The sequence below is a fragment of the Streptomyces sp. NBC_00872 genome, assembly GCF_045161915.1.
Taxonomy (GTDB): domain Bacteria; phylum Actinomycetota; class Actinomycetes; order Streptomycetales; family Streptomycetaceae; genus Streptomyces.
Genome location: NZ_CP108806.1, coordinates 7,188,851 through 7,246,521, shown reverse-complemented (window position 1 = coordinate 7,246,521; position 57,671 = coordinate 7,188,851). Strand labels below are relative to the sequence as shown.

The 57,671-nt window shown below is 69.9% G+C and carries 47 protein-coding genes and 1 tRNA gene (2 of these 48 running past the window's edge); 16 read left to right on the top strand and 32 right to left on the bottom strand.

Features of this window, described 5'->3' with window-relative positions:
• Positions 1–400 carry the start of a Pup--protein ligase gene (gene pafA, locus OG214_RS30980; protein ID WP_363084303.1) on the bottom strand. 962 nt of this gene lie to the left of the window's left edge, so only the first 400 of its 1,362 coding nucleotides appear in the window; it begins with the start codon at positions 398–400; its stop codon lies beyond the left edge, outside the window.
• 9 nt (positions 401–409) lie between these two features.
• A complete protein-coding gene (locus tag OG214_RS30975; protein ID WP_363084302.1) occupies positions 410–1,669 on the bottom strand; it encodes an MFS transporter in 1,260 nt (419 codons plus the stop codon).
• Positions 1,670–1,813: 144 nt separating this feature from the next.
• On the opposite strand from OG214_RS30975, the gene OG214_RS30970 reads away from it, so the two are divergent.
• A complete protein-coding gene (locus OG214_RS30970) occupies positions 1,814–2,833 on the top strand; it encodes a LacI family DNA-binding transcriptional regulator (RefSeq protein WP_405986579.1) in 1,020 nt (339 codons plus the stop codon).
• 77 nt (positions 2,834–2,910) lie between these two features.
• Here OG214_RS30970 and prcA read toward each other — a convergent pair whose 3' ends face one another.
• From prcA to arc, 5 genes are all read right to left on the bottom strand, one after another.
• Positions 2,911–3,744, bottom strand: a complete 834-nt coding sequence (prcA, locus tag OG214_RS30965) for a proteasome subunit alpha (protein ID WP_382849201.1) — start codon at positions 3,742–3,744, stop codon at positions 2,911–2,913.
• A gap of 52 nt (positions 3,745–3,796) precedes the next feature.
• Positions 3,797–4,642, bottom strand: a complete 846-nt coding sequence (prcB, locus tag OG214_RS30960) for a proteasome subunit beta (protein ID WP_363084299.1) — start codon at positions 4,640–4,642, stop codon at positions 3,797–3,799.
• Between the two features lie 143 nt (positions 4,643–4,785).
• Positions 4,786–5,004, bottom strand: coding sequence for a ubiquitin-like protein Pup (locus OG214_RS30955; protein ID WP_030754525.1), 219 nt, complete (start codon positions 5,002–5,004; stop codon positions 4,786–4,788).
• A 135-nt stretch (positions 5,005–5,139) separates the two neighbouring features.
• The gene (gene dop / locus OG214_RS30950) at positions 5,140–6,651 is read right to left on the bottom strand and encodes a depupylase/deamidase Dop (RefSeq protein WP_363084298.1); all 1,512 of its coding nucleotides are present in this window, start codon (positions 6,649–6,651) and stop codon (positions 5,140–5,142) included.
• A 242-nt stretch (positions 6,652–6,893) separates the two neighbouring features.
• Positions 6,894–8,660: a proteasome ATPase gene (arc, locus tag OG214_RS30945; RefSeq protein ID WP_363085833.1), complete on the bottom strand. Its 1,767-nt coding sequence runs from the start codon at positions 8,658–8,660 to the stop codon at positions 6,894–6,896.
• Between the two features lie 259 nt (positions 8,661–8,919).
• On the opposite strand from arc, the gene OG214_RS30940 reads away from it, so the two are divergent.
• Complete coding sequence (locus tag OG214_RS30940; protein ID WP_363085832.1) at positions 8,920–9,234, top strand: ferredoxin; 315 nt, start codon at positions 8,920–8,922, stop codon at positions 9,232–9,234.
• A gap of 41 nt (positions 9,235–9,275) precedes the next feature.
• Here the strand turns inward: OG214_RS30940 and OG214_RS30935 are convergent, their stop codons facing one another.
• The 3 genes from OG214_RS30935 to OG214_RS30925 form a co-directional block, all read right to left on the bottom strand.
• A complete protein-coding gene (locus OG214_RS30935; protein WP_363085831.1) occupies positions 9,276–9,860 on the bottom strand; it encodes a hypothetical protein in 585 nt (194 codons plus the stop codon).
• 209 nt (positions 9,861–10,069) lie between these two features.
• Positions 10,070–10,972 (bottom strand): tRNA (adenine-N1)-methyltransferase, encoded by a 903-nt coding sequence (locus OG214_RS30930; RefSeq protein ID WP_066957079.1) that lies wholly within the window; start codon positions 10,970–10,972, stop codon positions 10,070–10,072.
• Positions 10,973–11,205: 233 nt separating this feature from the next.
• Positions 11,206–12,447 carry a site-2 protease family protein gene (locus OG214_RS30925; protein WP_363086055.1) on the bottom strand — a complete coding sequence of 414 codons (1,242 nt, stop codon included), beginning with the start codon at positions 12,445–12,447 and terminating at the stop codon, positions 11,206–11,208.
• Positions 12,448–12,511: 64 nt separating this feature from the next.
• On the opposite strand from OG214_RS30925, the gene OG214_RS30920 reads away from it, so the two are divergent.
• Positions 12,512–13,399, top strand: a complete 888-nt coding sequence (locus OG214_RS30920; protein WP_405986578.1) for a RecB family exonuclease — start codon at positions 12,512–12,514, stop codon at positions 13,397–13,399.
• Between the two features lie 74 nt (positions 13,400–13,473).
• Positions 13,474–14,145, top strand: a complete 672-nt coding sequence (locus tag OG214_RS30915) for a response regulator transcription factor (protein WP_046498782.1) — start codon at positions 13,474–13,476, stop codon at positions 14,143–14,145.
• Between the two features lie 101 nt (positions 14,146–14,246).
• Here the strand turns inward: OG214_RS30915 and OG214_RS30910 are convergent, their stop codons facing one another.
• The 3 genes from OG214_RS30910 to metH form a co-directional block, all read right to left on the bottom strand.
• Positions 14,247–15,851 carry an ABC transporter substrate-binding protein gene (locus OG214_RS30910; RefSeq protein ID WP_405986577.1) on the bottom strand — a complete coding sequence of 535 codons (1,605 nt, stop codon included), beginning with the start codon at positions 15,849–15,851 and terminating at the stop codon, positions 14,247–14,249.
• A gap of 503 nt (positions 15,852–16,354) precedes the next feature.
• Positions 16,355–17,056, bottom strand: a complete 702-nt coding sequence (locus OG214_RS30905; RefSeq protein WP_363083980.1) for an HAD family phosphatase — start codon at positions 17,054–17,056, stop codon at positions 16,355–16,357.
• Between the two features lie 267 nt (positions 17,057–17,323).
• A complete protein-coding gene (gene metH / locus OG214_RS30900; RefSeq protein WP_363083981.1) occupies positions 17,324–20,833 on the bottom strand; it encodes a methionine synthase in 3,510 nt (1,169 codons plus the stop codon).
• A gap of 300 nt (positions 20,834–21,133) precedes the next feature.
• On the opposite strand from metH, the gene OG214_RS30895 reads away from it, so the two are divergent.
• The 4 genes from OG214_RS30895 to OG214_RS30880 all read left to right on the top strand — a co-directional run bounded on the left by OG214_RS30895 (position 21,134) and on the right by OG214_RS30880 (position 26,177).
• A complete protein-coding gene (locus OG214_RS30895) occupies positions 21,134–21,898 on the top strand; it encodes an IclR family transcriptional regulator (RefSeq protein ID WP_405986576.1) in 765 nt (254 codons plus the stop codon).
• Between the two features lie 261 nt (positions 21,899–22,159).
• Positions 22,160–23,707, top strand: a complete 1,548-nt coding sequence (gene glpK / locus OG214_RS30890; protein ID WP_405986575.1) for a glycerol kinase GlpK — start codon at positions 22,160–22,162, stop codon at positions 23,705–23,707.
• A 43-nt stretch (positions 23,708–23,750) separates the two neighbouring features.
• Entirely contained in the window at positions 23,751–25,361 is a 1,611-nt protein-coding gene (locus tag OG214_RS30885; RefSeq protein WP_405986574.1) for an FAD-dependent oxidoreductase, read from the top strand.
• Positions 25,362–25,505: 144 nt separating this feature from the next.
• Positions 25,506–26,177 (top strand): FadR/GntR family transcriptional regulator, encoded by a 672-nt coding sequence (locus OG214_RS30880; protein WP_363083985.1) that lies wholly within the window; start codon positions 25,506–25,508, stop codon positions 26,175–26,177.
• A gap of 99 nt (positions 26,178–26,276) precedes the next feature.
• Here the strand turns inward: OG214_RS30880 and OG214_RS30875 are convergent, their stop codons facing one another.
• The 5 genes from OG214_RS30875 to OG214_RS30855 are packed head-to-tail and all read right to left on the bottom strand — an operon-like array spanning position 26,277 to position 32,060.
• Positions 26,277–27,305: an ABC transporter permease gene (locus OG214_RS30875; RefSeq protein WP_405986573.1), complete on the bottom strand. Its 1,029-nt coding sequence runs from the start codon at positions 27,303–27,305 to the stop codon at positions 26,277–26,279.
• Positions 27,302–28,840, bottom strand: coding sequence for a sugar ABC transporter ATP-binding protein (locus OG214_RS30870; protein WP_383033965.1), 1,539 nt, complete (start codon positions 28,838–28,840; stop codon positions 27,302–27,304). Before OG214_RS30870 ends, OG214_RS30875 begins: the two co-directional genes overlap by 4 nt.
• A gap of 11 nt (positions 28,841–28,851) precedes the next feature.
• On the bottom strand, positions 28,852–29,940 hold the full coding sequence (locus OG214_RS30865; RefSeq protein ID WP_363085191.1) for a sugar ABC transporter substrate-binding protein: 1,089 nt from the start codon (positions 29,938–29,940) through the stop codon (positions 28,852–28,854).
• A 27-nt stretch (positions 29,941–29,967) separates the two neighbouring features.
• Positions 29,968–30,744 carry an SDR family oxidoreductase gene (locus OG214_RS30860; RefSeq protein WP_363085190.1) on the bottom strand — a complete coding sequence of 259 codons (777 nt, stop codon included), beginning with the start codon at positions 30,742–30,744 and terminating at the stop codon, positions 29,968–29,970.
• Positions 30,741–32,060, bottom strand: a complete 1,320-nt coding sequence (locus tag OG214_RS30855) for an enolase C-terminal domain-like protein (RefSeq protein WP_405986572.1) — start codon at positions 32,058–32,060, stop codon at positions 30,741–30,743. Before OG214_RS30855 ends, OG214_RS30860 begins: the two co-directional genes overlap by 4 nt.
• Before the next feature lie 251 nt (positions 32,061–32,311).
• Here OG214_RS30855 and OG214_RS30850 point away from each other — a divergent pair, with 251 nt between their 5' ends.
• Complete coding sequence (locus OG214_RS30850; RefSeq protein WP_405986571.1) at positions 32,312–33,346, top strand: PAC2 family protein; 1,035 nt, start codon at positions 32,312–32,314, stop codon at positions 33,344–33,346.
• 231 nt (positions 33,347–33,577) lie between these two features.
• Here the strand turns inward: OG214_RS30850 and mshC are convergent, their stop codons facing one another.
• From mshC to OG214_RS30830, 4 genes are all read right to left on the bottom strand, one after another.
• Positions 33,578–34,807: a cysteine--1-D-myo-inosityl 2-amino-2-deoxy-alpha-D-glucopyranoside ligase gene (gene mshC, locus OG214_RS30845; RefSeq protein ID WP_405986570.1), complete on the bottom strand. Its 1,230-nt coding sequence runs from the start codon at positions 34,805–34,807 to the stop codon at positions 33,578–33,580.
• A gap of 207 nt (positions 34,808–35,014) precedes the next feature.
• Complete coding sequence (locus tag OG214_RS30840; protein ID WP_363085695.1) at positions 35,015–35,842, bottom strand: SCO1664 family protein; 828 nt, start codon at positions 35,840–35,842, stop codon at positions 35,015–35,017.
• Positions 35,806–36,396, bottom strand: coding sequence for a DUF3090 domain-containing protein (locus tag OG214_RS30835; RefSeq protein WP_363085697.1), 591 nt, complete (start codon positions 36,394–36,396; stop codon positions 35,806–35,808). The genes OG214_RS30840 and OG214_RS30835 overlap by 37 nt, the downstream gene beginning before the upstream one ends.
• Before the next feature lie 162 nt (positions 36,397–36,558).
• On the bottom strand, positions 36,559–37,281 hold the full coding sequence (locus OG214_RS30830) for a histidine phosphatase family protein (RefSeq protein ID WP_363085698.1): 723 nt from the start codon (positions 37,279–37,281) through the stop codon (positions 36,559–36,561).
• Positions 37,282–37,518: 237 nt separating this feature from the next.
• Here OG214_RS30830 and OG214_RS30825 point away from each other — a divergent pair, with 237 nt between their 5' ends.
• The gene (locus tag OG214_RS30825) at positions 37,519–38,553 is read left to right on the top strand and encodes a magnesium and cobalt transport protein CorA (RefSeq protein ID WP_405986569.1); all 1,035 of its coding nucleotides are present in this window, start codon (positions 37,519–37,521) and stop codon (positions 38,551–38,553) included.
• Between the two features lie 71 nt (positions 38,554–38,624).
• On the opposite strand, the gene OG214_RS30820 is transcribed toward OG214_RS30825, so the two are convergent.
• Complete coding sequence (locus OG214_RS30820; RefSeq protein ID WP_405987668.1) at positions 38,625–39,410, bottom strand: ferritin-like domain-containing protein; 786 nt, start codon at positions 39,408–39,410, stop codon at positions 38,625–38,627.
• Positions 39,411–39,869: 459 nt separating this feature from the next.
• Positions 39,870–40,922 carry an LLM class F420-dependent oxidoreductase gene (locus OG214_RS30815; RefSeq protein WP_405986568.1) on the bottom strand — a complete coding sequence of 351 codons (1,053 nt, stop codon included), beginning with the start codon at positions 40,920–40,922 and terminating at the stop codon, positions 39,870–39,872.
• Between the two features lie 140 nt (positions 40,923–41,062).
• Here OG214_RS30815 and OG214_RS30810 point away from each other — a divergent pair, with 140 nt between their 5' ends.
• Positions 41,063–42,046, top strand: a complete 984-nt coding sequence (locus OG214_RS30810; protein ID WP_066955781.1) for an aldo/keto reductase — start codon at positions 41,063–41,065, stop codon at positions 42,044–42,046.
• Positions 42,031–44,349, top strand: a complete 2,319-nt coding sequence (locus tag OG214_RS30805; RefSeq protein ID WP_405987667.1) for a helix-hairpin-helix domain-containing protein — start codon at positions 42,031–42,033, stop codon at positions 44,347–44,349. Before OG214_RS30810 ends, OG214_RS30805 begins: the two co-directional genes overlap by 16 nt.
• A 279-nt stretch (positions 44,350–44,628) precedes the next feature.
• On the opposite strand, the gene OG214_RS30800 is transcribed toward OG214_RS30805, so the two are convergent.
• Entirely contained in the window at positions 44,629–45,279 is a 651-nt protein-coding gene (locus OG214_RS30800) for a hypothetical protein (protein WP_363080422.1), read from the bottom strand.
• Positions 45,280–45,326: 47 nt separating this feature from the next.
• On the opposite strand from OG214_RS30800, the gene OG214_RS30795 reads away from it, so the two are divergent.
• Entirely contained in the window at positions 45,327–45,515 is a 189-nt protein-coding gene (locus OG214_RS30795) for a DUF5703 family protein (protein WP_363080423.1), read from the top strand.
• 82 nt (positions 45,516–45,597) lie between these two features.
• Here OG214_RS30795 and OG214_RS30790 read toward each other — a convergent pair whose 3' ends face one another.
• The 3 genes from OG214_RS30790 to OG214_RS30780 form a co-directional block, all read right to left on the bottom strand.
• Positions 45,598–46,413, bottom strand: coding sequence for a chaplin family protein (locus OG214_RS30790; protein ID WP_405986567.1), 816 nt, complete (start codon positions 46,411–46,413; stop codon positions 45,598–45,600).
• 138 nt (positions 46,414–46,551) lie between these two features.
• Positions 46,552–46,785 (bottom strand): chaplin ChpH, encoded by a 234-nt coding sequence (chpH, locus tag OG214_RS30785; protein ID WP_363080425.1) that lies wholly within the window; start codon positions 46,783–46,785, stop codon positions 46,552–46,554.
• Positions 46,786–46,964: 179 nt separating this feature from the next.
• A complete protein-coding gene (locus OG214_RS30780) occupies positions 46,965–48,290 on the bottom strand; it encodes a M20/M25/M40 family metallo-hydrolase (RefSeq protein WP_405986566.1) in 1,326 nt (441 codons plus the stop codon).
• A 196-nt stretch (positions 48,291–48,486) separates the two neighbouring features.
• On the opposite strand from OG214_RS30780, the gene OG214_RS30775 reads away from it, so the two are divergent.
• A tRNA-Leu gene (locus OG214_RS30775) sits at positions 48,487–48,571 on the top strand.
• 230 nt (positions 48,572–48,801) lie between these two features.
• Here the strand turns inward: OG214_RS30775 and OG214_RS30770 are convergent.
• From OG214_RS30770 to OG214_RS30760, 3 genes are all read right to left on the bottom strand, one after another.
• Entirely contained in the window at positions 48,802–50,472 is a 1,671-nt protein-coding gene (locus OG214_RS30770) for an IS1182 family transposase (RefSeq protein ID WP_405987666.1), read from the bottom strand.
• Positions 50,473–50,596: 124 nt separating this feature from the next.
• A complete protein-coding gene (locus OG214_RS30765) occupies positions 50,597–52,105 on the bottom strand; it encodes an FAD-binding oxidoreductase (protein ID WP_405986565.1) in 1,509 nt (502 codons plus the stop codon).
• Positions 52,106–52,481: 376 nt separating this feature from the next.
• Positions 52,482–53,441 carry an AraC family transcriptional regulator gene (locus OG214_RS30760; protein WP_405986564.1) on the bottom strand — a complete coding sequence of 320 codons (960 nt, stop codon included), beginning with the start codon at positions 53,439–53,441 and terminating at the stop codon, positions 52,482–52,484.
• A 189-nt stretch (positions 53,442–53,630) separates the two neighbouring features.
• On the opposite strand from OG214_RS30760, the gene OG214_RS30755 reads away from it, so the two are divergent.
• Positions 53,631–53,972 carry a nuclear transport factor 2 family protein gene (locus OG214_RS30755; RefSeq protein ID WP_363080431.1) on the top strand — a complete coding sequence of 114 codons (342 nt, stop codon included), beginning with the start codon at positions 53,631–53,633 and terminating at the stop codon, positions 53,970–53,972.
• Between the two features lie 62 nt (positions 53,973–54,034).
• Here the strand turns inward: OG214_RS30755 and OG214_RS30750 are convergent, their stop codons facing one another.
• Positions 54,035–57,430, bottom strand: a complete 3,396-nt coding sequence (locus OG214_RS30750; RefSeq protein ID WP_405986563.1) for a helix-turn-helix domain-containing protein — start codon at positions 57,428–57,430, stop codon at positions 54,035–54,037.
• Positions 57,431–57,613: 183 nt separating this feature from the next.
• Here OG214_RS30750 and OG214_RS30745 point away from each other — a divergent pair, with 183 nt between their 5' ends.
• Positions 57,614–57,671, top strand: partial view of a BTAD domain-containing putative transcriptional regulator gene (locus OG214_RS30745; protein ID WP_405987665.1) — the 5' end (the start) only. Its footprint extends 1,025 nt past the window's final position; 58 of the gene's 1,083 nt are visible here — the first part of the coding sequence; it begins with the start codon at positions 57,614–57,616; its stop codon lies beyond the right edge, outside the window.

Genomic DNA, 57,671 nt, shown 5'->3' with positions numbered 1-57,671 from the left:
ACTCTCCATGGCGGGCGACGAGATAGTTCTCGTGGCAGCCGTAGGAGTTTCCCGCCGAGTCGGTGTTGTTCTTGAAGAGATAGACGTCGCCCGCGATTCCCTCCTCGTGCAGGCGGCGTTCGGCGTCGACGAGCAGGCCTTCGAGAATGCGCTCGCCCGCTTTGTCGTGGGTGACCAGCTCGGTCACATTGTCACATTCCGGAGTTGCGTATTCCGGATGCGAACCCACGTCGAGGTAGAGACGGGCGCCGTTCCGCAGGAAGACATTGCTGCTGCGGCCCCATGAGACAACACGGCGGAAGAGGTAGCGCGCCACTTCGTCAGGTGACAGTCGGCGCTGTCCCCTGAACGTGCACGTGACGCCGTACTCGTTCTCCAGCCCGAAAATGCGGCGGTCCATGTCTGAACATTACGCCTGATGACCAGAGCTGAAACCGGGTTCGGCCGCTCCGCCTTGATCTGTTTCCGTCCGGATGGTGGCATCGGCGCTCCGCTCGGGAGCGGCGAGCACCCGCTGTGTGGCCAGCAGTACCAGCAGAGCGGCGACACCTCCGGCCCCCGCGACCGCGAAGCTCGCGGAGGTGCCGCCCAGTTCCACGGCGGGCCCCGCCGCCGCCGTGCCGAGCGCGGAACCGACCCCGATGGTGGTGACCAGCCAGGAGAACGCCTCGGTGACGGTGCCGCGCGGCGCGTGCCGGTCGACGACGATGAAGGCGCAGGCGATCGCGGGCGCGAGGAAGATCCCGGCGACGGCGGCCAGAGCCGTCATCGCGGGCACACCGGGCGTGAGTGTCAGCGGCAGATAGCAGAGAGCCAGCAGGAGGACGATGGCACGCAGCCGCCGCTCCGGGGTGCCGGTCCACTGCCGGGCCCCGTACACCGAGCCGCCCACCAGCGCGCCGAGGCCGAGCGCGGCCATCAGCCAGCCGTAGACGGACTCCCGGCCCTGGTCGTCGGCGTAGGCGACGCCCGCGACGGTGATCGAGCCGAGAGCTGTCCCGACGAAGAGGAACGCGCCCAGCAGGGCCAGCAGACCCGGCGAGCGCAGGGCGCCGAGCCAGTGCGCCTCACGGGGCGCCGAGCGCCAGGCGCGGGAGGGCGCGGAGAGGACGACGGAGAGCGCGCCGAGCACCCCGATCGCGTTGACGACCAGCAGCGCGATGGCCGGTGACCAGAGCGCGACCAGCAGGGTGACCAGCAGCGGGCCGACGGTGAACATGATCTCCTGCGCCACCGCGTCCATGGCGTAGGCCCGGTGCACCCGCTCCTCACCACCGAGGACATCGGGCCACAGGGCCCGCAGCCCGCCCTCCAGCGGCGGGGTGAACAGTCCCGCGACCACGACGGCGCCGTACGCGAGCAGCGGGGAGCCGGTCCCGGCCATGACGAGCAGCACCGCGCCGAGCGCGGAGACCACGGCGGCGGGGAGCTGCACCCGGGGCTGGCCGTACAGATCCACCGCCCGGCCGAGCAGCGGCTGTCCGACGGCGTTGGAGACCCCGTACACCGCCGCGAGCGCGCCGGCGAGGCTGTAGCTGCCGCCGCCGCCCCGGACGAGCAGTACGACGGCGATGGGACCCGTGGCGTTCGGCAGCCGGCCCACGAGTGTGCCGGCGAGCAGCCGGGCGGCGTGCGGCGCCTTGAGGATGTCCACGTAGCCGGTGGCCATGGGCCGCCCCTTCTCTCGCCCGGTCGCACCGGGGTTTTACGTATAACGTCGGCGTCATACGTACCATGTGGCCAGTCCGCGGGTCCACTGCCGGCGCCTTGGCGGACGGGACCCGCCTGACGAGCGCGACGGAGAACGGTAGCCATGACAGAGCAGCCCGCCAGGCCCACCAGCAGGGATGTGGCGCGGACCGCGGGTGTGTCCCAGGCCACGGTGTCCCTGGTCCTCGGGGACAAGTGGCGGGGCAGGGTCTCCGAGCGGACCGCCGGGCTCGTACGGGACGCGGCGCACGCGCTCGGCTACCGGCCCAATCTCGCCGCCCGCAATCTCCGCCTCGGTACGACCAGGACCGCGCTCCTGGTCGTACCCGCGCTCACCAACGAGTTCTTCGCCCGGGTCTACACCGGCGCGGCCCGGGTGGCCGCCGAGCACGGCTTCGGGGTCGTCCTCTACCCCTCACCCGCCGGGGTGGGGCCCGCCCGGGACCCCTTCGCCTCGGCGCGGGCCGCGCTGGACGGGGTGATCGCCTCCTCGATGGCGACGGAGGCGCTGGACGCGATCCGGGGCGCGGATCTGCCGCTGGTGATGCTCGACAGCGATCCGGCGGCCCCCGGTGCCGCCGCCCGGGTGAATCTCGACATCGCCGACGGCTTCCGGCAGGTGGCCGCGCATCTGCTCGGCCTCGGCCACCGGCGGCTGCTCCATCTCGCCGCCTCGGTGCCCTCCTGGACCTTCGACATACGGGCCGAGGCGCTGGCCGAAGCGGTACGGGGGGTGCCGGACGCGGTCGTACGGGCGGTGTCGGCGCCCCTGGAGGTCGGCGCCGCGCGGGCCGCCGTCGAGCACGCCCTCGCCGCCCCCGGTCCCCGGCCCACGGCGCTGATCTGCGACGACGACATCCTGGCCGTGGGGGCCTGCAAGGCGCTGCGGCGCCTCGGTCTGCGGGTGCCGGAGGACATCTCGGTCACCGGCTTCGACGATCTGGCGCTCGCGACGGCGATCGAACCGGAGCTGACCACGGTGAGACTGCCGGCCGAGCGGGTCGGTGAGCGGGGTATGACGGCGCTGCTGACGGTCCTGGACGGCCGGCGCCCGGAACCCGGTGATCTGCCGGTCTCGCTGGTGGTCCGGGCCTCCACCGCGCCCCCGCCCCCCGACGCCTGACCTGCCCGTGCCCCGGGCCGCGTGGGCGGGCCGGGGCACGGGCAAAGCCGATTCCGGGTCGAATTGCTCCGGACGGGCTACTTCTCGGTGCTGTCGTCCGGCTTCCCGGCGTCCTTCTTGCCGCTGTCCGTGGACGTGTCCGCCGCCGGGGACGCGGCGCCGTCCGGCTCCTCCGTGTCCGAAGGGGCGTCCGTCGGGGTGGAGGCCGCGCCGTCCGCGTCCAGCAGCCGGGAGAGCTGCCGGCCGACGATCCTCTTGAACTTGCGCTGCTGCGGTCGCGTACGGTCCAGGACCGCCACTTCCAGCCGCTCCGCGGGGATCTCCCGCTCGCCGCCGTTGGTGTCCCTGGACAGTGCCTGGACGGCCAGCTTCAGCGCCTCCGCGAGCGACATGCCCTCGCGGTGCCGCTGGTCGAGATACGTACTGATCTGCTCCGAGCTGCCGCCCACCGCGACCGAGCCGTGCTCGTCCACGATCGACCCGTCGTGCGGCAGCCGGTAGATCTGGTCGCCGTCCGGTGTCGCGCCCACCTCGGCGACGACCAGCTCCACCTCGTAGGGCTTCTCACCGGCGCTGGAGAAGATCGTGCCCAGTGTCTGCGCGTAGACATTGGCGAGACCACGGGCCGTGACATCGTCGCGGTCATAGGTGTATCCGCGCAGATCGGCGTAGCGCACACCGCCGATGCGCAGATTCTCGTACTCGTTGTACTTGCCGGCCGCCGCGAACCCGATCCGGTCGTAGATCTCGCTGAACTTGTGCAGCGCGCGGGACGGGTTCTCGCCGACGAAGACGATGCCGTCGGCGTACTGAAGCACAACCAGGCTGCGACCACGGGCGATGCCCTTGCGCGCGTACTCCGCCCGGTCGGCCATGGCCTGCTGGGGTGAGACATAGAACGGCGTCGACACCGGCTATCCGTCCCTTTCTGTCAGTGGCGTGTTTGTTCAGAAGAGGGCGGCGTCAGAGCAGCGCGGCGCGCGGGCCGTCGGGCTGCTCCAGCCGGCGCTCAAGGATCGAACGGGCGATCTCCGAGGATTCCTCGTCCGTCAGCCTCCGGAAGCCCTCGTCCGTGATGATCGTGACGATCGGATAGATCCGGCGCGCCACATCGGGGCCGCCCGTCGCCGAGTCGTCGTCCGCGGCGTCGTACAGCGCCTGGATGACCAGGGTGGTGGCCTGCTGTTCGGTCAGGTCCTCGCGGTAGAGCTTCTTCATCGCACCACGGGCGAAGATCGAGCCGGAGCCGGTGGACGCGAAGCCCGACTCCTCGGACCGGCCGCCCGTCACGTCGTACGAGAAGATCCGGCCCTTGCCGCGGTCCACGTCCCAGCCGGCGAAGAGCGGGACGACGGCCAGGCCCTGCATGGCCATGGCGAGATTGCTGCGGATCATCGTGGAGAGCCGGTTGGCCTTGCCCTCCAGGGAGAGCTGGGCGCCTTCGACCTTCTCGAAGTGCTCCAGTTCGAGCTGGAAGAGCTTGACCATCTCCACGGCGAGACCGGCGGTGCCGGCGATACCCACGGCCGAGTACTCGTCGGCCGGGAAGACCTTCTCGATGTCGCGCTGCGCGATCATGTTCCCCATGGTCGCCCGCCGGTCACCGGCGAGCACCACCCCGCCGGGGAAGGTCGTCGCGACGATCGTCGTACCGTGCGGGGCCTCGATGGCACCCTGCAGGGGCGGCAGCGAACGCTTGCCAGGCAGCATGTCCGGCGAGTGGTGGGACAGGAAGTCCATGAACGAGGACGAGCCGGGCGTCAGGAAGGCTGCCGGCAGACGCCCGGTGCTACGAGGGTTGGCTTCCACACGTTTCCTTCCGGATGGGCGGCGGCCCGCCGCTCGGGCCGGGCCGATCTTTGAATCTGTGCACGGACCTTACCCGCGCCGTCGCCTGTCATCCGTCCCGGTGCTACCGGCTTTCGCCGACGGCCCGGGACGGACAACGGCCTTTACTGGCCGCCCTTTTGCACGAAGGACCGCACGAAGTCCTCTGCGTTCTCCTCGAGCACGTCGTCGATTTCGTCCAGGACGGAGTCCACATCGTCGGACAGCTTCTCCTGGCGCTCCTTGAGGTCCTCGGAAGCCTGGGCCTCCTGGGCCTGCTCCTCGGTCTCCTCCGTGGAACGCGTCGCCTTCTGCTGGCCGCCGCCGGTGTCCTTGGTCGCCATATCCCTCACCCCGCTCGGTTTCGCCCCGCTCGATGTGACCTTCAAGATCAGACCCTACAAGGAGGGTCCGACATCGGCCCCGCAGTTGCTACAACGTCCGGGTACCACCCCGATCATTCCCGGACCGCCGCTGTTTCAGCCGCCGGACAGCACCCGGACCAGCTCCTCGGCCGTGCGGCACCGGTCGAGCAGCTCCTTGACGTGGTTGCGTGTACCGCGCAGCGGCTCCAGGGTGGGAACCCGTTGCAGTGAGTCACGGCCGGGCAGATCGAAGATGACCGAGTCCCAGGAGGCCGCCGCCACGTCGTCCGCGTACTGCTCCAGACAGCGCCCGCGGAAGTACGCCCTGGTGTCCTCAGGAGGCTTCGTCCTGGCCCGTTCGACATCCTGCTCGTCCAAGAGGCGGCTGATCCTGCCCCGGGCCGCCAGACGGTTGTACAGGCCCTTCTCGGGGCGTACGTCCGCGTACTGGAGGTCCACGAGGTGCAGCCGGGCCGCGTCCCAGTCCAGGCCGTCGCGCCGGCGGTAGCCCTCCAGGATCTCCCGCTTGGTGATCCAGTCCAGCTCGCCGGAGAGACTCATCGGATCGTTCTCCAGCCGGTTGAGCGTGTCCTCCCAGCGCCCCAGCACATCCCTGGTCTGCGCGTCCGCGTCGGCGCCGTACCGCTCCTCGACATACTTCCTGGCCAGCTCGTAGTACTCCATCTGGAGCTGGACGGCGGTGAGCGTCCGGCCGCTGCGGAGCGTGACCAGCCGGCCGAGCGTCGGGTCGTGCGAGACCTGGTGCAGCGTACGGACCGGCTGGTCGACGGCGAGATCGACGTTGATGAAACCGTCCTCGATCATGGACAGGACGAGCGAGGTCGTGCCGAGCTTGAGATAGGTGGAGATCTCCGACAGATTCGCGTCGCCGATGATCACATGCAGCCTGCGGTACTTCTCCGCGTCGGAGTGCGGCTCGTCGCGGGTGTTGATGATGGGGCGCTTGAGGGTCGTCTCCAGCCCGACCTCGACCTCGAAGTAGTCCGCCCGCTGGCTGATCTGGAAGCCGTGCTCATGGCCGTCCTGGCCGATACCGACCCGGCCCGCGCCGGTGACGACCTGCCGTGAGACGAAGAACGGTGTGAGGTGGCGCACGATGTCCGAGAACGGGGTCTCCCGCTTCATCAGGTAGTTCTCGTGCGTGCCGTAGGACGCGCCCTTGTTGTCGGTGTTGTTCTTGTACAGATGGATCGGCTGGGCGCCGGGAAGCTGGGCCGCGCGCTCGGCGGCCTCGGCCATGATCCGCTCGCCGGCCTTGTCCCAGAGGACGGCGTCCCGCGGGTTGGTGATCTCGGGAGAGCTGTACTCCGGGTGGGCGTGGTCGACATACAGCCGGGCGCCGTTGGTGAGGATCACATTGGCCAGCCCGATGTCCTCGTCGGTGAGCTGGCTGGAATCGGCCGTCTCGCGGGCGAGGTCGAAGCCACGGGCGTCCCGCAGCGGATTCTCCTCCTCGAAGTCCCAGCGGGCCCGCCGAGCGCGGTGCATCGCCGCCGCGTAGGCGTTCACGATCTGGGACGAGGTGAGCATGGCATTGGCGTTCGGGTGCCCCGGGACGGAGATCCCGTACTCCGTCTCGATGCCCATTACTCGCCGTACGGTCATGCGGCCCTCCTTGCCCGGCGGCGCTCCCCTCCGGAAGCGGCGCTCAAGTACCGCTCTTCCTCCGGTGCGTGTGCGGTGCCCGGCTCCGGGCGCCGCCACGCGGCGGTACGAAAGAGCCTAGAACGCCTCCGCGCCGGTGGGGAGATCATTTCCGTCATTGGCCTGGTGTGGTGGAAGGTGCGTGGAAAGCAACCGGCTGCGGATGCCCTTCCGGACATCCGCAGCCGGTCTGCGTCTGCGCTTTACAGGTACTGACCGGTGTTGGCCACCGTGTCGATGGAGCGCCCGGTGTCCGCGCCCTGCTTTCCGGTGACCAGGGTGCGGATGAAGACGATCCGCTCGCCCTTCTTGCCGGAGATACGGGCCCAGTCGTCGGGGTTCGTGGTGTTCGGCAGGTCCTCGTTCTCCTTGAACTCGTCCACGCAAGCCTGGAGGAGATGGGAGACCCGGAGGCCCTTCTGGTTGTGGTCGAGGAAGGCCTTGATGGCCATCTTCTTGGCCCGGTCGACAATGTTCTGGATCATCGCGCCGGAGTTGAAGTCCTTGAAATAGAGGACTTCCTTGTCGCCGTTGGCGTATGTCACCTCGAGGAAGCGGTTCTCCTCGGACTCCGCGTACATCTGCTCGACCACGGACTGGATCATTCCGTGCGCCGCGGCCTCCTTGGAGCCGTTGTGCTCGGAGATGTCGTCCGAGTGCAGGGGCAGCGTGGCCGTCAGATACTTCGCGAAGATGTCCTTCGCGGCCTCCGCGTCCGGACGCTCGATCTTGATCTTCACATCGAGCCGGCCGGGCCGCAGGATCGCGGGGTCGATCATGTCCTCCCGGTTGGAGGCACCGATGACGATGACGTTCTCCAGGCCCTCCACACCGTCGATCTCGGCGAGGAGCTGCGGGACGATGGTGTTCTCCACGTCCGAGCTGACACCGGAGCCGCGGGTGCGGAAGAGGGATTCCATCTCGTCGAAGAAGACGATGACGGGAGTGCCCTCGCTCGCCTTCTCCCGGGCACGCTGGAAGACCAGGCGGATGTGCCGCTCGGTCTCACCGACGTACTTGTTCAGCAACTCCGGACCCTTGATGTTGAGGAAGTAGCTCTTCCCCGCGGGCCTTCCGGTCACCTCGGCGACCTTCTTGGCAAGGGAGTTGGCCACGGCCTTGGCGATCAGTGTCTTGCCGCAGCCGGGCGGGCCGTAGAGCAGGATGCCCTTCGGCGGACGCAGTTCGTGCTCCTTGAAGAGATCCGGGTGGAGATACGGGAGCTCCACCGCGTCGCGGATCATCTCGATCTGGCCGCCGAGACCGCCGATCTTGTCGTAGTCGACGTCCGGGACCTCTTCGAGGACCAGTTCCTCGACCTCGCTCTTGGGGACCACTTCGTAGACATAGCCGGAGCGGGGTTCGAGCAGCAGGGCGTCGCCGGGGCGGATGGTGATGTCCAGCAACGGCTCCGCGAGCCGCACCACCCGTTCCTCGTCGGTGTGCCCGACCACCAGGGCGCGCTCGCCGTCCTCAAGGATCTCCTTGAGGGTGACGATGTCCCCGGCACGCTCGTACGCCATGGCCTCGACCACGTTGAGCGCCTCGTTGAGCATGACTTCCTGGCCGCGCCTGAGCTCGTCGAGTTCGACGCTGGGGCTCACATTCACCCGGAGCTTGCGGCCCCCGGTGAAGATATCGGCCGTGCCGTCCTCATTCGCCTGCAGAAACACACCGAAGCCGGCCGGCGGCTGTGCGAGCCGGTCGACCTCCTCCTTGAGGGCCACGATCTGGTCGCGGGCCTCACGCAGCGTATTGGCGAGCCGCTCATTCTGCGCGGACACACCCGCCAGGTTCGTCTGCAACTCGACGATCCGCTCTTCGAGAATCCTCGTGTGACGCGGAGAGTCGGCGAGCTTTCGTCGCAGGACGGCGATTTCCTGCTCGAGATAGGCAACCTGGCCGGCTGGGTCTTCAGACCCCCGCCCCGGCCGGATGCCGCGGTTGATGTCGTCGTCGTGGGCTGCCACGGTCCTCACCTCCTCCAAGGGGAGCTGGACGCTTCCTGACCCTACCTGGGTGGGTGATGATTGAAACCCCTAGATCACAAAGACTGTGGGGTGTGTCCGATCTTCACCCTTGCGCTCTTCCCTCACGCCAGGGGAATACCCACCCAGGAACATCGGAAAGCTGTCGGTTGTATCGTCGAAGTGTTCAACACCCGTCAGGGCTTGCGCGACTTACTTAACAACGCCCCGTCCGGCGGGGCAAACGGCAGGAGAGACAACCGTGCAGCAGCAGGCTCCCACCGAAGGCGTCACCGAGACCGGTGAGCCTCTCGAGGTCTGGATCGACCAGGACCTCTGCACCGGGGACGGGATCTGTGCCCAGTATGCTCCTGAGGTCTTCGAGCTGGACATCGACGGGCTCGCGTATGTGAAGAGCCCCGAGGACGAGCTGCTCCAGGCCCCGGGCGCCACAACACGGGTTCCGCTGCCGCTGCTGCGTGATGTCGTCGACTCGGCCAAGGAGTGTCCGGGCGACTGTATTCATGTACGTCGCGTTTCGGACAGGGTAGAGGTTTACGGGCCCGACGCGGAATAAGCGGACCTCACCGGAGGCCCTGGGCGACCTGGCGTGAGCGGTCACACACTCTGCGCTTCGGGCCTCTCCGCGCGTACGAACGCGCCGTTCTCCCACCGCCAGGAGACCCGCTCCTCCTCGTCGGGGCAGCAGCTCGGCACATCGGGTCCGGAGTAGCCGAGCAGGGTGGCGAGAATCACACCGTCACGGATCTCGAAGTCGGGTCCGACGTTCCGCTTGTCCTTCGGGTCGACCAGTGTCGCCACGATCCTCGGCTCCGCCTCCGCGGCTCTGGTCAGCACGTAAACACCTTGCGGCGGCGTACCCGAGCCCGCCTCGCAGTGCACCACGGCCACGGTCTCGGGATTCCGGTCACCGTCGAGATCGCCGGAGGCCTGCCGTACGACCACCGTGCCCGCTCCCCCGCACTCCAGCGGGTAGTCCACCCCGGCCGGATCGGGGGCGGGCAGCGGTACCTCGCCGGATGACGTCCTCACGGGCTTGGAGCCGGCCTGGGACGCGGTCGCGGCACCGGGCTGCAGCAGACCCGCCAGAGCCACCACACCGGCCATCGCGGCGGCCGTCGCGAGCCAGTGCATCGGGTGGGGCCGGGTGTGCGCGAGGTCCGGTACGTCGGAGATCTGCACGCGGAGTGTCTCCTGTGAAAGGGGGGTGCCGGCGAGTAACCAACGGTGGGAGGGAGACAGCATCGTGCCACACGTCACAGAGAGGCGGAACAGGGGGGTCCGTAAGGCGAACGCAAAGACGGAGCCGCCGACTTCCCCTTCCCGAAGGGGGAACTCGGCGGCGTCACGGTCATGTTGATGGAAGCCTTCCGGTCAACGCGGGCCAGGGATCAGCCGCGTGAACCGCTGGTGCTCCCCGGGCCGTCGTAGTCGTCCCCGTACGCGCCCTTGGCGGGCCTGCGACGGCGCAGCGGCGGCTCGACACCGTCCGCGAGCCGACGGGCGGTCACGAGAAAGCCGGTGTGGCCGATCATGCGGTGGTCCGGGCGGACGGCCAGGCCCTCGACATGCCAGTTGCGGATCATCGACTCCCAGGCGGCCGGCTCGTTGAACGTGCCGAACTCCCGGATCGTCTCGACCGTGCGGGCGAGCTGAGTGGTCGTCGCGACATAGGCGCAGAGGATGCCGCCGGGCACGAGCGCCTTGGAGACGGCCTCGACACACTCCCAGGGGGCGAGCATGTCCAGAATGACCCGGTCGACATCCGTGTCCGACAGATTGTCCTGGAGGTCACCGACCGTCAGCTCCCAGGCGGGATGGGGACCGCCGAAGTAGCGCTCCACATTCTGCTGGGCGATCTCGGCGAAGTCCTGGCGGCGCTCGTAGGAGTGCAGCATGCCCTGGTCACCAATGACACGCAGCAGAAAGCTGCTGAGCGAGCCGGAGCCCACACCCGCCTCGACGACGCGCGCGCCGGGGAAGATGTCGGCGAAGGCCAGGATCTGGCCGGCGTCCTTCGGATAGACCACGGCGGCGCCGCGGGGCATGGACAGGACATAGTCGGGGAGCAGGGGGCGCAGCGCGAGGTAGGCGACGTTTCCCGTGGTACGGACAACACTGCCCTCGGGAGCACCGATCAGCTCGTCGTGCGGGAAGGACCCTTTATGGGTGTGGAAGTTCTTCCCGGCTTCGAGCGTGAACGTGTAGTGGCGTCCCTTGGGGTCGGTGAGCTGAACCTGGTCCCCGACCTTGAAGGGGCCGCGTCTACGGGCGGCACCGGTCGGTTCGGACATGCTCCCACCTTAGTGCCTCTTTTTTTGAGGCTCGGTTCGCCTCCGGGCGCTCTGTGCCACTGTCGACGGTCGACCGTGCTCGCCCCCTCGTACCTCGGGGCCTGCGCGCGCTCTCCCTTTCGACAGCGGCGCGCCCTTCGGCTCACTCGCCGGCGGCCGTGCGGGGCCGGGACGTGTCCGCGCCCCAGGGGCGGCCGAGGGCGCCCGGAACGCGGGCAGGGTCCGCCGGGGAGCTACTGGGGGCGGGCCATCGCGGAGACGAAGGCTCGTTCCACGTCCGCCGTCGACAGGACTCCGTAGATCGCGCCGGACTCCTCCAGCACCAGATACTCCGTCGCGGGATTCGCCCTGAGCCGGTCCAGGAGCGCCTCGCCCGCCAGTTCCGCGGGGACCTTCATGCCCTCCGTGAGGTCCTGCGCGAGTCCGCTCACCGCGACCCAGGGGCGGCGGTGCTGCGGTACGCCGACGATCGCGGACTCCCGTACCAGGCCCGTCGGATCGCCCTTGCCGTCGACGACGACCAGCGCGCGGGCCCCCGCCTCGTTGGCGCGGCGCAGGGCCTCGGACAGGGGGGTGCTGGACTCGACGGGGACCGCGCGGCGGGTCAGCGCGCGGGCCTGGAGCTCGGGCAGGTGCTCGCGGAGCCGGGCCATCCGGAGGCTGTTGCCCGCGCCGGTCCAGATGATCGCGGCCAGGATCGCGGCGAGCAGCGCGTCGGTGACCGTCTCCATGCCGCTGACCTGGGTCGCCGACGTACCGAGCGCTCCCGTCTGGGTGAGCAGCGGGAGACCGATGAGGACCGCGACGGCGAGGCCGCGGCCGACCCAGGCGGCGGCCACGGTGCCGCTCATCGGCTTGCCGGTGATCTTCCAGACGACCGCGCGCAGCATCCGGCCGCCGTCGAGTGGAAGGCCGGGCAGCAGATTGAAGGCGGCGACGATCAAATTGGAGACCATCAGACCGGCGAGCAGGACACCGGGGACCGTACCGGCCTCCACGGCCAGCAGACCGAGGTAGAAGACCCCGGCGAGCACCAGTGAGAGCAGCGGGCCCACGAAGGCCAGCACGAACTCACGGCCCGGCGTATCGGACTCCTTCTCGATCTCCGAGACGCCGCCGAAGAACTGGAGCTGGATACGGCGCACCGGCAGCTTGAAGCGCAGCGCGGCGACGGTATGGGCCAGTTCATGGACGAGTACGGAAGCGTAGAAGGCGACCGCGAAGAAGAGGGAGACCAGATATCTGAGCCCGCCCAGCTCGGGCAGGACCCGGTCGAGCTGGCCGCCGAAGATCCAGGTGATGAGCGCGGCCACCAGGAACCAGCTCGGGGCGACATAGACAGGCACACCGAAGGGACGGCCCATGAGGATGCCGCCACCGGGGTCTTCGCGCTTCGACGGCTTCCCGTCGGGACCCGTGTTCCCGTCGCCGGGCCGCGGCCGCCTGCTCTCGCCGCTCTCGTCGTCCTCTTTCACGGGTTCCCTTCGTTTGCGGCAGCGTCGCTCGCTCGATCATGCGGTGCGAGTGGCTCTGTAGTCGATGGTATTCGGATCGCTGTCGGTGTCGGGTCATAGGGTCTGCGTCATGAGTACGAGCCTGCCGCCCTCCTCACTGTCTCCGTCGCGTGCGAGCGACTTCATGCAGTGCCCCCTGCTGTACCGGTTCCGGGTGATCGACAAGCTGCCGGAGAAGCCGAGCGAGGCGGCCACCCGCGGCACGCTGGTGCACGCCGTGCTGGAGCGGCTCTTCGACGCGCCCGCGGTGGAGCGCACGGCGCCGCACGCCAAGGCTCTGATCCCCGGCCAGTGGGACCGGCTGCTGGAGTCCCGGCCCGAGCTGAGTGAGCTGTTCGCGCAGGACACGGAGGGCGAGCGGCTGACGCGCTGGCTCGGCCAGGCGGAGGAGTTGGTGGAGCGGTGGTTCTCGCTGGAGGACCCGACGCGTCTGGAGCCCGCGGAGCGTGAGCTGTTCGTCGAGACGGAGCTGGAGTCGGGGCTGCGGCTGCGCGGGGTGATCGACCGGGTCGATGTGGCGCCGACGGGTGAGGTGCGGATCGTCGACTACAAGACGGGCAAGGCGCCCCGCCCCGAGTACGCGGAGGGGGCGCTGTTCCAGATGACGTTCTACGCCCTGGTGATCTGGCGGCTGAAGCGGGTGATGCCGCGCCGGCTCCAGCTCGTCTATCTGGGCAGCGGTGAAGTGGTGACGTACGACCCGGTGGAGGCGGATCTGAAGCGGGTGGAGCGCAAGCTGCTGGCGCTGTGGGACGCGATCAGGGAGGCCACCGAGTCCGGCGACTGGCGGCCCCGGCCGACCAAGCTCTGCGGCTGGTGTGATCACCAGGCCTTCTGTCCGGAATTCGGCGGTACGCCTCCCGTGTATCCGCTGAGTGTGCGGCTCGCGGAGGGGGCGGAAGGAAGCGTGTAACGCGGTTCACGCCCGGCGGAGTCGCGCGGGGGCGGTCAGGGCAGAATGGGGCCGCCCTAGTGAAGGAGTTCCCCGTGACTGTCCGCGTCCTGCTGGTCGACGACCAGCCGCTGCTGCGCACCGGCTTCCGGATGATCCTGGAGGCCGAACAGGACATCGCGGTCGTCGGCGAGGCCGGGGACGGCCTCCAGGCCATCGACCAGGTCCGCGCGCTCCAGCCCGATGTGGTGCTGATGGACATCCGGATGCCCCGGATGGACGGGGTCGAGGCGACCCGTCAGATCACCGGACCGGGGCGGGACGGCCCGGCGAAGGTGCTCGTCCTGACCACCTTCGACCTCGACGAGTACGTGGTGGAGGCGCTGCGCGCCGGGGCCAGCGGCTTCCTCCTCAAGGACGCCCCCGCCAATGAACTGGTGCAGGCGATCCGGGTGGTCGCGGCCGGTGAGGCGATGCTGGCGCCGAGCATCACACGCCGGCTGCTCGACAAGTACGCGGACCATCTGCCCTCCGGCGAGGAGCCGGTGCCCGACACCCTGCACACCCTCACCGAGCGTGAGGTCGAGGTGCTCAAGCTGGTGGCGCGCGGACTGTCGAACGCGGAGATCGCCGCGGATCTCTTCGTCAGCGAGACCACCGTCAAGACGCATGTGGGCCATGTACTGACCAAGCTCGGGCTGCGTGACCGGGTGCAGGCGGCGGTGTACGCGTACGAGAGCGGGCTGGTGCGCCCCGGCGCCCAGTAGCGGTACATGGGCCCGGTGGCGGCGGCGTGGCCCCCGGCGGACGCATACGGCTGAGGCCGGCCGGGGCGCGCCCCGGCCGGCCTCAGAGCTCTACCGCTCGGTCAGGAGCCCGTGCCCTTGCGCAGCTCCCACAGCAGCAGCTCCGCGGACGAGTTGACCGCCCACTCGACCCGCGTGATGTCGGTGCGGGCCGCGACATACTGCTTGCCCTGCCAGAGCGGCAGCACCGGCACGTCGTCGGCGACGATGTCCTGGATCTTGGAGAAGGTCTTCGAGGCGGCGCTGCGGTCGGCCTCGCGGCGCGACTGCGGGATGAGCTGGTTGCGCAGCATGCCGTTGTCGTACGGGCTGTTGAGGAAGTTGTCCTTGTCGAAGAACGGCCCGATGTAGGTGTCCGGGTCCGGGAAGTCCGGGAACCAGCCCATGCCGTAGATCGCGTACGCCCTCTTGGTCTGGTTGGGCCGGAAGGTCTTCCACTCCTCGCCCTTGATCGAGACGTCGAAGAGCTTGCTGCTGTTGAGCTGCTCCCGGAGGGTCTCGAACTCCTTGACGGTGGCCTCGCCGTAGTGGTCGGTCGTGTAGTTCAGCGTCAGCTTCACCGGAGTGGGGATGCCGGCGTCCTCAAGCAACTGGGCGGCCTTGACCGGATTCGCGTCCCCGTACTTGTTGAAGAACGAGTTGGTGTGCGTCGCGACGCTCGACGGGATCGGGGAGTAGAGCGGCTCGGCCATGGCCCCGTACACCTTGGTGATGAGCTCACCGCGGTCGATGGTGTACGCCATGGCCTGGCGCACCGCCTTCTCCTTGGCGACCGGAGCGTCGGTGTTGAAGGCGAGGTAGCGGATCTCCAGCCCCGGCATCTCGGTGAGCTGGACGTCCTCCGTGGGGTTCTCGACCATCGACTGGACCTGGTCGGGCGTCATCGCACGGGTCATCACATCGATGTCGCCGGCGTTGAGCGCCTTGCCCATCGCGTCGGCGTCCTTGAAGGGCTGCAGCTCGACCTTGTTGTTCTGGAGGGTGAGATCGCCCTTGTAGTCCGGGTTCTTGGTGAAGATCGCCTTGACGACGGTGTCGCCCTTGACCTCGGCCTTGAAGGTGTACGGACCCGAGCCGTTCACCTCGAAGCCGTCACGGAGCTTGTTCGGCTCGTACAGCTTCTGGCTGACGATGCCCGCCGGCGGAGTGGTCAGCTTGTACGGGAAGGTCGCGTCCGGCGTCTTGAGATGGAAGACGATCTCACTGTCGCCGTTGGTCTCCATCGTGTCGATGTTGGCCAGCAGACCGGAGATACCGCTCGGGTCCTTGATGTCCAGGACGCGCTTGATGGAGTACTTCACGTCCTCGACGGTGATGGGGTCACCGCCGGCGAACTTCAGGCCCTCGCGCAGGGTGCAGCGGTAGCTCTCGTTCTCCCGGTCGGTGAACCCGCACTTGGAGGCGGCCTCGGGCACCGGCGCTCCGCCACCGCGCGGCACGTGCATCAGCGTCTGGACGGTCTGGCGGAGGACGTTCCAGGAGCCGGTGTCGTACGCGAAGGCGGGGTCCAGCGGGGCGGGACCCTCCTCCGTGGCGATGTACTGGTCCGTGGTACCCACGACAATGGCTTCACCGCCGTCGGACCCACCGTCCGAGCCGCCACAACCGGCGAGCACGGGCGCAAGCAGGCCGATCACGGCAGCCAGCGCCAAAGTCTTGCGGTTCATCCTGGACGTACTCCCTCATCCGGCACTGAGATACAGCGGTGCTAACGGAGACTCCGCCGCGCCCACCCGTTCGGGGCAGTGCGATCGGGCCGGGATACAGGGCGATCGGTCCTGTGTACATGGCGACTTGGTGGGCCGTCGGGACACGTCGTTGATGCGGCGAAGTGCTCGCGACGAGATTAGTCGGAGGCACCGGGAATGCCTGAACGGGCCCGATCTGAAACGTAATCACACAGTGATCGGCAATAGCGGCGTGTGGATATACCGGCTCCGGAATGTTTCGTACAGGCCTCCACCAATCAGGACACAAGGGCACACCTGGACCGCCCTGCGGTGGCCATGGATCAGTCCGGCCCGCGCCTGTCGATGAGAGCGCAGGTGATAAACCTCACTCCGCATACCGTTTAACGAACCATGGATTGCCGTGTCCGAGGTAACGGAAAATACCCGGCCCAATGCCGAGAGTTTCCGTGCTTATTCCGGTGCGACGCTCTGTGCGCGGATCAGTGTCCTTGCGTCATCATCCCGCGCAGAAATACCAGATCGACCTCTTCGAGCGAGCGCACGACGATCCGTCCGTCGGCCGGTGCGATCGGGGCGACGGAGGGTACGGCGACCACCCGGCAGCCCGCGGCCTCGGCGGCGGCGACACCGGTGGCGGTGTCCTCGATGACCGCGCACCGCGAGGGATCGGCGCCCAGGCCACGGGCGGCGAGCAGATACGGGTCGGGGTGGGGTTTCGTACGCGGCACCTCGTCACCGGCGACGGTGAGCGCGAAGTACTCGGGCCCGAGCGAGGCCAGCACCCGGTCGATGATGCGGCGGTGCGAGGCCGAGACCAGGGCGGTGGGCACCTCGTGCGCGGCCAGTTCCGTGAGCAGCCGGGTGGCGCCCGGCATGAGCGGTACACCGCGCCCGATGCGGTCCTCGAAGGTGTCGTTGAGCAGCACGGTCAGCTCGGCGAGGGTGATGGCGGCGCCGGTGGCCTCGATGAGGAAGGTGGCGCTGCGGGTCATGGGCCCGCCCACCACCACATCGCGCCAGGTCTCGTCGAGGACGTGCCCGAGGGCCTTGAAGACCTCCACCTCGGCGTCCCACCAGAATCCCTCGGTGTCGACCAGGGTTCCGTCCATGTCGAGAAGAACGGCCTGAAGGGCCGATCCTTCGGCCGTACGGGTCAAGGACGCGGGGACCGTACTGGTCATCCGGCACACCTCCATGAGGGACGAGAAGGCCGGTCACCTTTCCCACGGGGTTACCCCACCGGGACAGGCGACCGGCCTGCGCTGGACCGACCAGTGTACGACTCGTCCGCGTTCCGCGCCGACCGGATTCCGGCGGACCGCTCCTGGAGCACGTCAGGGACGTCAGGGAGCGTCCGCCCGCGCGGGACCGGGCCGACGTGTGCCGGGCGCGTGTGCCGGGCGCGTGCGTCGGCGCGCACTGTCGGTGCGCGCCGGTCGGCGCCGCTGTCAGCGGGCGTTGAAGTACTTGGCCTCGGGATGGTGGATCACGATGGCGTCGGTGGACTGCTCGGGGTGGAGCTGGAACTCCTCCGAGAGCTGGACACCGATCCGCTCCGGCTCCAGCAGCTCCGCGATCTTCGCGCGGTCCTCCAGATCGGGGCAGGCGCCGTAACCCAGCGAGAAGCGCGCACCCCGGTACTTCAGGGCGAACATGTCCTCGACATCGGCCGGATCCTCACCGGCGAAGCCCAGTTCGGAGCGGACCCGGGCGTGCCAGTACTCGGCGAGCGCCTCGGCGAGCTGGACGGAGAGCCCGTGCAGTTCGAGGTAGTCGCGGTAGGAGTTGGACTCGAACAGCTCGGCGGTCCGCCCACCGATCTTCGAGCCGACGGTGACGACCTGGAAGCCGACCACATCCCGCTCGCCGGACTCCTCGGGGCGGAAGAAGTCCGCGAGGCACAGACGCCGGCCGCGGCGCTGGCGCGGGAAGGTGAAGCGGGTGCGCTCGGAGCCGTCGTCGTTGAGCACGATGAGGTCGTCGCCCTTGGAGACACACGGGAAGTAGCCGTAGACGACGGCGGCCTCCAGCAGGTTCTGGGTGTGCAGCTGGTCCAGCCAGCCGCGCAGATGGGGCCGGCCCTCGCTCTCGACCAGTTCCTCGTAGCTGGGGCCGCCCTTGCGGGCCTCCTTCAGTCCCCACTGGCCCTTGAAGAGGGCGCCCTCGTCCAGCCAGGAGGCGTACTCCTTGAGCTGGATGCCCTTGACGACCCGTGTGCCCCAGAACGGCGGTGCGGGGACGGGGTTGTCGACGGCGACGTCGGAGCGGACCGAGCCCTGTTCGGGGCGCTCCTCCAGCACGGCGGTCGCGGTGGCCCTGACCCGGCGCTGCTTCAGCTCGGGGAGGGTGGCGCCGGGAACTCCGCGCTTGACCGCGATCAGCGCGTCCATCAGCCGCAGCCCCTCGAACGCGTCCCGCGCGTAGCGGACTTCGCCCTGGTAGATCTCGTGCAGATCCTGCTCGACATAGGCGCGGGTCAGCGCGGCGCCGCCGAGGATGACGGGGTAGTCGGCCGCCATCTTGCGCTGGTTGAGCTCCTCCAGGTTCTCCTTCATGATCACGGTCGACTTCACCAGCAGACCGGACATGCCGATCACATCCGCCCTGTGTTCCTCGGCGGCTTCCAGGATCGCGGAGACGGGCTGCTTGATACCCAGATTCACCACGTTGTAGCCGTTGTTGGAGAGGATGATGTCGACCAGGTTCTTGCCGATGTCATGGACGTCGCCCCGGACGGTGGCCAGCACGATCGTGCCCTTGCCGTCGTCGTCGGTCTTCTCCATGTGCGGCTCCAGATAGGCCACCGCGGTCTTCATCACCTCGGCGGACTGGAGCACGAACGGAAGCTGCATCTGGCCGGAGCCGAACAGCTCACCGACGACCTTCATGCCTTCCAGCAGGGTGTCGTTGACGATGTCCAGGGCGGGCCGGGTCTCCAGCGCCTCGGCGAGATCCCTGTCCAGGCCGTTCTTCTCGCCGTCGATGATCCGGCGCCGCAGGCGCTCCTCCAGCGGCAGCGCGAGCAGTTCCTCGGCCCGGCCGTCCTTCATCGACTTCGTGTTGACGCCCTCGAACAGCTCCATCAGCTTCTGGAGCGGGTCGTAGCCCTCGCTGCGCCGGTCGTAGATCAGATCGTGCGCGACCTTGACCTGCTCCTCGTCCAGCCGCGCGATCGGGAGGATCTTCGAGGCGTGCACGATCGCCGAGTCCAGGCCCGCCTTGACGCACTCGTCCAGGAAGACCGAGTTGAGGACGACACGGGCGGCCGGGTTGAGGCCGAAGGAGATGTTCGACAGACCGAGGGTGGTCTGGACATCGGGGTGGCGGCGCTTGAGTTCGCGGATCGCCTCGATCGTGGCGATGCCGTCGCCCCGGGACTCCTCCTGCCCGGTGCAGATGGTGAAGGTCAGGCAGTCGATGAGGATGTCCGACTCATGGACACCCCAGTTCGTGGTCAGGTCGTTGATCAGCCGCTCGGCGATGGCGACCTTGTGCTCGACGGAACGGGCCTGGCCTTCCTCGTCGATGGTCAGCGCGATCAGCGCCGCGCCGTGCTCCACGGCCAGCGCGGTCACCTTCGCGAAGCGCGACTCAGGGCCGTCCCCGTCCTCGTAGTTGACCGAGTTGATCACCGCGCGGCCGCCGAGCTTCTCCAGCCCGGCCTCGATCACGTTCAGCTCGGTCGAGTCCAGCACGATCGGCAGGGTGGAGGCGGTGGCGAACCGGCCCGCCAGCTCGGCCATGTCGGCGACACCGTCCCGGCCGACATAGTCCACACACAGGTCCAGCAGATGGGCGCCCTCGCGGATCTGGTCGCGGGCCATCTCCACACAGTCGTCCCAGCGGCCGTCCAGCATGGCCTCACGGAACTTCTTCGAGCCGTTGGCGTTCGTCCGCTCACCGATGGCGAGATACGACGCGTCCTGCCGGAACGGCACGGTCTGGTAGAGGGAGGCGGCGCCCGGCTCGGGGCGCGGCTCACGCTCCGTCAGGGCGTTGCCGCGTACCCGCTCGACCACCTGGCGCAGATGCTCCGGCGTCGTACCGCAGCAGCCGCCCACCAGCGACAGCCCGTACTCACGCACGAACGTCTCCTGGGCGTCCGCCAGCTCACCGGCCGACAGCGGGTAGTGCGCGCCGTCCTTGCCGAGGACGGGGAGGCCGGCGTTGGGCATGCAGGACAGCGGGATACGGGAGTGCCGGGCCAGATAGCGCAGATGCTCGCTCATCTCGGCCGGGCCCGTGGCGCAGTTCAGGCCGATCATGTCGATGCCCAGCGGCTCCAGCGCGGTCAGCGCCGCGCCGATCTCCGAGCCGAGCAGCATGGTGCCGGTCGTCTCGACCGTGACCGAGCAGATGACGGGGAGGTTCGTGCCGGTGGCCGCCAGCGCGCGGCGGGCGCCGAGGACGGCGGCCTTCGTCTGGAGCAGGTCCTGCGTGGTCTCCACGAGCAGCGCGTCGGCGCCGCCCGCGATCAGGCCTTCCGCGTTCTGCTGGTAGGCGTCCCGCAGCGTGAGGTACGGGACATGTCCCAGCGTCGGCAGCTTCGTACCCGGCCCCATGGAGCCCAGCACCCAGCGCTGCTGTCCCGTGGACACGGTGAACTCGTCCGCGACCTCACGGGCGATCCGCGCGCCCGACTCGGCCAGCTCGAAGACCCGCTCGGGGATGTCGTATTCAAAGAGCGCCGCGTAGTTCGTACCGAAGGTGTTCGTCTCCACGCAGTCCACACCGACCGCGAAGTACTCCTCGTGCACGGACCGGACGATGTCCGCGCGGGTCACATTCAGGATCTCGTTGCAGCCTTCCAGATTCTGGAAGTCCTCCATCGTCGGATCCTGCGCCTGGAGCATCGTGCCCATCGCGCCGTCGGCGACCACCACACGGGTGGCCAGTGCCTCACGGAGGGCTTCGATACGGGTCCGGCTGTCGGTGGAGGGGGTCGGCGACGAGGCCATGAAAGTACTCCCTGGGATGCGACGGCTGTCGGCTTTGCGCCCTCTGATGGACGGCGCACCCGGCCAGCGTAGCCGGGCGGGCCGCTTCGCGGGTGTGGATCTCGTCGGGCGGGCGTCATCCTGTGCACGGAAAGATCCGGACGCGGGGCGTACGGGCCCCTCTCCTCCCGGCGCGCGGGGGCCTTCCCCGGCGCCGGGGCCCGGCTCCCCGGCGGGAAGAGGTCCGGGTCCGGAGGCGGTACGGGTCGGCAGTACCCGATAGTGTTCAGCATGGTCGACAGGTGTGGAGGTCCGGGTCCGATGGCGAAGAACATCCAGTCGCTGGAGCGGGCGGCGGCGATGCTGCGGCTGCTCGCGGGCGGTGAGCGCCGGCTCGGTCTGTCCGAGATCGCCTCGGCGGTCGGTCTCGCCAAGGGCACCGCCCATGGCATCCTGCGCACCCTCCAGGCGGAGGGCTTCGTGGAACAGGACGCCGAGTCCGGCCGCTACCAGCTCGGGGCCGAGCTGCTGCGGCTCGGGAACAGCTATCTGGACATACACGAGCTGCGGGCCCGCGCTCTGGTCTGGACGGACGATCTGGCCCGGTCCAGCGGGGAGAGCGTCCATCTCGGCGTCGTGCACCAGCGGGGCGTGCTGATCGTCCACCATGTCTTCCGCCCGGACGACAGCCGGCAGGTGCTGGAGGTGGGCGCCATGCAGCCGCTGCACTCCACGGCGCTGGGCAAGGTGCTCTCGGCGTACGACCCGGTGGCGCGGGTCGAGGCGGTCGGGAACGAGCGCCCGGCCCTGACCGCGCGGACGATCACCGCCGAGGCGGAGTTCGCGGCCGTGCTGGAGCTGACCAGGGCGCGCGGCTGGGCGGCGGACGTCGAGGAGACCTGGGAGGGCGTGGCGGCGGTGGCGGCCCCCGTCCACGACCGGCGGCGGATGCCGGTCGGGGCGATCGCCGTCACCGGTGCGGTGGAACGTATCTGCCCCACGGGTGATGTGCGGTCGGAGCTGGTCGCGGCGGTCCGCGACTGCGCACGCGCGGTCTCCAGGGAGATCGGCGCCGGGCGGTTCTGAACCGTATGGCGGATCATCGGTGAGGAACGAGGTCAGGGACGAGGTTCCGGCCGCCGGGCCCGGGTGACGCGATGCTCGGGAGATGCGATGCCCTGGAGATGCGATCCGTCTATCGTTCGGCATTGCCGAATCGCTGACGGAAGGAAGGGTTAGGGTGTGACAGCGCCATACGGGACGGCGCACCGGACGGCGGCGGGTACCGCACCCCTGAGTCTTCACGTAGCCACCCTCTCCCCTTCGCAATGAGCAGGAGCAGACACCGTGAGCGACGCAACCACCATCGGGGCCGCCCGCGGCACCGGACCGTTCATCGCGGCCATCGACCAGGGCACCACATCGAGCCGCTGCATCGTCTTCGACCGGGACGGCCGGATCGTCGCCGTCGACCAGAAGGAGCACGGGCAGATCTTCCCGAAGCCGGGCTGGGTGGAGCACGACCCGGTGGAGATCTGGACCAATGTCCAGGAGGTCGTGGCGCGCGCGATCGAGAAGGCGGGCATCACCTCCGCCGACGTCAAGGCGATCGGGATCACCAATCAGCGCGAGACCACCGTGCTCTGGGACAGGAACACCGGTCTGCCCGTCCACAACGCCATCGTCTGGCAGGACACCCGTACCGACGCGCTCTGCCGTGAACTGGGCCGCAATGTCGGCCAGGACCGGTTCCGCCGTGAGACGGGTCTGCCGCTCTCCAGTTACTTCGCAGGCCCGAAGGCGCGCTGGCTGCTCGACCATGTCGAGGGGCTGCGTGAACGGGCGGAGCGCGGCGAGATCCACTTCGGGACCATGGACTCCTGGGTCATCTGGAATCTGACCGGCGGAGTCCACGGCGGCGCGCATGTCACGGACGTCACCAACGCCTCCCGCACCATGCTGATGAATCTGCGCACCCTGGAGTGGGAACCCAAGATCCTCGACTCGATGGGTGTGCCGGCCTCGATCCTGCCGAAGATCCGCTCCTCGTCGGAGGTGTACGGCACGGCCAAGGGCGGCGTGCTGGACGGTGTCCCGGTCGCCTCCGCGCTCGGTGACCAGCAGGCGGCGCTCTTCGGCCAGACCTGTTTCTCCGAGGGAGAGGCCAAGTCGACCTACGGCACCGGCACCTTCATGCTGATGAACACCGGCGGCAAGCCCGTGAACTCCTACAGCGGGCTGCTGACGACCGTCGGCTACCGCGTCGGCGACGAGCCCGCGGTGTACGCGCTGGAGGGCGCCATCGCCGTCACCGGCTCGCTGGTGCAGTGGATGCGCGACCAGATGGGGCTGATCAGGTCCGCGGCCGAGATCGAGACCCTGGCGTCCTCGGTCGACGACAACGGCGGCGCCTACTTCGTACCCGCCTTCTCCGGTCTCTTCGCACCGCACTGGCGCCCGGACGCGCGCGGGGTGATCGCCGGTCTGACCGGCTATGTCACCAAGGCGCACATCGCGCGCGCGGTCCTGGAGGCCACGGCCTGGCAGACCCGGGAGATCAGCGACGCCATGGCCAAGGACTCCGGGGTGGAGCTGACCTCGCTGAAGGTCGACGGCGGTATGACCGCCAACAATCTGCTGATGCAGACGCTCTCCGACGTCCTGGACGTACCGGTGGTGCGTCCGATGGTCGCCGAGACCACCTGTCTCGGCGCCGCCTACGCCGCAGGTCTGGCCGTGGGCTTCTGGCCGGACACCGACGCGCTGCGCGCCAACTGGCGGCGGGCCGCGGAGTGGACACCGCGGATGGACAGCGCGACCCGTGACCGCGAGTACCGGAACTGGCTCAAGGCCGTCGACCGCACCATGGGCTGGCTCGACGACGACGATGCCTGAGGACGGCGCCGTACGTGAGGGCATAAAAGGAGTGGAGCGACGAATGAGCATCCTGGAGAGCGTCCCCGCCCTGGGGACGCATCCGGCGGGCGGTTCCCTGCCGAGCCGGGCGGAGACCCGGGACACGCTGTCCCGGGCGGCCTACGACCTTCTGGTGATAGGCGGCGGCATCCTCGGCATATCCACCGCCTGGCACGCCTCCCAGTCCGGACTGCGGGTGGCCCTGGTGGACGGCGGCGACTTCGCCGGCGCCACCTCCTCCGCCTCCTCCAAGCTGCTCCACGGCGGTCTGCGCTATCTCCAGACCGGCGCGGTGAGGCTGGTGGCGGAGAACCACTTCGAACGGCGCGCGGTGTCCCGGCAGGTGGCACCGCATCTCGCCCGGCCGCTCACCTTCTATCTGCCGGTGTACAAGGGCGGGCCGCACGGCGCCGCCAAGCTCGGCGCGGGTGTCCTCGCCTACTCCGCGCTCTCCGCGTTCGGCGACGGCGTCGGCCGTCTGATCAGCCCCGCCAAGGCCCGGCGCGCGGTGCCCGAGCTGCGTACGGACGGTCTGAAGGCCGTGGCCGTCTACGGCGACGACCAGATGAACGACGCGCGGATGGCGCTGATGACCGTCCGTGCCGCCGTCGACTCCGGAGCCACCGTCCTCAACCACGCGGAGGTCACCGGACTGCGCTTCACCCGGGGCCGGGTGACGGGCGCGGAGCTGCGGGACCGTACGGACGGTACGGAGTTCGGTGTCGACGCGCGGCTGGTCCTCAACGCCACCGGACCCTGGGTCGACCATCTGCGCCGGCTGGAGGACCCGCACGCGGCGCCGTCCGTCCGCCTCTCCAAGGGCGCGCATCTCGTCCTGCGGCGCACCGCGCCCTGGGAGGCGGCGCTCGCCACGCCCATCGACAAGTACCGGATCACCTTCGCCCTCCCCTGGGAGGACATGCTGCTGCTCGGTACGACGGACGAGGAGTACGAGGGCGACCCGGGCGCCGTCGGGGTCAACGAGAAGGACGTGCACCAGATCCTGGACGAGGCCGCGCTCTCCGTCCGCGGCCAGCAGCTCTCCCCCGATCTGATCACCTACTCCTTCGCGGGTCTGCGGGTGCTCCCCGGCGGCCCGGGTGACACTTCCAGGGCCAGGCGCGAGACGGTCGTGACCGAGGGCCGCGGCGGCATGCTGTCGGTGGCCGGCGGCAAGTGGACGACCTTCCGTCATATCGGCCGTACGGTGCTGGCCAAGCTGGAGACCCTGCCGGGACATCCGCTCGGCCAGGGCATGGAGCCGGTCTCGGGACTGCCGAAGATGCTGCCGCTGCCGGGCATCGCCAGTCCGAACGCGGTGGCCCACCGGCTGCTCATCGACGGCGGCGGTACGGGCCCGTCCATGGCGGCGGACACCGCCCGTCATCTCGCCACCCACTACGGCTCGCTCGCCTTCGACGTCGTGCGGCTCGCGAACGAGTACCCGGAGCTGGGTGAGCGGATCCATCCGGACGCGCCGGAGATCTGGGCGCAGGTCGTCTACGCCCGCGACCACGAGTGGGCCGAGACGGCCGACAACGTACTGCGCCGCCGTACGACACTGACGATCCGTGGTCTGGACACGGACCGCGTCCGGTCCGGGGTCGAGGATCTGCTGGGCAAGCGCGACTGAGCACACACGGCTGAGCACAGATGTCCGAACGGGACCGGCAGGACGTATGTACGAACAGAGGGGCGCTCCTTGTCCTGGAGCGCCCCTCTTCGCGCCTCGGAGACGCATAATGGTGACCGATACATCGGATGTATGGAGGTCGCCATGGCAGTCACCGACGAGGCCATCGAGAAGATCAAGGGAATGATCGTCTCCGGTGCGCTGCGCCCGGGAGACCGTCTCCCGAGGGAGAGCGAACTCGCCTCCGATCTGGGCCTGTCGCGCAATTCGCTGCGCGAGGCGGTGCGCGCGCTGTCGCTCATCCGCATCCTCGATGTACGGCAGGGGGACGGCACGTATGTCACCAGCCTCGATCCCCAACTGCTGCTGGAGGCGCTCAGCTTCGTGGTGGACTTCCACCGCGACGACACCGTGCTGGAGTTCCTCGCCGTACGGCGCATCCTGGAGCCGGCCGCCACGTCGATGGCGAGCGCGCGGATAACGGAGGCCGAACTGGACGTGCTGGACGCCCAGTTGGACGCTCTCGGAGAGCGGCCCTCGGTGGAGCAGCTTGTCGCGGCCGATCTGGAGTTCCACCGCGGGATCGTGCAGTCGTCGGGCAATTCGGTGCTCTGCTCGCTCCTGGACGGGCTCTCCGGTCCCACCACCCGGGCCAGGATCTGGCGCGGGCTGACCCAGGAGGACGCCGTGAGCCGTACCCTCCACGAGCACCGGGCGATCCTGGCCGCGCTCAGGGACCGGGACGCCGAAGCGGCCCGGTCCTGGGCGACCGTGCATATCGCGAGCGTCGAGATGTGGCTGCGCTCGACCCTCTGACGCCGGCAGCGGCGCCGACCTGTGACGGTCGGCGCCGCTGACGCCCGCCGGAGCGCGTGCGCGGGAGACGTCCGCGCGGCCCGCGCGCGGCGCGTACGGTCAGTCCTGCTTCTCTCCGCTCGCGAAGCGGGAGATGACCAGCGCGACGATGATGATCGCGCCGTTGAGGAACTGGTTCCAGAGCGCGGGCACACCCCCGAGCGTCATCACATTGACCACGAGCTGAAGCGTCAGCACACCCGTCAGCGCGCCGAAGAGCGTGCCGCGCCCGCCCTTGAGGCTGATACCGCCGATGACAGCCGCGGCGAAGACCTGGAAGATCCAGCCGTCGCCCTGGGTGGCCGCGACCGATCCGTAGTGACCGGTGTAGAGGACGCCCGCGAAGGCCGCGAGCAGCCCGCCGACGGCCAGCACGATCCAGGTGACACGGTCCACCCGGATACCGGCCGCGCGGGCCGCCTCCGGGTTGCCGCCGATGGCGTACAGCGACCGTCCGTGGCGCAGCCACGCGAGGGTCGCGCCGCCGATCGCGAACAGCGCCAGACAGATCCAGACGGCCGCCGGGGCGCCCAGCCAGTCGGTCTTGCCCAGGTACCGGAAGGACTCCGGGACATCGGTGATCGACTTGCCCTCGGTGATACCGATGTGGAGGCCGCGCAGCATGGTGAGCATGCCGAGGGTGGCGATGAAGCCGTTCACCCGCAGCTTGAGCATCAGAAAGCCGTTGACCGCGCCGATGATCACACCGATCAGCAGACAGGCGGGGATGGCCATCCAGACCGGCAGCAGATCGAGTCCGGCGAACCGGCCGCCCTCCGAGGGCAGCACCAGCCACATGGCGATGACCGGCGCGATACCGATCGTCGACTCCAGCGACAGGTCCATCCGGCCGACGATCAGGATCAGCGCCTGGCCGAGGACCAGCAGACTCAGCTCCGAGGACTGCTGGACGACGCTGATCAGATTGCTGGAGGTGAGAAAGACCGGCGAGACGATGAAGCCGATCACCATCAGCACCAGGATCACCGGCACCAGGGAGAAGTCGCTCCACCGGATGAGCTGGAGCCGGCCGCGCGGAGTCGCGCTCCCGGTCTCCTCCGCCACCGGCGGTCGTATGGTCTCCGTCATTCCCGCTCTCCCACACCTTCCATGGCGGCGACCAGTTCCCGGTCGGTCCACCCGCTTTCGAACGACGCCACCACGCGCCCGTGGAACAGGGCGAGCACCCGGTCGCACACCCGCAGATCGTCCAGCTCGTCCGAGATGATCACGGCCGCGCTGCCCTCGTCCGCCACCCTGCGCACCACGCCGAGCAGGGAGTCCTTCGACTTCACATCGACGCCGGCGGTGGGCCGCAGGGCGACCAGCGCGCTCGGGCCGCGCGCCAGGGCGCGGGCGACGACGACCTTCTGCTGATTGCCGCCGGACAGCCCCGAGACGGGCTGCTCGGGGCCCTGCGTCTTGATGTCCAGCGACTCGATCATGCCCTGGGCGAACTCCCGCGTCCGCGAGGGCAGTACGGTCCCCCACGGGCCGAGCTGATCGGTGACCGTGAGCGTGGCGTTCTCGGCGACACTCCGGTCCAGGACGAGCCCCTGGCGGTGCCGGTCCTCGGGGATGTATCCGATACCGGCGTCCAGCGCGTGCGGGACGCTGCCCGGCTTGACCTGGCGCCCGCGCACGGCGATCCGTCCCGAGGTCGGCGCGCGCATCCCGACCAGGGTCTCGCCGAGGGCCGTGTTGCCACTGGCCGCGCTCCCGGCCAGACCGAGCACCTCACCGGGCCGCACGGCGAGATCGAGCGGATCGAACTCGCCCTCCAGGGCGAGCCCCTCGACCTGCAGTACGGGCTCGGCCCCGGCGTCCGGCGCGCTCGCGCGCACGGCGTGCCAGGCGGCGGCCGTGCCCGCCGACTCCCCGGTCATCGCCGACACCAGGTCCTCCTTCGACAGCTCGGCCACCGGTGCGGTCAGCACATGGCGGGCGTCGCGGTAGACGGTGACGGCGGTGCAGAGTTCGTACACCTCCTGGAGATGGTGGGAGATGAAGAGGAACGCCACTCCCTGGCTCCGCAGTTCACGGAGCTTGTCGAAGAGCCGCTGGATACCGCGGGCGTCGAGCTGCGCCGTGGGCTCGTCGAGGATGATCAGCCGGGCACCGAAGGACAGCGCCCGCGCGATCTCGACGAACTGCCGCTGTTCGACGGGGAGATCCTTGGCGCGGGCGTTCGGGTCGACATCGACCCCGTACTCCGCGAGCAGATCCTGTGCCCGCCGGCGCAGTCCGCGCCAGCTGATGAACCGGCCACCGGGTCCGGCGCCGGTCCGGTCCAGACCGTAGTGGTTGAGGAACAGATTCTCCGCCACGGTCAGATCGGGGACGACCATCGACTTCTGGTACACACAGGCGACCTTGGACTGCCAGGCCGTGGTGTCCCCGAAGGCGGGCGCGGGCTCGCCGCCGAAGCTCACCTGGCCCGCGTCCGGCCTGTGCAGCCCGGTGATCACGCTGACCAGGGTGGACTTGCCCGCGCCGTTGCGCCCCACGAGCGCGTGGGACTCGCCGGGCCGTACGGTGAGCCGGACGCCGTCGAGCGCCACGGTGGGACCGAAGCGCTTGACGATGCCTTCCGCGTGTACCGCAGCGGGCGCTTCCTGCCGCATGGAGTCCATCGCTAGCTCTTCTTCTCCAGCTGGTTGGCCCACAGCTTGGGGTCGTCCACGTTCTCCTTGGTCACCAGCGGCGCGGGAAGCTGGTCCTCGAAGCCGTTCGGGATCTTGATGATCGTGGAGTCGTGATCGGTCGGACCCGCCTTGGGGGTCACGCCCGCGAGCGCCTGCTTGGCCCAGTACAGCGCGTAGTTGGCGTACAGGTCGGCCGGCTGGGAGACGGTGGCGTCGATCTTCCCCTCCCGGATGGCGTCCAGTTCCTCGGGGATGCCGTCGTTGGAGATGATCGTGATGTGCCCGGGGGTACCGGGCGCCTTGAGCAGCTTCTTCTGCTCCAGCAGGGCCAGCGTCGGCTGGAGGAAGACACCGCCGGCCTGCATGTAGATGCCGTTGATGTCGGGGTGGGCGGTCAGGGTCGACTGGAGCTTGGCCGAGGCCACGTCGCCCTTCCACTCGGTGGCCAGCTCGAAGACCTCGATACCGGGGAACTTCTCGTCCATACAGGACTTGAACGCCTCGGAGCGGTCGCGGCCGTTGATGGAGGACAGGTCGCCCTGGAACTCGACGACCTTGCCCTTGCCCTTGAGCTGCTCGCCCAGGTACTGGCAGGCCTTCTCGCCGTACGCGCGGTTGTCGGCCCGTACGACCATGTAGACATCGCCCTTGTCGGGGCGGGTGTCCACGCTGATGACGGGGATCTTCTTGTCGCTCAGCGTCTGGAGCGTCTCGGCTATCGCGCCGGTGTCCTGCGGGGCCATGATGACGGCCTTGGCGCCCTGGTCGGTGAAGACCTGGACATTGGAGACGAGCTTTCCGATGTCGTTCTGCGAGTTGGTCAGCGAGAGCGCGTCGACCTCGCCGGCCTTGACGCCCTTCTCGATGTACTGCTGGTACGAGTTCCAGAAGTCGCTGTCGCTGCGCGGCAGGTCGATACCGACCTTGCCGCCGCCCGCGGCGTCGCTCCCCTGGTCACGGTTGCACCCGGCCAGGACCGTGACGGCCAGGACCACGGCGCAGGCCGAGGCGCCGGTGGTACGGAGTCGCCCGAGTGGAAGTCTGTACGGGGCGGAGCGTCCCGTGCTCTGTCGCTGCATGATGTCCATCCTCCAGATGAGTGCGGCTCAGTTGACGGGGCGCAGGCGCAGGCCCTGCATTCCGCCGTCGACCGCGAGCGCCGTCCCCGTGACGGCGGCCGCGGCGGGGCTGGCGAGATAGGCGACGGCGGCGGCGACCTCGGCCGCGGCGACCAGTCGCCCGGTGGGCTGGCGCGCTTCCAGCGCCGCGCGTTCGGCCCCTGGGTCTGCGGCCTGGTCGAGCAGCCTGCCGACCCAGGGGGTGTCCGCGGTACCGGGGTTGACGCAGTTGACCCGGATGCCCTCGCGGACATGGTCGGCCGCCATGGCCAGGGTCAGCGACAGGACAGCGCCCTTGCTGGCGCTGTAGAGGGCGCGCTGCGGCAGCCCGGCGGTGGCGGCGATGGAGCAGGTCTGGGTGATCGAGACGCAGCCGGGCCGTTCGGCGGCCGAGCGGCGCAGATGCGGCAGGGCGTGCCGGGCGGTGCGGACCATGCCGAGGACATTGATGTCCAGGACCCGCCGCCACTCGTCGTCGGGGTTGTCCGCGACGGTGCCGATCGCGCCGAGACCCGCGTTGGAGACGATCGTGTGCAGCCCGCCGAACTCGGCCGCCGCGGTGTCCACCGCGGTCCGTACGGCCGCGTCGTCGGTGACGTCCGCCGTGAGCGGCAGTGTCCCCTTGGGCGCGCCCGCGCAGTCGCGGTCCAGTACGGCGACCTGGGCGCCGCGTTCCAGCAGCAGCGTGGCGATGGCCGCGCCGATGCCCGAGGCACCGCCCGTGACCAGGGCGCCGAGCCCCTCGAAGTCCCCTGCGCCGGTCATCGGTCGTTCTCCTCGGTGGTGGCACGGGCCTGCCAGACGGGCCCTTCCGGATAGCGGTGCGCGGCGATCGACTCGGGCAGCATCCGGGCGGAGAAGCCCGGTGCGCCCGGCGCCTCGTAGCGTCCCGAGGTGATCACCACGGGGTCGGCGAAGTGCTCGTGCAGATGGTCGACATACTCGATGATCCGGTCCTCCCAGCTCCCGGAGACGGCGACGTAGTCGAACATCGAGAGATGCTGTACGAGTTCGCAGAGTCCGACCCCGCCGGCGTGCGGGCAGACGGGCCTGCCGTACTTGGCGGCCAGCAGCAGGATCGCCAGATTCTCGTTGACCCCGGCGACCCGGGCCGCGTCGATCTGAACGTAGTCGACGGCCTCGGCCTGGAGAAGCTGTTTGAACATCACGCGGTTGGCGACATGCTCGCCGGTGGCCACCTTGACCGGCTGACCGGCGCGTACGGCGGCGTGGCCGAGAATGTCGTCGGGGCTCGTCGGCTCCTCGATCCAGTGCGGTTCGTACGGGGCGAGGGCCGACATCCAGCGCACCGCTTCCGCCACGTCCCAGCGCTGGTTGGCGTCGACGGCGATCCGGATGCCGGGGCCGACCGCGGCGCGGGCCAGCTTCATCCGCCGGATGTCGTCCTCCAGATCGGCGCCGACCTTGAGCTTGATCTGCTCGAAGCCATCGGCGACGGCCTGCTTGGCGAGGGTGACGAGCTTGGTGTCGGAGTAGCCGAGCCAGCCGGGCGAGGTGGTGTACGCGGGATAGCCCTCGGCGCGCAGCCGGGCGGCGCGCTCCGCCCGGCCCGGCTCGGCGGCGCGCAGGATGGCCAGCGCCTCGTCCGGGGTGAGGGCGTCCGTCAGATAGCGGAAGTCGACGAGGGAGACCAGTTCCTCGGGTGTCATGTCCGAGAGGAACTCCCAGACGGGCTTGCCCGCCGCCTTGGCCGCCAGGTCCCAGGCCGCGTTGACGACGGCGCCGGCCGCCATATGCATGACGCCCTTCTCCGGACCGAGCCAGCGGAGCTGGGAGTCATGGGTCAGCTCGAAGTAGAGGGCGGCGAGATCGGCCGCGGTGAGCGGGGCCGGTCTGCCGAGCACATAGGGCCGCAGCGCCTCGATGGCGGTCGCGGTGACCTCGTTGCCGCGCCCGATCGTGAAACAGAATCCATGGCCCTCCGTGCCACCGTCCGTGCGCAGCACCAGATAGGCGGCCGAGTAGTCGGGATCCGGGTTCATGGCGTCGGAGCCGTCGAGCTGTTCCGAGGTGGGAAAACGGATGTCGTGAACCTCGAACCCCGTGACGGTCTGACTCATGCACGCTCCCTGAGAAGAACATCGGACCTCTAGTGGTCATCCGATGTATAGCGTCGTTCAGGCCAGATAGTCCAGGGTCGGAACGAAATTTACGATGACAGCTCGGATGAATCTTCCAGGAGAAGCGTCAGTTCTCCGGCCTATGCCCCGGTACGCCGAAGTTCACCCGGGCGTGCGCGGGGCTGCGGGCGGGTACCCGGGAAGCCGTAAGGTTGGTCCGTACGAAAGGGAACTTCGGAAGGAGGCACTGGGTGATCGAGCTCGAGGGGGTTCCCGAGCTGATCGACCCGGTCATGGTGGCCGCGTTCGAAGGCTGGAACGACGCGGGCGACGCAGCCTCCACAGCGGTCGCGCATCTCGACCGGGAGTGGAAGGGCGAGGTGTTCGCGGCGCTCGACGCCGAGGACTACTACGACTTCCAGGTCAATCGGCCCACGGTCTACCTGGACGGCGGCGTACGGAAGATCACCTGGCCGACCACCCGGCTCTCCGTGGTGCGGGTCGGCGGCGAGAAACCCCGTGACCTGGTGCTGGTCCGCGGTATCGAGCCGTCCATGCGCTGGCGCTCGTTCTGCAACGAGCTGCTGGGCTTCGCCCATGAGCTGGGCGTGGAGATGGTGGTCATCCTCGGCGCGCTGCTCGGCGACACCCCGCACACCCGGCCGGTGCCGGTCAGCGGCGTCACCTCCGACCCGGATCTGGCCAGGACGATGGATCTGGAGGAGACCCGCTACGAGGGACCGACCGGCATCGTCGGCATCCTCCAGGAGGCCTGCACGCACGCGGGTGTCCCCGCGGTGAGTCTGTGGGCCGCCGTGCCGCACTATGTCTCGCAGCCGCCCAACCCGAAGGCGACGCTGGCACTGCTGAACCGGCTGGAGGACCTGATCGGTCTGCGGATCCCGCTGGGTGAACTGGCCGAGGACGCACGGGCCTGGCAGCTCGGGGTGGACCAACTGGCCGCCGAGGACAGCGAGGTGGCGGAGTACGTCCAGTCGCTGGAGGAGGCGCGGGACACCGCGGAGCTTCCCGAGGCGTCCGGCGAGGCCATCGCCCGGGAGTTCGAACGGTATCTGCGGCGGCGCGACGGCGGCCCGGGACAGACACCGGGAGGCCATGCCACGGAGAGCGGTGAGGGGTCCTCATATCTGCGTGACGCCTCGGGCGGGCGCGGCAGGCCGCAGCGGCCGGCGCGCGGCGGCGGTGAGCCGGGCAAGGAGTCCGACCAGGGTCCCGCCCGTCCTGAGCGGGGACCGGACGACGAGGACGACTCCCCCGAGGAATGACCCGCCGCCCGGCAGAAGGCGACGGAGACGGCGGAGAGACAGGAACAAGGAGCGGGGCGGTGCCATCGGGCGCCGCCCCGCTCTCATGCCGTACGCCGTCCTCGTGCGGTACGTCGTCCTCGTGCGGTACGCCGTCCCGCTCTCGCGTCGGGCCCCGTTCCTGTCAGGACCGGACGGGGCGGCTGCCGCCGGGACCCGCCGCGGAGCCGACCCGCCGCCGGACTCCCCGCCCTAGAGCGCGACCCCGAGCAGCGCGTCGACCGCGCGGGACACCACGCCGGGTGCCCCCTCGTCCGTACCGCCGACGGACTCCTGGAGCGCCGCCCAGCGGTCGACGGCCAGGAGCGCCGCGGGCGCGTCCAGATCGTCCGCCAGGGCCTCACGGATCTCGTCGACGACCGCGTCGGACGGCGGGCCGTCCGGCCGGGACACCGCCGCCCGCCAGCGCCCGAGACGCTCCACGGCCTCCTGGAGCACCGCGTCGGTCCACTCCCAGTCGGAGCGGTAGTGGTGCGCGAGCAGCGCGAGGCGGATCGCCGCCGGGTCCACCCCCTCATGACGGAGCGTGGACACGAAGACGAGGTTGCCCTTGGACTTGGACATCTTCTCGCCGTTGAGGCCGACCATCCCCGCGTGCACATAGGCACGCGCGAACGGATGCTCACCGGTCAGCACCTGGGCGTGCGAGGCGCCCATCTCATGGTGCGGGAAGGCGAGATCGCTGCCGCCGCCCTGGACGTCGAAGCCCATACCGAGATGGTCGAGGGCGATCGCCACACACTCGATGTGCCAGCCGGGCCTGCCACGGCCCAGGGTGCCCCCGTCCCAGCTCGGCTCGCCGGGGCGGGCGGCCAGCCAGAGGATCGGGTCGAGGGGGTTCTTCTTGCCCGGCCGGTCGGGGTCGCCGCCGCGCTCGGCCGAAAGCAGCCGCATCGCGCGGGCGTCGAGCCGGGAGACCTCGCCGAAGCGGGGGTCGGCCGCCACGGAGAAGTACACGTCGCCTTCGAGCTCGTAGGCGGCCCCCGCGTCACGCAGCCGCTCCACCAGCGGCACGATGCCCGGTATGGCCTCGACGGCGCCGATGTAGTGCTGGGGCGGCAGCATCCGCAGCGCGGTCATGTCCTCCCGGAAGAGGGCCGTCTCGCGCTCCGCGAGGCCGACCCAGTCCTCCCCGTCGCGCCGTGCCCGCTCCAGCAGCGGATCGTCGACATCCGTCACGTTCTGGACGTACTGGACCTGCCGCTTCGTGTCGAGCCACACGCGCTGAACGAGGTCGAACGCGTTGTAGGTCGCCGCGTGACCCATGTGGGTCGCGTCGTACGGGGTGATGCCGCAGACGTAGATACGGGCGACGGGACCGGGCTCAAGGGTGACTCGGCCATCGGTCGAGGTGTCGTGAATCCTGAGGTCGCGGCCACTGCCAGGCAGGGCGGGGACTTCGGAAGCGGGCCAGGCATACATGCCATGAGCGTAACCGGATGGATGTTCCGCATACGAACCGGATGGGCGGTCCTGGCCGGTTGGGCGCTCTTGCGCATCGGGCTGAAAAGTGCTTGTTCCGTATGGCCGGTATCCATCAGGACCCGGACACCTGCCGGTGGACACCTGCCGCTGCCCGCACGCCCGCACGTCCCCGCGCCCGCCCGCCCGGTGGACAGCGGCCGGTGTCTACACGGGGGGCCAGGGGATCGCGGGCCACTGGCCCGAGGGGCTCGGATGAAGGCCCGTACGGCGCAGCTCGCGGACCCGGGCCCGTACGGCGTCGGTCTCGGCCGCGGTGATGAGTTCCGCCAGCCGGGTGGCGAGGGGCGCGGACTCCGCCAGGGCGTCCTCCAGCCGCGCGAGCACCTCCAGCACCTCCGGCGTCAGCGGCTCACCGGCCCAGCCCCACAGCAGGGTGCGCAGCTTGTCGTCGACGTTGAAGGTGACGCCGTGGTCGATGCCGTACAGCCGCCCCTCCGGCGCGGGCAGCAGATGACCGCCCTTGCGGTCACCGTTGTTGATGACCGCGTCGAGCACGGCGAGACGGCGCAGCCGCTCGTCGTCGGCGTGCACCAGCAGCGCCGTACGCCCCTCGCCCACCTCGGCGAGACCGACGGCCTTCCAGCCGTCGCCCGGCTCCTCGTCCTCCACCAGGGCCAGCAGCGGCTCTCCGGCCCCCTCGGCCTCCGGCTCGATCCAGAGCTGGCACATGCCCTGTCCGTACGGGCCGTCCCGCAGGACGGTCGGCGGCACCAGCTCCCAGCCGGTCTCCTCGGAGACCGCGTACGCCGCCACCTCGCGCTGGGCGAGCGTCCCGTCGGGGAAGTCCCACAGGGGCCGCTCCCCCGCGACGGGCTTGTACACGCAGTGGGCTTCCATGCCCTCGTACGCGACGGAGCAGTAGAGAACCGCGTTGGACGCCTCGCGGATGCGTCCGCGCACGGTCAGTTCGCCCTTGGTGAGCAGATCGACCACGGTCACGCTCCGCGGCGGTATCCGTTCTGGCGCGGGCATACATGTCCTTCCGGATCGAGCGGCAGGCTGCACAGCGGACACGGTGGCCGGCCCGCGTTGACGACGTCCAGGGCGCGCTTGGCGAAGGCCCTGGCCTGGGCGCCGGAGAGCCGGACACGGAGCATCGGCGGACCGTTCTCCTCGTCCTGGAGCAGCCGCTCCTCGGCCTCCGCGAGGTCCTCCTCGGTATCGGCGTCCAGCTCGACGAGCGCCTGCGCCTCGACGATCATGCGCTGCTCGTCACCGTCCCAGGCCAGCGCCATCGTGCCGACCCGGAACTCCTCCTCGACGGGGGCGTCCAGCGGAGCGGAGTCGGAGATCTCGGAGGGCGCCATGACCGGTACCGGGGCATTGCCCCCGGTACGGCGTACGACCTCGTCGAGCAGCTCGTCGATCCGCTCGGCGAGCGCGGCCACCTGGGTCTTCTCCAGGGCGACGCTCGTGACGCGCCCCGCGGCGGAAGCCTGGAGGAAGAACGTACGGCGTCCAGGCAGCCCGACCGTGCCGGCCACGAAGCGGTCCGGCGGATCGTAGAGGTACACCTGACGGGACACGTCCTGTCTCCCTTGGAAATCGACCGCCACCGACGAGCGGTGACGGATATGGCGTGACGTATACGGACGGACAGCACAACCGGCAGCGGAGAGCGGGACAGGGGACCGCGGACGGCCCCCTGGATCGCGCGGACGGCGCGTCCACCCTACTGCGCGGAGCGATCACGGTGCTCCCGCGCCGCCTCCTACGACCCCGCTGCCCCCGTCGGTGCTCTCCCCGGCGTTCTCCCCGGAGCCTTCGCCGGCGCTCTCACGCGGCGCCAGTCCGCCGAGGTCACCGGTGTCGCCGAGCCGGATCAGGAACGGGCGCAGGCGCGTGTAGCGGATCGCCGTCACCGAGCACGGGTCCACATGGATCCGCTGGAAGAGGTCCAGATGCATGCCCAGGGCGTCCGCCACCAGCGCCTTGATGATGTCGCCGTGGGAGCACATCAGGAAGACGGCGTCCTCGCCGTGCTCCTCCTCGACCCGGACGTTCCAGTCCCGTACGGCCTCCACGGCACGCGTCTGCATGGCGCGCATCGACTCACCGCCGGGGAACGCGGCGGCGGAGGGGTGCTGCTGTACGACCGTCATCAGCGGTTCGTCGACGAGTTCGGCGAGCTTGCGGCCCGACCAGTCGCCGTACTGGCACTCGCCGATCCGGTCGTCGGCCCGCGCCTCCAGCCCCGGCCGGGCGTCGAGCAGCGGCTGAAGGGTCTCGCGGCAGCGCTGGAGGGGGCTGGTGACGACGGCGGCGATCGGCACACCGGCCAGCCGTTCCGGCAGCGCGGCGGCCTGTGCGGCGCCGCGCTCGTCGAGGGCGACCCCCGGCGTCCAGCCGGCGAGCACCCCCGCGGTGTTGGCGGTGGACCGTCCATGACGTACGAGGATCAACGTGGCCATGCCCGCCAGGGTATGCCGCCCGGGACCGGCAGGGGTGCGCCGGGGTGAACCGGCCGGAACGGGCGGGCCGCGTCCGGTACCCGCAGTCCGCGTCCGGTACCCGCGGGACGCGGCCGGGACCGGCCGGATATGGCAGGGACCGGCGGGATACGGCCGCCTACCGGTGGGGTGCGGCCTCCTACCGGTGGGGTGCGGCCTCCTACCGGTGGGGTGCGGCTGGGCGCGGGAGCGGGAAGAATGCCCGCCGTGATCGTGGACTGTGCCATTTACCGCGACGGACGCCGCACCGACGGCCCCGCCGACTTCTCCGACGCCCTCGACGAGGCGCGCTCCCAGGGCGACTCCTTCCTCTGGCTCGGGCTGCACGAACCGACACGGCACGAGTTCGATCTCGTACGCGACGAGTTCGGGCTGCATCCGCTGGCCATCGAGGACGCGCTCCACGCGCATCAGCGGCCCAAGCTGGAGGTCTACGACGACTCGCTGTTCATGGTCCTCAAGCCCGTGGAGTACGAGCCGGAGGGCGACACCGTCTCCACCGGCGAGCTGATGGTCTTCATGGGCGACTCCTTCGTGGTGACGGTCCGCCACGGCGGGGGCGCGGCGCTCAGCGCCGTACGGCAGCGGCTCGAAGCGGAGCCGGAGGTACTCAAGCACGGCCCCACGGCCGTGCTTTACGCCGTCAGCGACGCGGTCGTGGACCACTACATCGACATCGCCGTGGAGCTCCAGGTCGATCTGGAGGAGCTGGAGGCGGATGTCTTCTCGCCGAGCGGCGGCGACGGCGCACCGGGGTCGTCGGGCTCGTCACGGGCCTCGGCGTCCGCGTCGTCGACCGCGGCGCGGATCTACAACTTCAAGCGGCAGGTGCTGGAGTTCCGGCGGGCAAGCGGACCGCTGGCGGCGCCGATGGCCCGGCTGGCGAGCGCGGGCGTGCCCTTCGTCCATGACCACTCGCGCCCGTTCTTCCGGGACGTCAACGACCATCTCCTGCGCGCCAACGAGCAGGTGGAGGGCCTGGACCGGCTGCTCTCGGACATCCTGTCGGCGCATCTCGCGCAGATGGGGGTGCGGCAGAACGACGACATGCGGAAGATCTCGGCATGGGCGGCCATGGCCGCGGTGCCGACGCTGGTCGCGGGGATCTACGGCATGAACTTCATGGATATGCCGGAGCTGCACTACGCGTGGGGCTATCCCGCCGTGATCGGGTTCATGGCGGTCGTGGTCACGGCGCTGTACCGCCAGTTCAAGCGGCGGGACTGGCTCTAGGGCGCGTTTCGCGGTGCCAGGGCACGCGAGCCCGGCAAGATCCGGACGAGAGGCCTGGGCCCTGTCCGGTCTCAGAAGGCGGGGGCCGTGGTCGCGGGGCCGCCGAGGGCGTCGCGGCGCTCCGGCATCCTGAGGCGCACCATCCGGCGCCAGCCGACGATCCGTTCGTACGCGTACACGCCGTTGATCGCCATGGCGAGCACCGCGGCCTTGGGCGCGGGCCAGTCGAGCAGCCGGCCCATCCGTTCCATCACGGCGAGACTCACCTGCCGGTAGACCTGGATCTCGGCCATCGCGCACTCCCGCAGGATGCGGTGGATGGTGCGGGCGTGCCCCTGCCGGGCCAGTCCGAGCAGTTCCTCATGGCAGTAGGCGAGATGGTTGTCCTCGTCATCGCTGATCATCTTGACGGCCTTGCCCACCTCGGGATGGTCGCCGAAGTACCTCACCAGCATCACCATCTGGTCCGCGGCCCGCTGTTCGGTGATCCGGCTGTGCGAGAGATAGATCACGATGTCCGCCTCGGTGAGCCGGTCGTCGCGGCGCAGCTTCGCGTGGGTGAGCCCGATGCCCCGGCGCTCCAGCAGCATGGTGTAGTCGGTCTCGCGCGGGATCTCGACCGGTTCGAGACCGCGCTTCCTCAGGAGGGCGTGAAAAATGCGCCCGTGCTTGTCCTCGTCGGCTCCGTGCCGGGCGATCTTCGGTGCGAGATCCCGCATGGACTCGGGCACCAGGGCGGCGATCCGGCCGTTCTCCCACCCTCCCTGGGCCTCTCCGCTGGCAGCGATGGAACAGAAGAGCCGGAACGTACGGTCGTCGTCCAGGATTTCCTGGAACAGGCTTCGGGCCGAGAGCATCACTGTCACCTCCATACAGACATCCGCAGAAAACGAGTCAAATGGGGTGCGGGACAACAGGCAACAGGTGCGCCGTTCGGCTGAGCCGAAAGAAGGAGCGCGAAGGCGGGTCCTGCGCGTAACCGAGCGGGGCCGGAAGGCGTTGTCGTACCTGACGGCCGTGGCGGGGAAGACCCCCCGAGCCCCCACCACGGCCGCGGACTTTCCTCCTCGGGCTCCCGGCCGCCGCCATCGCCCGTCCGGTCCAACGGAGTCGGGTCCGGGACCCGGGGTCCGGAACCCGGGGTCCGGAACCCGGGGCCCGGAACCCGGGGCCCGGAACCCGGGGCCCGGAACCCGGGGCCCGGAACCCGGGGCCCGGAACCCGGGGCCCGGAACCCGGGGCCCGGAATCGGGTCAGAGTCCGGGTCCGTGGCCGGAACAGGCGCCCCGGAACCGGGTCCCGGACAAGCTCCCCGGCTAGGACACCAGGCCCGCGCGCTCCAGGGCGTCCGTACCGGCGCGCAGGGCGGCGACGCGCTCGTCGAGCGTGAAGCCGGCCGGAGCGAGGGTCAGTGTGGTGACACCCGCGGCGGCGTAGGCCCGCATCCGGTCGGCGATCCGCTCCACCGGACCGAGCAGGGTGGTCGAGTCGATCAGTTCGTGCGGAACGGCCGCCGCCGCGCCGTCCTTGTCACCGGACAGGTACTTGTCCTGGATCTCCGCGGCGGCTTTCTCGTAACCCATCCGGCAGGCGAGCTGGTTGTAGAAGTTCTGCTTGCGGCTGCCCATGCCGCCCACGTACAGCGCGGTGTACGGACGGAAGTTGTCGGCCAGCGCGTGGATGTCGGCACCGATCGCGAGGGGCACGGTGGGGCAGACGTCGAAGCCGTCCATGGTCAGTCCGGCCTTCTCACGGCCCGCCCGGAGATGCCTGATCGCGGTGTCCTCAAGATGCTCGGCGGAAGGGAAGATCAGCAGCGCGCCATCGGCGATCTCGCCGGTCTGCTCCAGGTTCTTGGGGCCGATCGCGGCGATGTAGAGGGGGATGTGCTCACGCTGCGGATGCACGGTGAGCTTGAGCGGCTTGCCGGGACCGCCGGGCAGCGGCAGCGTCCAGTGCTCACCCTCGTACGACAGCCGCTCACGGGTCATGGCCTTGCGGACGATCTCGACGTACTCCCGGGTCCGGGCGAGCGGCTTGTCGAACTTCACGCCGTACCAGCCCTCGGAGACCTGCGGACCCGAGACCCCGAGGCCGAGCCGGAACCGGCCGCCGGAGAGGGAGTCGAGGGTGGCGGCGGTCATGGCGGTCATGGCGGGCCGGCGGGCCGGGATCTGGAGGATCGCCGAGCCGACGTCGATGCTCTCCGTCTGCGCGGCGACCCAGCTCAGTACGGTCGGGGCGTCGGAACCGTACGCCTCGGCGGCCCAGCAGACGTCATAACCGAGCCGGTCGGCCTCCTGCGCGACCGCGAGATTGTCGCTGTCCATCCCGGCGCCCCAGTACCCGAGGTTGATGCCAAGCCGCATGGCCACTCCCTACTACCGATGACTACTGATGAGTAACGTCCCTGTGCCGGGGACTCTAGCGCGCCGTACGGGCTTCCGTCAGCGGCGGGTTGTCCACAGGCTCTCTCCGCGTGGGGTCCTGGCCAGTAATCTCAGCAGCCATGGAGCAGAGGCATCTCGGCCGTACCGGCCTGCGTGTGTCCCGGATCGGGCTCGGCACCCTGACCTGGGGGCGGGACACCGACGAGCACGACGCCGCCGATCAGTTGAAGGCCTTCTGGGAGGCGGGCGGGACACTCGTCGACACAGCGGATGTGTACGGCGGAGGGGAGTCGGAATATCTGCTCGGGCAGTTGATCGAGCGGCTGGTGCCGCGCCGCGATCTGATCGTCGCGACGAAGGCCGGCAGTGTGCCCGATCCGTACCGGCGCTTCGACGGATCGCGCGGACATCTGCTCGCCGCGCTCGACGCGTCGCTGGAGCGGCTCGGCACGGACTATGTGGATCTGTGGCAGATACACGCCTTTGACGACGAGACACCGCTGGAGGAGACACTCCACGCCCTGGACATCGCCGTGAGCAGCGGCCGTGCCCGGTACGCGGGGGTGTCGAACTACTGCGGCTGGCAGCTCGCCAAGGCCGCCACCTGGCAGCTCGCCGCGCCGGGAATACGGACACGGCTGGCCAGCACCCAGATGGAGTACTCCCTGTTGCAGCGCGGAGTGGAGCGTGAAGTGCTGCCGGCCGCGCTGGATCTGGGCGTCGGACTGCTGCCCTCGTCGCCGCTGGGGCGCGGGGTGCTCACCGGCAAGTACCGGCACACCACCCCGCCGGACTCGCGCGGCGCCTCGGAGCAGATGGCGCCGTTCGTCGAGCCGTATCTGGACGAAGCGGCGAGCCGGATCGTGGACGCGGTCGCGACGGCCGCGGACGGGCTCGCCACGACACCGCTGGAGGTGGCGCTGGCCTGGGTCAGGGACCGCCCCGGGGTGGTGGCCCCGATCATCGGCGCACGGAACGCGCAGCAGCTCACGGCGGCGCTGTCAGTGGAGAGCCTTAGTCTTCCTGACGAGATCTGCCAGGCGCTCGACGATGTGTCGGCGCCCGTGCACCGCTATCCCGACCAGGACTGGAGCACGCTGTGAGTACGGACCGCGACATCGCTGCCACGGAGGAGGCCGGTCCCGTGGCCGACACAGCCGACACAGCCGAGCACCCCGCGGCCCGGACGGAACCGGACGAGGGCCCGGGTCCGTCCGCGAACGGCGCCACCGAACCCGGTCCGGCGGGAAGCGAGACACCGGCGGACGACGGCGCGACGGCCGGGGCCGCGCCCGGTGCGGGTACGGATACCGAGGGAGCCGACGCCGAGGGAGCGGCCGGGGCGGCAGGCACCGAAGCGCCCGGCACCGAGGCGAGCGCCGAAGTGTCCGAGGCCGCCGCCGAGTTGGCCGCGCAGCGGGAGTTGCGGGAGCGGATCGAGCGGCGGAAGGCGGAGAAGGCCGGGCCCATCGCCGCCGGTATGAAACTGAGCGGACAGGCCGCCGATCTGCTCGCCGCCGTACGGGCCGTGGAGAGCGGCGCCCGGGTGGACCCGGCCCTGCTGCGCACGCCCGCGCCCGTACGCACGCCCGCGCCCGCCGCACCCGTACCGGCTCCGGCGCCCCGGTCCGCGCCGCCGGGCGCCGCGCCCGGGACCGTGTCCGGCGTCCGGGCCGTCCTCGCGGAGGGCGGCGCGCCGGAGTCGCTCGCGGGGCAGGTCGCCGCCGTACTCGGGGAGCGGGCCGCGGACGCGCTGCGGGAGGACCCCTGGCAGCTCCTCGCCGTGCCCGGGGTGCGGCCGGAGCAGGCCGACGGATTCGCGCGGGCCCTGCTCGGGGCGGCATGCGGCCCCGGCGACGAGCGCCGGGCCGCCGCGCTGGTCGGCTGGCTGCTGGAGCGGGCCGCGCTCCAGGGCCATACCGCGCTGGAAGCGTCGTCGGTGCGCCGCGCGCTGGCCGAGCACGCGGTGCCCGAGCCCGACGAGGCGGTGGAGCACGCCGTCGCCGAGGGCACTGTGCTCCTCTTCCAGGACGGCCTCGAAGAGAGCCTGGAGGACATGGCGGGCACGGAGGGCGCGGCCGGTGAGACCGGGGACGCCGTGTCACAGGGGGACACGCACCCCGCCGGGGCGGCCGAGGCGGCGGCGGTCCCGGACCTGCTGGCGCTCGACCGCTACGCCCTCGCGGAGGAGAGCCTCGCCGACGGACTCGCGCGGCTGGTCAAGACCGGTCCCGACGCCTCGTGGGAGGAGGCCGCGTCTGCGGCCCCCTCGCCCTCGGCCGCCGAGCTGATCCGCGCGGCGTCCGGGCACGGGCTCGTCCTGCACACCGGCGGTGAGGCGGCCCGCGCGGAGCCCGCCACGCTGGCCGGGGCGGCCCGTGCGCTCGGCGTGCGCGCCGTCCTCGCGGTCCACAGTGAGAACGGCCGCGCCAGGCTGGGCACGGAGACGGTCACGGTGGCCGGGCTGCTGGCCGGTACGGAGGGCCCGGGACGGGACGAGGACGGCCGGTTCGCCCTCGGTCTTCTGGTGGTGCTGGACGCGCCGCAGCTCGATGTGGAGACGGCCGCGCTGCTTGTCGAATCCCTGCCGGACGGCGCCCGGCTGGTGCTCAGCGGGGATCCCGGGGTGCTGTGGTCGGCCGGCGCGGGCCGGGTGTTCGCCGATCTGCTGGCCGCCCGGGTGTGCCCGCAGATCGTCTCCCGTACCCCCGACCCGGGACCGGTCGGCGAGCTGGTCTCCGGCATCGGCATCGGCGAGCTGAACCAGGTGGAGGCGCCCGGCAGGGAGGTGGTGATCGTGCCGGTGCGGGACGCGGGCGAGGCGGTGCACCGCACGGTGCAGTTGGTCGCCGAGTCGGTGCCGCGCGCTTTCGGGACGGCCGCCGGGGAGACGCAGGTGATCACCGTGGGCCATGGCGGGGCGGCCGGCACCCGCGCGCTCAACGCGGCGCTGAAGCAGCGGCTCAACCCCGGCCCCGGCCTGTTCGGCGGCTTCGACCCGGGGGACAGGATCGCGTACGCGCCCTCGCCCGGCAGGACGCTCCAGGGCACCGTGGTCTCGGCGGATCAGGAAGGGCTGCGGCTCGACTGCGAGGGCGGGGAGGTCACCGTCCCCAGGGAGCGGGTCGAGTCGGCCGTACGGCACGGCTGGGCGCTCACCGCGCATCAGGCGGCGGGGATGCGCTGGCCCGCCGCGGTCGTGGTGCTTCCCGGTGACGCCGCCCAGGGGCTGAGCCGCCCATGGGTCTATACGGCCTTCGGCCGGGGGGACCGGCATCTCTCCGTGGTCCATGGCGTGGACCAGGCGCTGCCGCACGCGGTGGCCACGATCCCGTCCCAGCAGCGCACCACCCGGCTCCGCCCGCTGATCGAGGACCTGCTGACACCGGCGGCACAGCACCCCTAGCACCCGTAGCGCCGGCCCGGCCGTCCCGGCCGCCCTCTGGCTCTGGCCGCCCCGGAACGGAAAGACCTGTCCGGTTCCGGTGCGGTCCAGAGCTCGGTGCGGTCCAGGGGCGGTGCCGTCCAGTAGCGGTGCCGTAACCGTGCGCCGGGTGGGCGGGGCGGCAGGTGTCCACGGGGCGGCACGGGTCCGTCCGAGCGATGTCCGCAGCCTCGGGTGGCGTCCGACGCCTCAGGCGGCCCCCGACGGCCTCCGGCCGCCGGTCGCCGCCGGTCAGACGTGTCAGGCGTCCTGCTCTTCCAGGTCGTCCAGATCCGCGTCGAGATCGTCCTCGTCGAAGACCGCGCTCACATCGAAACGGCAGACCACCTGCTGCGGGTCGGCCTGGTCGAAGGGGGCGCTCAGCCACTCCCCCGGCTCGGGCAGATCGTCGGCCGCCGACACCCAGAGAGTCGAATCGCCCTCTTCGAGCCCGAATTCCTTGTGCCGGGACGCGATCTCGTCCGGTTCGTACTCACCGAAGAGCACCCCCAGCGCGGCATGCACACTGCTGCCCACCACACCGCCGGTGCCGGTGTCACCGTCCACATCGGCGATGCGCTGTGCTTGTGCGAGCAGCCGCTGCGGCTCGACCACCGCGTAGTCGCGCCGGATCAGCACGCTGAGGGCGTTCGGCTCCTCGGGACCCCTGTACGGCGGAAGCGAGTCGTCCGGATCCGGGATCTCGAAGGGGGTGACCTCGTCGTACCGGTTGTAGAGCCGCTCGTCATAGACCTCGGCGGCGACGGCCAGGGCGTTGAACGCCTCGGAGACAGCCGGATCGTCCTCACCCGTGCGGTGTTCGACCGCCGCTAGATGGCGGTCCAGGGCTACCTTGACCGCCTCGGCGGCGGCACGTACCTCGGCAGCGGTGGGCTGCGCAGCATCAGACATAGTGCAGACGCTATCCGTACCGGGCCTCTGCCCGCACAATAGATGCGATGCCGGAATACGAATTTGTCGACGTGTACGTGCCGCGCGGGGTCTCCCGCAAGGAAGCGGCCCGTCTGCTCACCGACCATGCCGAGTACGGACACTGGGAACTGGACCGTCTGAGCCTGCACCGGGACGGCAGTCGCAGAGTGCGGCTGCGCCGGCGCATCATCCGCCAGGCGCGCGCCACCTGGTGAGTGCGGCGGAACGGGCCCCGCTGTCGCGAGGCCCGCCCGTGTCCGTACCCGACCGCCGTACGCACCGTCCGTACGCGTCCGATTACGCGGCGGAGCGGGCGCGGCGGTAGATGAAGCTGCCCGCGATCAGCAGGCCGGCACCCACCGGGACGGCGATCCCGAGCGCACCCGCACCGGTCTGGGCGAGCGTCTCGGTGTCTTCGGGCCGTACGACCGTCTTCGGCTCCGGGGCGTTCGGCGACGGCGGGATCGTACGCACCTGGATCGGCTTGCCCGGCTTACCCGGCTTGCCCGGGGTGACGGGCTTCCCGGGCTGCTCCGGCTTGGCCGGAGGGGCGACGGGCGACTCGTTGTCGCAGCCGTTGCCCATGGCGGGGTTGAGCAGGCCGCCGATGGTGACGCTGTTCCCGCAGACGTTCACGGGGATGTCGATCGGCACCTCGATGGTGTTGCCGGAGCCGACGCCGGGAGAGTTCACGGAACCGCCCCCCGCGTGGGACCCGCCGGACGGCACGGTGTGCGTGGCGCCCGGGTGCGAACCGCCGTGGTGCGATCCGCCCTGATGTGAACCGCCCTGCTGTGATCCGCCGTGGTGCTGGCCGCCGCCCTGCGGTGAGGTGTGCGAGCCGCCGTGCCCACCGGACGACGGGCCGCGCCCATTGGCGCAGCCGTTGCCGAACGCGGGGTTGAGCACCCCGACGACATCCACGGTGTTCCCGCACACATTGACCGGTACATGCACCGGGACCTGCACATTGTTCCCGGACAGCACGCCCGGAGATTTCGCCGCGGTTCCCTCGGCTCCCGAGTCCGCGTGAGCGTGGCCGCCGCCGAGCGCGAGCACGCCGCCCGCGGCCGCCGCCATGGTGATCAGGCCTTTGCGCGTGACCTGTCGCATTGCTTGGATCCCTGCCTTCTGCCTTCCGGGACTGCCCTGGGCATCGGTGCCGGGGCAGGATGCCCAGCGGCCCCGGAGTGCATGGCGCGCACTCCGGGGCCGCACGGGCTCAGACCCTCACGGGTGAGAGATACGACGTCACTTGTTGACGCAGGCGTTGCCGAAGGCGGGGTTCAGCAGCCCGATCACGGAGATCGTGTTGCCGCACACGTTCACCGGCACGTGGATGGGGGCCTGGATCACATTGCCCGAGACCACACCGGGAGAGTTGACGGCGGCACCCTGGGCATCCGAGTCGGCGACAGCCATACCCGCACCCGCGAGCACCAGGCCACCCGTGACAGCCGCAGCGGCGACGATCTTCTTGATCATTATTTCCTCCTTGTTGGCAAACGCGGCCCCAACCGCGGGCCGCAACACCTGTAACGAGGAGGAACCAATGGGGCTACGAGCTTATCGTCGCATTCACTCTTTTCAGTCAAATGCGCACGCGCTGGCGATTGTTGAGAATCCTGTGTCGGCTCTCCTCCGACTCTCCGCCGGCTGTTGTGTCAGCTCTGATCGATGAAACGGTCGAGTACACGGACACCGAACTTCAGTCCGTCCACCGGCACTCGCTCGTCCACCCCGTGGAACATCCCGGCGAAGTCCAGCTCCGGCGGGAGCTTGAGCGGCGCGAAACCGAAACCGCGGATCCCGAGGTCGTCGAAGGACTTGGCGTCGGTGCCGCCCGAGAGCATGTACGGAACGGCCCGCGCGATCGGGTCCTCGGCCAGGAGCGCGCTCTGCATGGCGTCCACCAGACTTCCGTCGAAGCTGGTCTCCAGGGCCTTGTCGGAGTGCGCGTCCTCACGCTTGACGCGGGGGCCGATGATCCGGTCGATGTCGGCCAGGAACTCCTCCTCGTAACCGGGCAGGAACCGGCCGTCGACATGGGCGGTGGCCTGGCCGGGGATCACATTCACCTTGTAGCCGGCGCCGAGCATGGTGGGGGCGGCGGAATTGCGCAGGGTCGCGCCGATCATCTTGGCGATCCCGCCGAGCGTGGCGAGCGTGCCCTCCATGTCCTCCGGGTCGAGCGGGACGCCGAGCGCGTCGGACAGCTCGTCCAGGAAGGACCGTACGGTCTTGGTCATCCTCACCGGCCACTGATGGCGGCCGAGCCGGCCGACGGCCTCGCACAGCTCGGTGATGGCGTTGTCGTTGTTGGTCATCGAGCCGTGTCCGGCGGTGCCCTCGACCGTCAGACGCATCCAGTGCATGCCCTTCTGCGCCGTCTCGATCAGATAAAGACGCAGATTCTCGTTGACGGTGAAGGAGAAGCCGCCGACCTCGCTGATCGCCTCCGTAACGCCCTCGAAGAGATCGGGGTGGTTGTCGACGAGATACCGCGCGCCGTACGTACCGCCCGCCTCCTCGTCGGCGAGGAAGGCCAGCACGATGTCGCGCGGGGGCTTACGGCCGCTGCGCAGCCTGTCCCGTACGACCGCGAGGGTCATCGCGTCCATGTCCTTCATGTCGACCGCGCCACGGCCCCAGACACAGCCGTCCGCGATCTCGCCCGAGAACGGGTGGTGCGTCCAGTCGTCGGCGTTGGCGGGGACGACATCGGTGTGGCCGTGGATGAGCAGGGCGGGCCTGGAGGGATCCTCGCCCTCGATCCGGGCGACGGTCGAGGCACGGCCCCGGTGGGACTCGAAGATCCGCGGTTCGAGACCCACCTCGGCGAGCTTCTCGGCGACATATTCGGCGGCGGCCCGCTCTCCCGGTCCGGAGTGGTCGCCGTAGTTGCTGGTGTCGATCCGGATCAGATCGCGGCAGAGGTCGACGACCTCGTCCTCGCCGGAGGCGGTCCTGCCCGCGTTCGACTCGCTCACGCTGCTCACTCCCACGGTCGGTGCTGGTGGTCCCCCACATCCTCCCGCGTACCGCCCCCGCACCCCAAGGCGGTTCCCCGCCCGACATACGCCCGTCACACGGTACGAGGGGGGCCAGGGCCGTGATCGGGCACCGCCGATTGTTTGCTATGGTTTTCCACGTCGGAACGGCCCCGAGCCGTCCGGCAGACACCTGGTCCGGGTGGCGGAATGGCAGACGCGCTAGCTTGAGGTGCTAGTGCCCTTTATCGGGCGTGGGGGTTCAAGTCCCCCCTCGGACACAAATCATTACCCCACGGGGTGATGCGGAAGCAGCGAGTAGGTCCGGACAGAGGTTCGCCTCTGGCCGGACCTGGTGTTTTCCGGGGTTGTACGTGCCCTGCATACCGAGGCCGCGGCAGACGGTGGCTTTCTCCTGAGGCGTGGCGCCGTGGACCGCGCCGGCGACGTCGCCGAGGCCGGTGTGGCGGCTGGATACGACGAAGCCCCCTCACCGGACGGACGCTGTTGGCTAATTCCGCCCCACCGGATCAAGTTCGGTGGGGCGGAGTGCTTCCAGGTGTGAGGTGCGGGTACGAGCGAGCGGTCTGCCAACGAGCCAGGCGTCGAGCCGGAGGAGGTTCATGCCGGCTGCGGTGAGTTCTTGCTGAAGGCTTGTCTTGGCCAGGCCCCGATAGCGGGAATGGCGGGCGCCCAGGGCGTTTGCAGCTTGGCCGATCGTGCCTTCCACGCCGGAGCGGTGCTGGTAGCGGCGTTGCCAGTCGGGAGTTGTCTGCTCGCTGCGGGCTTGGTGGAGAGCTTCGTGCTCCTCACGGGGACGCAGGGTGATCCAGCGTCCGTGGGGCGAGCGGGTGCACCGCTCGCGGATCGGGCAGGGCTGGCAGTCTCGGCGGGCGAACTTCGCCCGGACGACGGGGGTGCCGCGCTGGCTGACGTCGTTGCGCCAGACCGCGTTGGTATTCCCGCCGGGGCAGGTGACCTGCTTGTTGTCCCAGTCCACGGTGAAGTCGGCAGTCGCGATGGCGCCATCGGTACCGGTCTGCCAGCCGGTGTTGCCGGTCACCGGGCCCACCAGATCGATGCCGTAGTTGGTGCGGGCATCGAGGATGTGGCGGGCGTCGACGTAGCCCGCGTCGGCGAGGTGGACGCCGGGCAGCAGATCCCGCGCGGCCAGTCCGACGTGCACGACGGCCGTCATCGCGGTGTCGGGGACGGTTGCGACGGTGGTTGCGACGTGCGTGATCAAATGTGGGGCGTCGGGCTCGCAGGTCTCGGTCAGGTGGACTTTGTAGCCGTCCCAGTAGGTGCTCCGCTTGACTCCGACCCGTGCCTGGATGTCATAGGGGGTCACCAGCCGCAGTGCCCCCGGCGGCCGTTCTTTTGGGTCCCGCAGCCGGATCACCCCTTCGGACAGCCAGAACTCCTGCACCCACATCCGCCTGAGGATCTCCACCGCTTCCAGGCCGCGTAAGCCGGTGGGGGCAGTTGCACTGAGAGCCGCTTCCAGCAGCCGTGTTCCATCAGCCCCGACCTGGTCGGCCCACTTCGCGCAGGCTTCCTTGCCAGACGGAAGCTTCTGGTCCTCTATGCGAGTCCCGTATCGGTCGAACCACTCCGCGTCCGCCACGCACGACAGCCATGCCCCGTCTGCCTGGGCGATTGCGTTCAGGGCCGCGCGCAACGTCTCGCCGACCGTCTCCAGTCGGTTGGTGTCTCGGGTCGAGGCCAGGACATGAGTGGAATCGGTCCGCTGACGCCCGCCGCGCCGCAGCAGCCCCAGGGCCTTCGCGGCATTCAGCACGGCCTCCAGCACCCGTTGTTCCCCCGAACCCTCGGTCAGACGGGCGCGGAACTCGCTGAGCACCGAGTAGTCGACCCCAGGGTCGGTCAACTCCATGCCGAGTGCGTACTTCCAGTCGATCCGGGCCCGGACCGACTCAGCGGCCTGCCGGTCGGAGAGTCCCTCGGCAAACTGCAACACCGAAACCAATGCCAGACGGCCCGGCGACCAGGCGCCCCTGCCGCGGGCCGGGAACAGATCAGCGAACTGCTCGTCGGTGAAGATCACACCCAGCTCGTCGCGCAGGCGCACCGCAAGGCTGCCCTTCGGGAACGCCGCCCTGGCCACTCGCGCCGTCTCCACGGGCACTTCCGCAAGAAGGCTCCTTGGCTGCAACGACATCCGCATCTCCTCATACAACAACGCCCCGGCATGATCACCGTTGCGGGCGATCATGCCGGGGTGCAGGCACCTTGATCAATTTGCCAACAGCGTCCCGGACGGGAGGGGGCTTCGTCGTATCCATTCAGCAGGAGGCCGGCGGGACGCTCTGCTCGTACTGGAAGACGTTGCGGGGGTCGTACTTCTGCTTGATCTGGCGCAGGCGGTCGAAGTTGCCGTCCCAGTAGGCGGTTTCCCAGTTCTGCATGCCGATGTTGGGGACGTTGACGTAAGCACCGTGTACGTAAGGCCGCAGCGCCTGGCTGAACTCCGCGATCCACGCCTGGGCCTGCGTGGTCAGTTCGTCGCCGCTGCCCGGCACACCGCGCTTGCCCCAGCCCGCGCCCGGCTCGGAGTAGAACAGCGCGTCGCGGTGCGGGAACGATGTGCCACCACGCGGAGCCTTCCTGACCGCACCGCCGAACGCCTGGGTGAAGAAGTTGCTGTCGTCCGTCGGCGCGTTCCGCATGAACGACGCGATCACGCTGATCGCCTCGTCCGGGAACGGCTTCTTCGTGAACTGGGAGAAGAACTTCCAGTTCGCCGGCTCGTCCTCGGTCGGGACCTGGAAACTCGCGTACACATCACCCCAGTTGCCGACCTGCGCGGTGACCTCGGGACGGCCGATCGAGAGGATCGGCGCCAGCAGCTTCTTCGCCTCCGCGGGCGTTCCCTCCGCCAGGACCGCGAACAGCAGGATCTGGTTCCGGTGGATCTCCAGCTGGGTGCCCAAGCGGTTGTCGGTGACCGGGGCCGTACGCTGCCAGGCGTCGAACACCCTGTGCAGGTCCTCGAGCCCGTCCCACGTCGCCTGCAGATAGGTGACGCTCTTGAGCGGGGCCACCTTGTAGGTGAGCGAGGTGACGATCCCGAAGTTACCGTTGCCCGCGCCGCGAAGTGCCCACAGCAGGTCGGAGTTGTGATCCAGATCCGCCTTGATCACCTTGGCACACGCGGCGCCCTCCGGCACGACGACCTCGGCGCCGATCAGGCCGTCGCAGGCCATGCCGAGGTAGCGGACGAGGAAACCCAGGCCGCCGCCGAGGGTGGCACCGGCGAGGCCCACGGTGCCCTCCGTGCCTGTCGTCACCGCGAAGTTCTTCTTCGCGAGCGTCGTCACCGCTTCCGACTGGTTGAGTCCGGCGCCCACAGTGGCCGTACGGGCCTGGGCGTTGACGTGCGCCGACTTCAGCTCACTGATGTCGATCACGATGCCGTTGTCGACATTCGACCAGCCCTCAAGACTGTGGCGGCCACTGCGCACCCGCAGCGCGACGTTGTGCTGCCGCGCCCATGTGAGGGCGTTGACGACGTCCTGGGTGTTCTGGGCGAAGACGATGACCAGCGGATAGTGCACGAACAACTCGTCCCAGCCCTGGCTGGCGTCCGCGTAGTCCGGATCGTTCGGGCGGACGATGCGCCCGGTCAGCCTCGCCGGCGCACACGTCGCACCCCCCGCCCCGACACCCTCGGTCCCGGCATTCACGGCGCTCGCGGCTGAGACCTCGGTGGGCTCGACACCCGAGACGACGACCGCGCCGGCGCCGGCGACCGCCGTCGCCTTGAGCACTCCGCGACGGGAAAAGTCGTTCATTGTCCATGTCCTCTCGACTGCCACCTGGCTCGAATCACCCCTTTGTGGGCGATTTGCGCGAAGCGGACAGTAGCAAGAGTGGCTACTGAGGGCTGTCCCGACACGCACGTGAAGACGGCCTTGAGAGCGCGACATCGTACTCGTGGCGGCAGGAGGAGTACCTCGCCCGCCGGCTCTCCGAGGCCCGCGGCCAGGGCCGGCAGCGCCGGCCGGCGCCTCGCCCTGTCGGAGTCATCGCCCGCCACCAGCAGCGCGGAAGACCACCGGGGCCTGTCTGCCGTGTCCGACTTCTTGACCAGCCGGATGTACCGCCGGATCTCAGCGTCCAGGGACAGCGCTCCCCCGGACCGCGCGAGCCGCGGGGTGCTTTTCGCGGCTACCGCCCAGTGGCGGGGCTGGTTTTGGCGGGGGATTCAGCGTGGGGGTGAAGGTGCTCGCGGCGGTATTCGCCGGGGGCTTTTCCGTACTCGCGTTTGAAGGCGCGGTTGAACGCGGATTCGGAGGTGTAGCCGGTCAGCCGGGCGATGGTGTGCAGGGGTGTGTCGTCGAGGCGTAGCAGGGCGCCGGCCGAGGTCATCCGCCACCAGGCGAGGTAGGTGAGTGGTGGTTTGCCGACGAGGGTGGTGAAGCGCCGGGCGAACGCCGCCCGTGACAGCCCTGCGCGGGCGCCCAGTTCTTCCACTGTCCAGGGGTGGACGGGGTCGCGGTGCAGATGGTGCAGTGCGGTGCTGACCGCCGGATCGGACAGGGCCGCCGCCCAGCCGGTGGTGGCGCCCTGGGCCCGCTCCTTGTACCAGGTACGCAGGATGTACAGCAGCATCGTGTCCAGCAGACCGGAGACGATGGCGTCGGAACCGGGGTTGCGCTCGTCGAGTTCGTCGCCGAGGAGGGCGACGACGGCGGAGAGGGGAGCCTGCCTGCTTACGCGTGCGGGCAGGTGGATGACGTCCGGGAGCTCCGCCAGGAGCGGGTGTGGGCGGGCACGGCTGAGTTGGTAGGAACCGCAGATGAGTACGGTGGCGGCCTCCGCGCGCTGAATTTCGCTACGGGGGATCCAGGCGTCGTCCAGATCCTCGGTGGCGTCGACGAGCGCACGGGAAGGGTGGTCGGCGAGGGCGATCTCCTGCCCGTGGGAGACGAACACCACGTCGCCCGCCGCGAGAGCCACCGGTGCGGCGTCGCGCGACAGCAGCCAGCACCCGCCCTCAAGCACCACATGGAACCCCGGACCACTGGTCGGCGTGAAGCGCAGGCCCCAGGGCGCGGTGAGGTGGGTACGTGCCGAGCGCGGGCGGCCGGTCCGGATCGTAGCCACCGCGTCACTGACGACATCCATGACTGAGACTCTACCCCGGCGGGGTTGTGCGAGACGTACGGTCAAGGAAGCGAGACTTTCAGGCATGGATCGTCTCGCCGGACGGCCTTAACGTCGAAGGCGTCAGGTGTTCCGGATCGGCCGGGCACTGACAGCGTCCCGAGACCGAGGAACCATGCCCGGTTTCACCGAGAGTGAGCTGCGACTGCCATGAACGCCAATCCCATCGAGCTGCCCGACGTGGTGAACCGCTATCTGGAGGCTCACCACGTACGGGACACCCCGACCGCCCTCTCGACGTTCCACGAGAGCGCCACCGTCACCGACGAGGGCGTCACCCGCACCGGCACCGCCGCCATCGGGACATGGCTCGGCACAGCGGCGAGCGAGTTCACCTTCACCACCGAACGGCTCGGCGCCGAGCGGCTGGACGACACCCACTGGGTCGTGACGAACCGGCTGGAGGGCGACTTCCCCGGCGGGCGGGTCGATCTCCGCTACCGCTTCACGCTGCGCTCCGGTCTGATCGGGGACCTCACGATCGCCCCCTGACCACGGTCACGGCCACGGGGCCACTGCCACTGCCCGGACAACGTGCCGTGTCCTGGGCGACGTCAGGACTCGTACCAGAAGACCCCGTCGGCCCCGTCGTTCGCGAGGGTCCGGGTCATGACGTTCCCGTCGTTCGCGTAGCGCCTGTGCGTGTCCGTGAGAAAGAAGTTGTAGGCGGACACGGGTGCCGTGGCGTCGCAGGCCAGGTCGGTGCGGATGCAGAAGCGGGCGACCGGGACGCCCGGGAACTTCTCGGGGCCGGGGCCGGGGGAGGTGAAGCCGAGAGCGCCCAGGCCCTTGGGCACCTTGGCCCACAGGCCGGTGCCGGGCTGCTTCGGGTCGGCGTACAGCATGCCGTTGACCAGTTCCCGCGGGATGTCGGTGCCGCCGTCGGCGATCGTCTCCAGTACCTGGTCGGCGGCCTGCGCGCCTTGGGAGTACCCCACGATCGTGAGGCGTGCGGCCGGGTCGTCACGGTGGGTCTCCTCGGCGGCGGCCAGGAGGTTCCTGTAGCCCTGCGCGACGCTGCTGTCGTAGCTCGGCGCGGTCAGGTCCGGCATGTTCTGCCCGTTGAGCCAGGGTCCTGCGCTGGCCGGGTAGCAGACCGGGACGGGGATGCCGCCGTCCAGGTGCTGGTTGGCGTAGTAGTACGTCGCGGTGCAGCCGGGCGCGGCCGTCGCGGAGCCGGTGCCGCCGAGTTCGAGGTAGTAGTGGTTGGGGGCCTCGGCGTGCGCGGCCGTGGGCGCGATGGCGGCGGCGGCCGTCATCGCCACCGTGAGCGCCACGGTCCTGGCGCGGCGTGTGAGTCGGTCGATGTTCCGCATTGGGTTCTCCCCCGGGGTCCGATGATCTGGTGGTCGCTGGTGGAACGGCCCTGACGTTAGGGAGGAGCGATGAAATCGTCGTGAAGCGCGATCCGGCGGACGCGCTGTCTCCGACGGGCCGGCCGGCCGGCGGCGGGGACTGTTCGGTGGGACCGGGCCAGGTGGTGCTGGAGCCGGGCGTGGCGGAACTGGTAGACCGCACCGGCCTGGCGCAGTACGCCGCGCCGGTAGGCATCGTCGAGGAAGGTGACGACGGCCCAGGGCAGACGTCCGGTCAAGGGCAGCCAGATCCGGGAGAGTACGAGCCACTGGCCCCAGGCGGTCATGGTGAGCGCGTATCCGAGGGCACCGCCGAGGCCGCTGATGGTCCCGAGTACGAGTCCGGCGGCGGGGTTCCAGACGAGCGGACCCAGTGACCCCTGCAGGAGGTCGACCACCGCTCCGGCTCCGAACCCGACCACCGACCCGAAGGTGGGCGCCCAGACGAGCAGTTGGGTGGTCACTGTGGCGCGGTTGGTCTTCAGGAGGCCGCGTGGGTGGACGGCGGAGCGGATGTCGAGGGGGGGTTTCCAGCAGGCCGAGGAGGCAGAAGGTGAATCCGGCGCCGGCGCTGAAGGCCAGGCCGTAGACGATCCCGTCGACAAGACCGACGTGCAGCACGGTCGAGAGGCTGGTCTTCCAGACGGGCTTGGTGTTCATCACACCGACGACGAGTCCGTAGCCGAAGCCGAAGACCAGTCCGCCCAGCATCCCGATGACCAGCCGGGGGCCGGTCCTCCACCGGATCGTCCCTGGCCCGCCGCGGATTCGCAGACGTACGACGGACGGTGTCAGCGGCATGTCCTTGACCGCGAACGTGAGCCAGTGCGCGAGCCCGAACATGAGTCCGGAAAGAAGTCCGACGGTCGTCCCGTCCACGATCGGGAACGGGAACGGGACGCCGAGGGCGATGACGATGGCGAAGTCGACGAGGCCGATGACCAGTCCTGTCACCACCGCGGTGACCAGGGTGCGGGTGGAGCGGCGCAGGCCGCTGCCGAGCCGCCACCAGGCAAGGTCGGGGGTTTCGAGGCGGTTGAGGTGGTCGGCGAGACAGCCGAGCCAGTGACGGGCGCGCTCGGGGTCGAAGGCGGGGCGAGGCCGGGCGCCCGGGGCCTGCGGGAGCCGCCGGCGGTAGACGGTGGGGATGAAGTTGTCCAGGAGATGGTCTTCCAGCTCCTCCCGGCCGCCGAATCGCCCGGTGTCGAGGAGTGCGGCCGGGTCGTGGTCGGGGGTGTCGCTGTAGATGGTGCGGGCGAGCGCGACCATCAGCGGGTTGGCCAGGACCTCGGCGAGGGGGTGTGCGGGCCGGCCCTCGTCCTGCGGCTGCCGGCGCAGTGCGGTCAGTACGGGCTTCCAGGCGTTCGCGGTGGGGTCCGCGCGGCCGGGCTTGCGGGTGGTGCGGGGGAGGTAGTTCTCCAGGTCGTCAAGGGTGAGGTCGGTGAGTTCGAACGCGGCGGCGGAGGTCAGCACATCGGTTTCGGCGACCGCGGCGGCGTATTCGGCGGGGCGGCTGGTGAGCAGCAGGGGGAGGGTGGTCGCGTTGAGGGCCTCCAGCGCGGGGCGGCGCAGACCGTCGGCCATCTCGTCGAAGCCGTCCAGGACCGGGAGTACGCGGCCGGACTCGACCAGGGCGGAGGCGAGGGTCGCCCCGCCGGGGCCCTGGGCGGCGTAGCCGGGGTGGTCGCGGGTCAGTTGGCTGGTCAGCCATTCCCGCAAGGTGACGGCGGTGGGGTTCCACGCGCCGATGCTGAAGATCACCGGGACGGGGTCCGCGGGGGTCCGTGACATGAGGAGGTCGAGGACGAAGCGCAGGGCCAGGATGGTCTTGCCGGAGCCGGATCGCCCCAGCACCACCAGTCGCCCGGACGGGATGCGCCCGTACCGCTCGGCGATGTCGTCCAGCCCGCCGTCCAGGTCCAGCGGGTCGGCCGCGGCTCCCGCCGGGAGACGGAGGATGTTGGCCCAGTGGTCGGTCAGCTCCTCGGGGGCCGCCCGCCAGCGGACCGGCAGCGGGAACGGGTCCTGGATCTGCCGGTGTTCCTCCTCGCGCTGCCAGCGCGCGGCCACGGCCTTCGCGAGTTGCTCGGTCGCGTCCGCCGACGCGTCATGCGCTGCCGACGCCGGTTGTCCTGAGGCCGGTTGTCCGGAAGGCGACTGTCCGGAAGGCGACTGTCCCGAGGCCGGCCGCGCCGGCCCTGGGTCCTCCGATCGTGCTTCCTCCGTGGCCGGTTCCGGGCGCAGGGCGGCGGAACCCGGTGCCTCCGCTGCCTCCGCGCCCGGTTCCCGCGGACCCGACTGCTCTTCGGATCCTGGTTCCTCCGGATCCGGCTCTCCCGTGGCGGAGTCGTCCCGCCGGCCGCCGGCCCTGTTCCGGCGGACGGCGGCGTCGAGTAACTCCTCGTGCTCCCGGGGCCGTAGCGGCAGCGCTTCGGCCAGCTCCTGCACCGTCGTCATGCGCGGGTTGGAGCGTCTGCCGGTCTCCAGGCCGCGGATGGTGCGCACACTCACCCCGGAACGCTCCGCCAACTGCTCCTGGGTCAGCCTCGCCCGGACCCGCAGCCGCCGCAGCACATCGCCGAACTCACCGGCCACAAATCACGGCCCTTTCCCCTGGGATATCGCCTTTTCGCAGGTGGGGGACTCTAGCGCGGCCACCGGCCACATATGACCGGTTCGATGTCCTGTCCACGGTTCCTCCACCGGGCCACCTTCGAAGGCATCGACGTGATCGACCGGGTCGAGCGGATCGACCGGTCCGGAGAACGGGGAACCGCCATGCCGACGATGACCGCCCCCCAGGGGCACCCGGGTGTCACGGCCCTCACCGCTCAGG

Excerpts from the sequence above, each read along its gene's own strand:
- metH (WP_363083981.1), bottom strand. The coding sequence starts at position 20,833 with ATGGCCTCGTCGCCGACCCCCTCCACCGACAGCCGGACCCGTATCGAA.
- OG214_RS30910 (WP_405986577.1), bottom strand. The coding sequence starts at position 15,851 with ATGAACCGCAAGACTTTGGCGCTGGCTGCCGTGATCGGCCTGCTTGCG.
- OG214_RS30975 (WP_363084302.1), bottom strand. The coding sequence starts at position 1,669 with ATGGCCACCGGCTACGTGGACATCCTCAAGGCGCCGCACGCCGCCCGG.
- OG214_RS30920 (WP_405986578.1), top strand. The coding sequence starts at position 12,512 with ATGGTATTCGGATCGCTGTCGGTGTCGGGTCATAGGGTCTGCGTCATG.
- OG214_RS30840 (WP_363085695.1), bottom strand. The coding sequence starts at position 35,842 with ATGCCCGCGCCAGAACGGATACCGCCGCGGAGCGTGACCGTGGTCGAT.
- OG214_RS30955 (WP_030754525.1), bottom strand. The coding sequence starts at position 5,004 with ATGGCGACCAAGGACACCGGCGGCGGCCAGCAGAAGGCGACGCGTTCC.
- chpH (WP_363080425.1), bottom strand. The coding sequence starts at position 46,785 with ATGATCAAGAAGATCGTCGCCGCTGCGGCTGTCACGGGTGGCCTGGTG.
- OG214_RS30770 (WP_405987666.1), bottom strand. The coding sequence starts at position 50,472 with ATGTCGTTGCAGCCAAGGAGCCTTCTTGCGGAAGTGCCCGTGGAGACG.
- OG214_RS30895 (WP_405986576.1), top strand. The coding sequence starts at position 21,134 with ATGGCGAAGAACATCCAGTCGCTGGAGCGGGCGGCGGCGATGCTGCGG.
- OG214_RS30885 (WP_405986574.1), top strand. The coding sequence starts at position 23,751 with ATGAGCATCCTGGAGAGCGTCCCCGCCCTGGGGACGCATCCGGCGGGC.
- OG214_RS30830 (WP_363085698.1), bottom strand. The coding sequence starts at position 37,281 with ATGGCCACGTTGATCCTCGTACGTCATGGACGGTCCACCGCCAACACC.
- OG214_RS30905 (WP_363083980.1), bottom strand. The coding sequence starts at position 17,056 with ATGACCAGTACGGTCCCCGCGTCCTTGACCCGTACGGCCGAAGGATCG.
- OG214_RS30795 (WP_363080423.1), top strand. The coding sequence starts at position 45,327 with ATGCCGGAATACGAATTTGTCGACGTGTACGTGCCGCGCGGGGTCTCC.
- OG214_RS30865 (WP_363085191.1), bottom strand. The coding sequence starts at position 29,940 with ATGCAGCGACAGAGCACGGGACGCTCCGCCCCGTACAGACTTCCACTC.
- OG214_RS30970 (WP_405986579.1), top strand. The coding sequence starts at position 1,814 with ATGACAGAGCAGCCCGCCAGGCCCACCAGCAGGGATGTGGCGCGGACC.
- OG214_RS30755 (WP_363080431.1), top strand. The coding sequence starts at position 53,631 with ATGAACGCCAATCCCATCGAGCTGCCCGACGTGGTGAACCGCTATCTG.
- OG214_RS30790 (WP_405986567.1), bottom strand. The coding sequence starts at position 46,413 with ATGCGACAGGTCACGCGCAAAGGCCTGATCACCATGGCGGCGGCCGCG.
- OG214_RS30930 (WP_066957079.1), bottom strand. The coding sequence starts at position 10,972 with ATGTCCGAACCGACCGGTGCCGCCCGTAGACGCGGCCCCTTCAAGGTC.
- OG214_RS30855 (WP_405986572.1), bottom strand. The coding sequence starts at position 32,060 with ATGAGTCAGACCGTCACGGGGTTCGAGGTTCACGACATCCGTTTTCCC.
- OG214_RS30800 (WP_363080422.1), bottom strand. The coding sequence starts at position 45,279 with ATGTCTGATGCTGCGCAGCCCACCGCTGCCGAGGTACGTGCCGCCGCC.
- dop (WP_363084298.1), bottom strand. The coding sequence starts at position 6,651 with ATGACCGTACGGCGAGTAATGGGCATCGAGACGGAGTACGGGATCTCC.
- mshC (WP_405986570.1), bottom strand. The coding sequence starts at position 34,807 with ATGTATGCCTGGCCCGCTTCCGAAGTCCCCGCCCTGCCTGGCAGTGGC.
- OG214_RS30880 (WP_363083985.1), top strand. The coding sequence starts at position 25,506 with ATGGCAGTCACCGACGAGGCCATCGAGAAGATCAAGGGAATGATCGTC.
- OG214_RS30765 (WP_405986565.1), bottom strand. The coding sequence starts at position 52,105 with ATGAACGACTTTTCCCGTCGCGGAGTGCTCAAGGCGACGGCGGTCGCC.
- OG214_RS30810 (WP_066955781.1), top strand. The coding sequence starts at position 41,063 with ATGGAGCAGAGGCATCTCGGCCGTACCGGCCTGCGTGTGTCCCGGATC.
- OG214_RS30760 (WP_405986564.1), bottom strand. The coding sequence starts at position 53,441 with ATGGATGTCGTCAGTGACGCGGTGGCTACGATCCGGACCGGCCGCCCG.
- OG214_RS30825 (WP_405986569.1), top strand. The coding sequence starts at position 37,519 with ATGCCCGCCGTGATCGTGGACTGTGCCATTTACCGCGACGGACGCCGC.
- OG214_RS30875 (WP_405986573.1), bottom strand. The coding sequence starts at position 27,305 with ATGACGGAGACCATACGACCGCCGGTGGCGGAGGAGACCGGGAGCGCG.
- OG214_RS30870 (WP_383033965.1), bottom strand. The coding sequence starts at position 28,840 with ATGCGGCAGGAAGCGCCCGCTGCGGTACACGCGGAAGGCATCGTCAAG.
- OG214_RS30815 (WP_405986568.1), bottom strand. The coding sequence starts at position 40,922 with ATGCGGCTTGGCATCAACCTCGGGTACTGGGGCGCCGGGATGGACAGC.
- OG214_RS30860 (WP_363085190.1), bottom strand. The coding sequence starts at position 30,744 with ATGACCGGCGCAGGGGACTTCGAGGGGCTCGGCGCCCTGGTCACGGGC.
- OG214_RS30820 (WP_405987668.1), bottom strand. The coding sequence starts at position 39,410 with ATGCTCTCGGCCCGAAGCCTGTTCCAGGAAATCCTGGACGACGACCGT.